The organism is Pseudomonas sp. BF-R-24 (assembly GCF_019947335.1).
Lineage (GTDB): Bacteria > Pseudomonadota > Gammaproteobacteria > Pseudomonadales > Pseudomonadaceae > Aquipseudomonas > Aquipseudomonas jessenii.
This window is the reverse complement of record NZ_JAGYGG010000002.1, coordinates 225,941-281,823: the sequence shown is the minus strand read 5'-3', so window position 1 is coordinate 281,823 and position 55,883 is coordinate 225,941. Positions and strand designations below refer to the sequence as shown.

The following is a 55,883-nucleotide window of genomic DNA, read 5'->3' as shown; positions in this document are numbered from 1 at the left end:
TCGTTGTCGAACGGGGGCGAATAGGCGTATCCACGCACCACGGCAATCGGATAGGTGTGCAATTGCTGCAGGTTGTTGAATTCAATGGGCGCGTCCTTGCGCTTGAGAAAGCGCACGCGATTGAGCAGGTACTCGCCGGAGAACTGGCCAAGCCTGGTCCGCTCCTCCGAGTACCACGCGTTGACCAGCACGTCGTATCGACCCTCGCCCAATCCCATCAAGGCCCGTGCCCAGGGCACCTGTTCGAAATCACTGGCGTAGCCAGCCCTGGCGAGCGCGGTACTGACAATATCCGTCGCCAGACCACCGTTGACGAGCGTGGAATCGGTAAAGGGGGGCCAGGCATCAGCGACCAGCCGCAGTTTTTCTGCCGCCGCTCCCTGAACCAGCAACAGCAATCCAATCAAGGCCAAAGCTCGATGCAATCGCGGCATGCCAGAAAATCCTTAGCGGGCGGCTTGCCCGACGTGTTTTCAGCCAAAACCCCAAGGCCCCTGTACCGGCAAGGCCCGGGTACTCAACATTCGCTCATCGAAGCCATAGCACAGCGCTTCGGTCCAGATTACACAAAGAAGACATCCGCGCGAAAAATGAATGATGGCATTTTGGCCTTTGTCACAGATTCTTCCGCCATAAAGACTTCTGGCGTGAGTGCGCTTAGTATCGGAACGACGTTTTCAGGGAATCAAAACATGACAGTCGACTGGATCTGCAAACACCACAGCGACCTGGGCAAGGAGCAGCTGTACGCCATTTTGCAGCTGCGTGCAGAAGTATTCGTCGTTGAACAGAAATGCGTTTACCAGGATATCGATGGCCAGGATCTGGAAGGTGACACCCTCCACGTGATGGCCTGGGACGGTAACCGGCTGGTGGCCTACCTGCGCCTGCTTGACCCGCAATCACAGGGCGGCGACGTGGTGATCGGGCGGGTGATCATTGCACCCCAGGCACGCGGTGCGGGCTTGGGGCATGAGCTGATGGATCAGGCATTGAAGCAGATCGAAAAATACTGGCCCGGTCTGCCGGTCTACCTCTCGGCCCAGGCGCATTTGCAGGGGTATTACGGGCGGTACGGGTTTGTCGTGGCGGGTGAGGAATATGTCGAGGATGGCATTCCACACATTGGGATGCGCCGCCCTTAAGGACCTCTTCGCGAGCAAGCCCGCTCCCACATTTGATATCTATCGCACACGAAACCTGTGTTCACTGCTGATCTAATGTGGGAGCGAGCTTGCTCGCGATGGCGTCGGTTAAATCACTGAAAGATTTCAGGGATACTCCAACACCGCCTTGATCTGCCGCAGATTGCGTTCGATCCACCCGCGATCAATCGCACCCCACTCGCGAATCCGATAGCGCCCCGCATGGTTGCGCGCGCCCTCTTCCTGCTCGAATTCACACACAATATCCAGATCCGCCAACGCCGAGATGGTGTCCTGTGCCGTGCGCCTGGGCATGCCGGTGACTTCGGTCAGCGCCGGGACGCTGCTGGCCAGCCCGCTGTCGATCAGGTACGCCACGTACAACCGGCGATAGAAGCTGCTCTTGGTCTTGCTCACGTCCATCCAATGCTCCTTAAAAGGTCGCAGCCTGCGGCAGCTCCTACAGATCCCGCCACGTCAGGTACACCCGCACATCAAATTCCACCTGGTGATAACCCGGCAGCATGTGTTCGCACAGTTTGTAGAATGCCTTGTTGTGGTCCGATTCCTTGAAGTGCGCCAGCTCATGCACCACGATCATTTTCAGGAACTCGCAAGGCGCTTCCTTGAACAGCGAAGCGATGCGGATTTCCTTCTTGGCCTTGAGCTTGCCACCCTGCACCCGTGAAATCGTGGTGTGCAGGCCAAGGGCACGGTGGGTCAGGTCCAGACGGTTGTCGAACAGCACCTTGTCGATGGCCGGAGCGTTACGCAAGTACTCCTGCTTGAGGTCCAGAGCATAGGTGTACAGCGCCTTGTCGCTCTGCACCCCGTGCTTTTGCGGGTAACGCTGGTTCAGGTAATCGCCCAGCCGACCGTCGGCGATCAGCTGGCGCACCTGATCCTGCAAGGTGGCGGGATAGGCCTGGAGATATTTCAACACGGTCATCGGGGCGGCAATACAGGTCACTAAAAGGTCGCCAGTGTAGCGAATTCAGCGGGGCAGCGCGCTCCAGTCGAACGGCTGGACAAAGACCCCGGCGTCTTCGGCCATCATCGGCCGGGCCACCAGAAAACCTTGCACATATTCACAGCTGTTGGCTTGCAGCCATTCATACTGAGCGACGGTTTCCACCCCTTCGGCAATCACCAATATTCCGAACTGCTTGCACAGGTCGATCACACTGCGTACCAGCGCCGCATCCCTTGCCGAATCCGGCAACCGGGCGATCAAATGGCGGTCGATCTTCAGAGTATCCAGCGCCAGGTCGCGCAAGTGCGTCAGGGAGCAGGGTCCGACCCCGAAGTCATCCAATGCCACGCGTACGCCCAGGTTGTGCAGCAGGCGCAATTGCTTGCGGGTTTCTTCAGGGTTGCGCATCAAGGCCTCTTCCGTGACCTCGACTTCCAGGTGACGCGGTTGCAGGCCATGGCGCTCCAGCACCTGGCGCAACTCGGTGACCAGGTTGGGCATGCCGAACTGCGTACTGCTCAAGCTGACGCCGAGCACCAGGTCCTCGGCAAACAGGGACTCCCAGGCTTTGCGTTGCCCGGCGCCGCGATGGTAAATCCAGCTGCCCAGGCGACTGATCAGCCGCGCCTCCTCCAGCAATGGCAAAAACAGCCCCGGGGGGACATCGCCAACGCTCGGATGCTGCCAGCGCAACAAGGCCTCGAAGCCACGAATCCGCCCGTCGGCAATTGCAACCTGAGGCTGATACACCAGATTGAAATCCCGGTTCTCGATGGCCGTGCGCACACTTTCTTCCAGCATCAGCCGCGTGCGCGCCCGGCCGTTCATTTCATGATCGTAGAAGCGATATTGCTGGCGGCCGGCACGCTTGGCCTCGTACATGGCAATGTCGGCCGCCCGCATCATCCCGTCGAGATTGGCGCCACAATCAGGGAACGTGGCAATGCCGATGCTGGCACCCAGAGCGATATCGAGACCGTCGATCTGCTGACAGATCGACACTCGCTCGATGAGCTTCTCGGCAATCTTCGCCGCCTGCTCGGGGAACTCCAGATCCAGCAGCGCGGTGAACTCGTCGCCGCCCATTCGCGCCAGAGTGTCGAAGGGCCGCAGGCAAGCCTTCAACTGTTCGGAGACCCAGCGCAGCACCCGATCGCCGGCATCGTGCCCGAGCGAATCATTGACTCGCTTGAAGCCGTCGAGGTCCAGATACATCAAAACCCAGGAGCGGTCGGAACGCTCACCGCGCAACAGCAGGTTCTCTACGGTCTGGTAGAAACCCCGGCGGTTGAGCAATCCGCTCAGCGGATCGGTGACCGCCTGAAACTCCAGTTGCTGATGCAGATGGCGCACCACCGACATGTCCAGCACGGTCACGACCATCGCATGTTGCTCGGCGGGCAATGGCGCGCAGGACAAGGCCACCGGCACTTGCTGCCCGGGCGCCGTACGTAGCAGGGCATCGTGCAGGCGCAGGGTTTCGCCGCGTTTGTATCCGGCCAGCAACTCGGAATCGGCCCAGATCGGGATATGCGGTTTTTGCAGGTAGTCCAGAAACTCCTTGCCTTGCAGTTCCTGCACCGTGGCATTGAGCAACCGTGACATCGCCGGATTGGCAAAACGAATCAGACCGTCCTCACCCAACACCAGAATGCCTTCGGCTGCGTTTTCCAGCACCGACGCATTAAAGGCACGAGCCGCTTCCAGATCATGACTCAGGCGCTGCAAGGCCCGGCGGTTACGCTGGTGCTCGAGCAACGCCTGGACCTTGGGCGTAAAGACCTGTGGGTCGAACGGCTTGAACAGATAATCCACCGCACCACTGGCATAGCCCTTGATCACGGCATCCTGGGACTGTTCGTTGGCGGTCAGGAAAATGATCGGCGTCAGACGGGTCCGCTGGCTACCGCGCATCAGGCGCGCCACTTCATAACCGTCCATGTCCGGCATCTGCACGTCCAGCAGCACCAGGTCGATATCGTGTTCAAGTAACAAGCCGAGGGCCTCGAAACCCGAGGTGGCAGTAATGACCCGCCAGCCCTGGCGCTGTAACAACGCGCGCATGCTGATCAGGTTTTCGGGGTAATCGTCGACGACTAAAAGGGTTGAGCTGCCTTCTACTGGCGTGGGTTGCGCGCATTCCATGCTGCTTCTCTAATTGCGGGGTGTCAGGCCGGTTTCTCGTGAAAACCGGACAAATACTGCGCCTTCACTCTAGACCCGGTTCTGCAAAAGCAGAAGGTGTCAGTAAGCCATCATTTAATCATAGTGTCTTTTTACCGACTAACGGTCGATGGTTCAGGCGATGGAAACCGGGAAAGATGTCGCTTCGACAGGATGTTGACGTCAGCCACCCGTCAGACGGGCATTAACAAAATCTCCCGCTACGCTTATAAAGGCCGCCCCCGAAGGTGCGGGCTAGAGCTTCTGGCACGTGCGTGCAGCATGAATCAAGTGGAAGAACCGACATGATCGATCTTGCAACCTGGAACCTCAGCGTCCCCGTTGGCAGCCCGCCGTACACCGTCGAAACCGCCAAACTGGTGGACGGTTTCAAGGATCAATACTTCCATTCAGACACAGGCACACTGTTTTTCTGGACGCCCGTGACCGGCTCCCGTACCGAAAACGCAATTTACCCACGTACCGAATTGCGTGAAACCTACAGCAACGGTACGTTGAAAAACTGGTATTACCCGGAAGCCGACAATTTGTTGTATGCCACTCTGGCAGTGAACCAGGTGCCGAGTTCCGGGAAAATCGTCATCGGCCAGATCCATGCCTATCAAAGCCAGAAACCTCTGGTGAAGGTTGAATACCAATACAAAACCAGCACAGGCACCGGCAATATCGTCGCCAAGGTCCGGATGCATCCCGATGACGATACAGGCCGGGTGATCATCGTTGCGACGGGGGTGAAACTCGACCAGGAGTTCAACTACCTCATTCACCTCAGCCCCGGTGGCGCCTTGGGCATCAGCGCGGCAGGTTATCAATGGGATACGCAAATCAGCACAACCTGGCGTGACAAACCGCTGTATTTCAAGGCCGGGGTCTATGTACAGGACAACACCGGGTACACCACTGAAGGCGGCAAAGTGACCTTCAGCAAGCTGGATATCGATCACAACAATTGATATCGAGGCACTGTTGATCTGGTGGGAGCGGGCTTGCTCGCGAAGGCGTAGTGTCAGACGACATTAATGTTGAATGACACACCGCTTTCGCGAGCAAGCCCGCTCCCACACTGACCGCGTCGATCCTGGATCATCGCCCACAAAAAACCCGCCTCTCGGCGGGTTTTTCATGAAGGCAGTTTAACGCTCAGGCTTAGTTGACCTTGGCGTTCAACTCACCTTTCAGGTAACGCTGATACATGCCTTCCAGCGAGATCGCCTTGATCTTCGAAGCGTTGCCGGCAGTACCGAAGGCTTCGTAGCGAGCGATACACACGTCGCGCATGGCGGTGACGGTGGCGCCGAAGAATTTACGTGGGTCGAACTCGCTCGGGTTGGTGGCCATCAGGCGACGCATTGCGCCAGTGGACGCCAGGCGCAGGTCGGTGTCGATGTTGACCTTGCGCACGCCGTGCTTGATGCCTTCGACGATTTCTTCAACCGGTACGCCGTAGGTTTCCTTGATGTCGCCGCCGTACTGGTTGATGATCGCCAGCCACTCTTGCGGAACCGAAGACGAACCGTGCATCACCAGGTGAGTGTTCGGAATGCGCTTGTGGATTTCTTTGATACGGTCGATGGCCAGCACGTCGCCGGTAGGCGGCTTGGTGAACTTGTAGGCGCCGTGGCTGGTGCCGATGGCGATGGCCAGAGCATCCACCTGAGTGCGTTTTACGAAGTCAGCGGCTTCTTCCGGGTCGGTCAGCATCTGGCTGTGATCCAGGACGCCTTCGGCGCCGATGCCGTCTTCTTCACCGGCCATGCCGGTTTCCAGCGAACCCAGGCAGCCCAGCTCGCCTTCTACCGAAACGCCGCAGGCGTGAGCCATGGCTACGGTTTGTTGGGTCACACGCACGTTGTAGTCGTAGTCGGTCGGGGTCTTGCCGTCTTCACCCAGGGAGCCGTCCATCATCACCGAGCTGAAGCCCAGCTGGATGGAGCGCTGGCACACGTCAGGGCTGGTGCCGTGGTCCTGGTGCATGCACACCGGGATGTGCGGGAATTCTTCGATGGCTGCCAGGATCAGGTGACGCAGGAACGGTGCGCCGGCGTATTTGCGAGCACCGGCCGAAGCCTGGACGATCACCGGGGAGTCAGTCTTGTCAGCGGCTTCCATGATGGCGCGCATCTGCTCAAGGTTGTTGACGTTGAAGGCTGGAACGCCGTAGCCGAACTCGGCTGCGTGGTCCAGCATCTGGCGCATGCTGATAAGTGCCATTGTGTATATCTCTCCCGGTTGAGGGTCGTTAATCGTGCCAGCCTGCCGTAGCGGCGGCGGCTATTCAAGTTATTGCAGATCAGGGGTTGAGCCCGGGCTGCGAATTCAGGTGTTACCAAAATCTTAAATACGACACAAAAACCCTGTGGGAGCGAGCTTGCTCGCGATGGGGGCGGCACATTCAGCATTGATGTGACTGTGATACCGCTATCGCGAGCAAGCTCGCTCCCACAAATGGATCTCTGTATACCAAATCAATCGTATTATTCAGCCTTACAACCGCGGCCAATCAAATCATTGGTGGCGACCCAGTAAACCAGGCCTTCCTCACCTTTTATGTGAAACGCCAGCATGTCATTGCTGTACAGCGAACCCGATGCACCCGGCTCCTGTTTCAAGCGGTAGACCTGATCGGCACCGCCCAGGCGCACGTCGACTTCCCTAAGGCTTTCGTCGGTGTAACGCCACAGCACTTTGGCCTGGCTGTCGCAGGTCCAGGTGGTCCAGTTATCCACAGGCGCGGACGACTGGAACGGGTTCAACTGAGCACAACCAGCCAACAGCGCCAGCGCCGTAACGGCGATAAAACCTTTCATCCATGTCCCTCGACCGACGGCGCATGCCATCAGCCCTGAGTAAAGAGTCAGACCCGTCAAGGGCAGCCATGTTCCTTGGCGGGTGCCCGGGTCTCGTATTTGTCCAGGCCCTCGGGCCCGGAGCGCTTGTTGAGCACCGGGTTGGTTTCCGCCTGCCAGTCGGCCTGATAACAGCCGTTGCGCGACGCAGGCGCCTCGGGTTCCGGCGTGGCTTTCGGGCTGCTCCCGCAAGCCGCCAGTGAACCCGCGACGATCAACAGCGCTAACGTCTTGACCATGTCAACACTCCCTTGCCTGGTCAAACGGGCGACCCTCAGGCCTTGGCCCGGCTTTCCAGGACTTCCACGGCTGGCAGGACCTTGCCTTCGACGAATTCGAGGAACGCACCGCCACCGGTAGAAATGTAGGAGATCTGCTCTGCCACGCCATACTTGTCGATGGCCGCCAGGGTGTCGCCACCGCCGGCAATGGAGAACGCCGCGCTGTCCGCGATGGCCTGGGCCAGCACCTTGGTGCCATTGCCGAACTGATCGAATTCGAACACGCCGACCGGACCGTTCCACAGGATAGTCTTGGACGACTTCAGCAGCTCGGCGAAATTCGCCGCGGTCTGCGGACCGATGTCCAGGATCATGTCGTCGGCAGCGACGTCAGCGATCAGCTTGACGGTCGCAGCGGCGCTTTCCGCGAATTCCTTGGCAACCACTACGTCCACTGGCAGCGGTACGCTGACCTTGGCGGCGATGGCGCGAGCGGTGTCCAGCAGGTCCGGCTCGTACAGGGATTTACCGACCGGGTGACCGGCAGCGGCCAGGAAGGTGTTGGCGATGCCGCCACCGACGATCAACTGGTTGCAGATCTGGCTCAGGCTGTTCAGCACGTCGAGTTTGGTCGACACCTTGGAGCCGGCAACAATAGCCGCCATCGGCTGGGCCGGGGCACCCAGGGCTTTGCCCAGTGCGTCCAGTTCAGCGGCCAGCAGCGGGCCGGCAGCGGCGACTTTGGCGAACTTGGCCACGCCGTGGGTCGAACCCTCGGCACGGTGAGCGGTGCCGAAGGCGTCCATCACGAACACGTCGCACAGGGCGGCGTATTGCTGGGCCAGTTCGTCAGCGTTCTTTTTCTCGCCTTTGTTGAAGCGCACGTTTTCGAACAGCACGATGTCGCCCGCTTTCACGTCAACACCGCCCAGGTAATCGGCCACCAGCGGCACTTCACGACCCAGAGCACGGCTCAGGTAGTCGGCGACTGGCTTGAGGCTGTTCTCGGCCGAGAACTCGCCTTCGGTCGGACGGCCAAGGTGCGAGCAGACCATCACGGCCGCGCCTTTTTCCAAGGCCAGCTTGATGGTCGGCAGCGAGGCCAGGATACGCGCATCGCTGGTGACAACACCGTCCTTGACTGGAACGTTGAGGTCTTCGCGGATCAATACGCGCTTACCTTGCAGATCGAGGTCGGACATCTTCAACACGGTCATGGGTCGCACTTCCTACGGTTTTTTTGAAGTTGCTGTTTGCAGATAGTGTTCTGCAACGTCCAGCATTCGGTTGGCAAAACCCCATTCATTGTCGAACCAGGCCAGGATGTTCACCAGCCGAGGGCCGGAAACGCGGGTCTGACTGGCATCGACGATCGCCGAATGTGGGTCATGGTTGAAATCACAGCTTGCGTGGGGTAGCTCGGTGTAGGCCAGCAGGCCTTTGAGCGGGCCGCTGGTGGCGGCTTCGCGCAGGATCCGGTTTACCTCGGTGGCGTCGGTCGCGGTGGCGGTCTGCATCGTGATATCGAGACAGGACACGTTGACCGTCGGCACCCGCACGGCTTTGGCCTGAATTCGTCCGGCAAGTTCCGGCAGCAGGCGTTCGATACCTCGCGCCAGACCGGTGGACACCGGAATCACCGACTGGAACGCCGAACGGGTACGACGCAGGTCTTCGTGGTGATAGGCATCGATGACCGGCTGATCGTTCATCGCCGAGTGAATGGTGGTGATCGACACGTAGTCCAGGCCAATGGCCTGATTCAGCAGGCGCAACAGCGGCACGCCGCAGTTGGTGGTGCAGGACGCGTTGGACACCAGCAATTCGTCGCCGGTCAGGCAGTCCTGGTTCACGCCGTAGACGATGGTCGCGTCAACGTCCGTCTCGCTGGCCATCGGCTGGGAAAACAACACACGCGGGGCGCCGGCGTCGAGGAAACGCTGGCCGTCTTCGCGAGTGTGATAAGCGCCGGAGCACTCCAGCACCAGATCGACGCCCAGGGACGCCCAATCGATGCCTTCGGGGGTGGCACTGCGCAGGACCTTCACGCAGTCGCCATTAATATGCAGACAATCGCCCTCGACCTTCACTTCGCCGGGGAACCGGCCATGGGTGGAGTCAAAGCGTGTCAGGTATTCGATACTGGCCATGTCCGCCAGATCGTTGATCGCGACAATCTCGAACCCGGCCTTTTCGCCTCGCTCGAACAACGCACGCAAGACGCAACGACCAATCCGGCCGTAGCCGTTGAGTGCAACTTTGTAGGGACGCGGTTGAGGCATGGGGTTCTCGATAGACGCAGGCAAACGAATTCTCGTTAACAACACAACCCTTGTAGGAGCGAGCTTGCTCGCGATGGTGGCCCAGACAACGCGGGCATTCAGGCATCCAGCGTTATCGTTAACGACCATCGCGAGCGAGCTCGCTCCTACAGGGGTTCGCGGTGGTCAGAAACCACCGCGTTGTGCTTAGTCTTCCAGCAGCTCTTCAGCCTGACCCAGGATGTTTTCCAGGGTGAAGCCGAACTCTTCGAACAAGGCCGGCGCAGGCGCCGACTCGCCGTAGGTGGTCATGCCGATCACGCGGCCTTCCAGGCCCACGTACTTGTACCAGTAGTCCGCGTGGGAAGCTTCGATGGCGATACGGGCGCTGACCTGCAACGGCAGGACCGATTGCTTGTAGCCGGCGTCCTGGGCATCGAACACGCTGGTGCACGGCATGGAAACCACACGCACCTTGCGGCCCTGCTCGGTCAGTTTGTCGAAGGCCTGAACGGCCAGGCCGACTTCCGAGCCGGTGGCGATCAGGATCAGCTCAGGCTCGCCTGCGCAGTCCTTCAACACGTAACCGCCACGCGCGATCTCTTCGATCTGGATCGCATTGCGGGTTTGGTGCTGCAGGTTCTGACGCGAGAAGATCAGGGCCGAAGGACCGTCCTTGCGCTCCAATGCGCACTTCCAGCTCACCGCCGATTCAACGGCGTCGGCTGGGCGCCAGGTATCGAGGTTCGGCGTGCAGCGCAGGCTGGCCAGTTGCTCGATTGGCTGGTGAGTCGGGCCGTCTTCGCCCAGACCGATGGAGTCGTGGGTGTAGACGTGGATCACCCGCTGCTTCATCAGGGCCGACATGCGCACCGCGTTACGCGCGTATTCCATGAACATCAGGAAGGTCGCGCCGTAAGGCACCAGGCCGCCGTGCAGGGCAACGCCGTTCATGATCGCGGTCATGCCGAACTCGCGCACGCCGTAGTACATGTAGTTGCCGCTGGCATCTTCGGCGGTAACACCTTTGCAACCTTTCCACAGGGTCAGGTTGGAACCGGCCAGGTCAGCCGAACCGCCGAGGAACTCAGGCAGCAACGGGCCGAACGCATTCAGCGCGTTCTGGCTGGCTTTACGGCTGGCGATGGTTTCGCCCTTGGCCGCCACTTCGGCGATATAGGCCGAGGCTTTTTCGCTGAAGTCAGCTGGCAGGTCACCGCTCAGACGACGCACCAGTTCGTTGGCTTCAGTCGGGAACGCGGCGGAGTAAGCAGAGAAACGCTGGTCCCACTCGGCTTCAACAGCGCGACCGGCTTCCTTGGCGTCCCACTCGGCATAGATATCGGCCGGGATTTCGAACGGGCCGTGATTCCATTTCAGCGCCGCACGGGTCAGGGCGATTTCCGCGTCACCCAGCGGGGCGCCATGGCAATCTTCCTTGCCTTGCTTGTTCGGAGAACCGAAACCGATGGTGGTCTTGCAGCAGATCAGGGTTGGCTGCTCGCTTTTACGTGCAGTGTCGATCGCCGTCTTGATCTCTTCCGGGTCGTGACCGTCGACATTGCGAATCACTTGCCAGTTGTAGGACTCAAAACGCTTCGGGGTGTCGTCGGTGAACCAGCCTTCGACTTCGCCATCGATGGAGATGCCGTTGTCATCGTAGAAGGCGATCAGCTTGCCCAGGCCCAGGGTACCGGCCAGGGAAGCGACTTCGTGGGAAATGCCTTCCATCATGCAGCCATCACCCAGGAACACATAGGTGTGGTGATCGACGATGTTGTGGCCAGGACGGTTGAACTGCGCAGCCATGACTTTTTCAGCCAGGGCAAAACCCACGGCGTTGGCCAGGCCCTGGCCCAGTGGACCGGTGGTGGTTTCTACGCCCGGGGTGTAGCCGAGTTCCGGGTGGCCCGGGGTGCGGCTGTGCAGTTGACGGAACTGCTTGAGGTCATCGATCGACAGGTCGTAGCCGGTCAGGTGCAGCAGCGAGTAGATCAGCATCGAGCCGTGGCCGTTGGACAGCACGAAGCGGTCACGGTCGGCAAACGATGGATTGCTCGGGTTGTGCTTGAGGTAGTCGCGCCAAAGTACTTCGGCGATATCTGCCATACCCATAGGGGCACCGGGATGGCCGCTGTTGGCTTTTTGCACGGCATCCATGCTGAGGGCACGAATGGCGTTGGCACGCTCACGACGGCTAGGCATCGCTGTTCTCCTGGGGGCTTGATTAAAACGAAACGGAAAAAAGGCGAGCATTTTCCCTCACCGGGCCGCCTCGGGGCAATGACAGATAGTCATCTGAAGGCGTTTTTCCAATGGATAACGACGTATTCGCCTGGTGAAACCTTTCCGCGGTCCGATTGTTGACAAAAGCTAACGTCGAGAAGTGCCATCTATCGAGCAATATCAAAACTTTTTGATATTGCTCTTGCGATACCTTCGACCCGTGACTAGACTGCCGGCCTTATGAATTTACGCGTGCCCTCCATTCAACATGACGATTGCGATGAGCTGGCGGCCTTGTGCAAGGCTGGCGGCGATCCCCTGCGGTTGAATGTCTTGCGCGCACTGGCCAATGACTCGTTCGGCGTACTGGAACTGGCGCAGATCTTCGGCATCGGCCAGTCAGGCATGAGCCACCACCTCAAGGTACTGGCACAGGCCGACCTGGTGGCAACGCGCCGCGAAGGCAACGCGATTTTCTACCGTCGCGCGCTGCCCCACACCGAATTGCTGGGCGGCAAACTGCACGCAGCATTGCTCGAAGAAGTGGACAACCTGACGCTGCCGACCGACGTACAGTCGCGCATCACCCAGGTCCATGGGCAACGTGCGGCGGCCAGCCAGGATTTTTTCTCAAGGGTTGCGGAGAAGTTTCGCGCCCAGCAAGACTTGATCGCCGGCCTGCCGCAATACCGCGAAAGCGTGGTGGCCCTGCTCGACAAGCTGAGCTTCGACAAAGACGCCACGGCCATTGAAGTCGGCCCCGGCGATGGCGCATTCCTGCCGGACCTGGCGCGCCGCTTCGCGCAAGTCACGGCGCTGGATAACAGCAGCGCAATGCTCGAACTGGCGCGCCAGGTCTGCGAACGCGACAAGCTGACTAACGTTAGCCTGCAACTGGCCGATGCTTTGAACGGCGTCAGCCTCAAGGCCGATTGCGTGGTACTGAACATGGTGCTGCACCATTTTGCCGCACCGGCCGATGCGCTCAAGCACATGGCCCATTTGCTGCAACCAGGCGGTAGCCTGTTAGTGACAGAGTTATGTAGCCACAACCAGAGTTGGGCCAAGGAGGCCTGCGGTGATCTCTGGCTGGGGTTTGAACAGGACGATCTGGCCCGTTGGGCCACCGCTGCGGGACTCGTTCCCGGGGAAAGCCTCTATGTAGGCTTACGTAATGGTTTCCAGATCCAGGTCCGCCATTTTCAGCGACCGGCTGGCGACACTCACCATCGGTAATTTCAGGAAAACATCGAGATGAGCGAATACTCCCTTTTCACCTCCGAGTCCGTGTCTGAAGGGCATCCGGACAAAATCGCCGACCAGATTTCTGATGCGGTGCTGGACGCCATCATTGCTGAAGACAAGTTCGCCCGTGTGGCGTGCGAGACTCTGGTGAAAACGGGCGTGGCGATCATCGCCGGCGAAGTCACCACTTCCGCCTGGGTTGACCTGGAGCAGATCGTTCGTGACGTGATCACCAACATCGGCTACACCAGCTCCGACGTCGGCTTCGACGGCGCAACCTGCGGCGTGATGAACATCATCGGCAAGCAGTCCCCTGACATCAACCAGGGTGTCGACCGTGCCAAGCCTGAAGATCAGGGCGCCGGTGACCAGGGCCTGATGTTCGGCTACGCCAGCAATGAAACCGACGTGCTGATGCCTGCACCGATCACCTTCTCGCACCAGCTGGTACAGCGCCAGGCCGAAGCCCGTAAATCCGGCCTGCTGCCTTGGCTGCGCCCGGACGCCAAGTCGCAAGTGACCTGCCGTTACGAAAACGGCAAGGTTGTCGGTATCGATGCCGTCGTTCTGTCGACCCAGCACAACCCGGAAGTGTCGTACAACGACCTGCGCGAAGGCGTGATGGAGCTGATCGTCAAGCACGTGCTGCCTGCCGAACTGCTGAGCAAGGACACCCAGTTCCACATCAACCCGACCGGCCAGTTCATCATCGGCGGCCCAGTGGGTGACTGCGGTCTGACCGGTCGCAAGATCATCGTCGACAGCTACGGCGGCATGGCCCGTCACGGCGGTGGCGCGTTCTCCGGTAAAGATCCTTCGAAGGTTGACCGTTCGGCGGCCTACGCCGGTCGTTACGTGGCCAAGAACATCGTTGCCGCCGGCCTGGCCGAGCGTTGCGAGATTCAGGTGTCCTACGCCATCGGTGTTGCCCAGCCGACTTCGATCTCGCTGAACACCTTCGGCACCGGCAAGATCAGCGATGACAAGATCGTCAAACTGGTCCGCGAAGTGTTCGACCTGCGTCCATACGCGATCACCACCATGCTCGACCTGCTGCACCCGATGTATCAGGAAACCGCTGCGTACGGCCACTTCGGTCGCACCCCGGCGACCAAGACCGTTGGTGACGACACCTTCACCACGTTCACTTGGGAAAAAACCGACCGCGCCGACGCCCTGCGTTCTGCTGCCGGCCTGTAAGGTTCCCCCGCAACACCCGAAGCCCCGCACGGTTCGCGCCCTGCGGGGCTTTTTTATTGGCATTCGCTTTACACCGTATCGAGGCATTCGCGAGCAAGCCCGCTCCCACAGGGTTATGAGTGGGTCAGTTGATTTGTGAACATCACCGCTTACTGTGGGAGCGGGCTTGCTCGCGAAGAGGCCAGCAAAGCCGGTAGAAATACCCGGCAAAACACCCCCTCGCTGCGCCAACTGATACTGACCTAGCCTTCACGCACCTCACCGAGCAAGGACGCTCAAGATGCTTCCCGACCTGCGCCTGTTTTTCGCCGCTCTACTGACCCTTGGCTACCTGACCGCCAGCGCCGCCGAGTGCCCGGACTGGCCACCAGAACGCGCCCGGAACGAAGTCGGCAAACTGCAACAACAAATCGACCTCTGGGACGACAGCTATCACCGCCAGGGACGCTCACTGGTCGCCGATGAACTCTACGACCAGTCCCGCGCGCGACTCACCCAATGGCGCCACTGCTTTAACCTGAGCCCGCCCGCAGACCCCTTGCGCACTGCGCGCGGCACGCTGCCCCACCCCATCGCCCACACGGGCCTGGACAAACTGCACGATCAGCCCGCCGTGGAAAAATGGCTGCGTGACCGGGTGGACGTCTGGGTCCAGCCTAAAATCGATGGCGTGGCGGTGACCCTGGTTTACCGCAGCGGCCTGTTGGCCCAGGCAATCAGCCGTGGCGACGGCAAAAGCGGTCAGGACTGGACGGTTCCTGCACGGCAGATTCCGGCCATCCCGCAACGGCTATCGCAGGCCCGGGACTTGATCGTGCAAGGCGAACTGTATTGGCGCCTGACCGATCACGTGCAGGCCCGGGCCGGTAGCCTCAATGCTCGTGGCTCGGTGGCCGGTCTGATGGCACGCAAGGTCTTGAGCGCCGAACAGGCCGCCGGCATCGACCTGTTTGTCTGGGACTGGCCCCAAGGACCGGCGAGCGTACCCGAGCGTGCCGCGGCGCTGACTGCGCTGGGCTTCCCGAGTACCACGGCATACAGCCAGCCCATCGCCTCCGTCATTGATGCCGAACGCTGGCGCGAGCACTGGTATCGTTCCCCCTTGCCCTTTGCCAGCGACGGCATCGTCCTGCGCCAGAATCAGCGCCCAGCCGCCGAACGCTGGCAGGCCAGGTCACCCTACTGGGCCATCGCCTGGAAATACCCCTTCGCCCAGGCACTGGCCAAAGTCCGCCAGGTTCACTTCAAAATCGGCCGGACCGGGCGGATCACTCCGGTTCTTGAACTGACCCCGGTAAAGCTCGATGACCGGCAGATCAAGCACGTCAGCGTCGGTTCGTTGCAACGCTGGCAGACGCTGGACATCCGCCCGGGTGACCAGGTCGCCATCAGCCTGGCCGGGCTGACCATTCCCAGGCTCGATAGGGTTGTATTGCGCAGCAGCGAACGCGCCGAATTGAACGCGCCGCGAGCAGAGGACTTTCATTCATTGAGTTGCTGGCAACCGACTCCGGGCTGTGAGAGCCAGTTTCTCGCGCGCATGACCTGGCTCAGCAGCAAACAAGGCCTGGCGCTGCCCAATGTGGGTCCGGGCACCTGGGAAAAACTTCTTGCAACAGGTCGGCTGAACGGCCTGTTGGATTGGTTGACCCTCGATGCCCAAGAGCTTGCTACCATTGACGGTTTCGGCGAGCGCAGCGCGGCTCGTCTTGCCGACAGCTTCAACCGAGCCCGGCAACGCCCGTTCGCGCACTGGCTGAAAGCCTTGGGATTGCCGCCGACAGGTCAGGCGCATCTCGGCGATTCATGGCTGGTACTTGCGCAGCGAGACATCGAACAATGGCGGGCCGAGGCCGATATCGGGCCAGGGCGCGCGGCGCAACTGAGCGCTTTTTTCCGCGATCCGCAGGTACTGGGCTTGAGTGAAACGTTACGTGATGCGGGGATTGACGGCTTTTAGTTGTCGGCCCTGCGCCCACCGGGAACCCCAAGGGACCGCTGGGCTCCAACAAGCCATTGCCACAGTGGTCTGCTTGCTTTCCTACATGGAGCTTTTATGAAATTTCTTTCACCGCTCGCCCTGTTGACCCTTTGCAGCGTGCTGGCCACCCCGTTGATGGCGGACGAGGAAGCGCCGGGGCTGACCGGTTGCGCCGCCAAGAAGCAAGGCATCGTCAACCAGATCGAATTGGCCAAGGTCCACGGCAACGCCGACCAGCAGGCAGGCCTGGAAAAGGCCTTGAGCGAAGTCGAAGCGAACTGCACCGACGCCTCGCTAAAGAAGGAACGGGAAAACAAGGTGCTCGACGCCAAGCACGAAGTCAGCAAGCGTCAGGCAGACCTCGACAAGGCCATGAGCAAAGGCGATCCCGACAAGATCAACAAGCGCAAAGACAAACTCGCCGATGCCCGCAAGGAATTGCAGAACGCCTTGGATGAACTGGATAAATAAGAACAGATAACGAACAAAGATTTCGGTGTTGCCGAAGCAGTCTTCGCGAGCAGGCTCGCTCCTACAGGGTCATGCGGTCACCTGTGGGAGCGGGCTTGCTCGCGAAGACGTCAGACCGGGCAACGCCAATCAATGATCCCGAAACGCCTTATGACAAGCACTGCAAGCATCTTCGACTTTCTGTACCGCCGGCCCCAGGTTGCTGGCCTTGTAGGGTTGGACCTGGCTGGCGATCACCAATTCACCGGTGGCGCTTTCAAGGTCGCGGGCCATTGCCTGAAAGCGTGTCTGTTGCTCCCAGACATCGCTCTTGGCGCTGGTGTGATCCTCCTCGCGCACTTGCGGAAAATGCTGCCACGGCTCACGGGACAACGCATCGAGTTTCACCGCACCTTCGGCGAACTTCGGGCCATCGAAGGCAATGCGCCCACGCAACATACCGCCCAGGTCTTCGCCAGTCTTGAGCATCTGCTTGAAAATGGCCTTGCGCTGGCCGAGCGGCGAGTTGGGGTCGATACCGCCACAAGCGGACAGCGTCAGGCAGGCCAGCAATACAACAGAAAGTCTTTTAAGAGTCATGGTGGCTTCAGGTCACGGGAAACGGCGGCCAGTATCCTCGCGTCATCGGCAAAGACCAATAGCCCTATTATCAATAAGGGTTGCTTGAGCGCATGGAGCGCTCAGGCAACCGGCAAAGGAACCACTCCATGAACAGCCGTTTCAAGGCATGGCGTCACCGCCTGGCCTGGACCCTGCCGATGGTGGCCCTGCTCGCAGGCTGCACCGGTGGCGACAACCAACAACCGAAAACCCACGCCCTGGCCACCTACTCCAGCGCCACATGGGAAGCGCTGCCGGCGGTGTCCGACAGCGACCTGGTCGCCGGTTTCGGTTCCTGGCGCAGCGCCTGTACCCGACTCAAGGCCGATCCGGTCTGGGGTGGCACCTGCGCAGCGGCTGTCAACGTGCCGCAAACCGCCAGCGACATTCGCGGTTTTCTCAAACAGAACCTCGATGTCTATGGCCTGCGCGCCGCCAACGACAACCCCAACGGCCTGATCACCGGCTACTACGAACCGGTCTATCCCGGGAGCCTGACCCAGACCAGCGCTGCCAATGTCCCGGTCTATGGCGTCCCCGAGGACATGATCATCGTCGCCCTCGACAGCATTTACCCGGAACTCAAGGGCAAGCGCCTGCGCGGTCGACTCGAAGGTCGCGTGCTCAAGCCATACGACGATGCGGCAGCCATCGAAAGCAAAGGGGTCAATGCGCCGGTCGTGGCCTGGCTGACCGATCCGATGAACCTGCAGTTCCTGCAAATCCAGGGTTCGGGTCGTATCCAGCTCGACAATGGTCGCCAGTTGCGCATTGCCTACGCCGATCAGAACGGCCACCCGTATCGACCGATCGGCCGCTGGCTGGTGGAACAGGGCGAACTGAAAAAAGAAGACGTGACCATGGGCGCCATCAGCACCTGGGCCAAGGCCAATCCATCGCGGATCCCCGAACTGCTCGGCAGCAACCCCAGTTATGTGTTCTTCACCCGCAACCCGGACAGCAACGAAGGTCCGCGCGGCTCGCTGAACGTACCGTTGACCGCCGGTTACAGCGCGGCAGTGGATCGCAAGGTGATTCCGCTGGGCAGCCTGTTGTGGCTGTCCACCACCAGACCGGACGGCACGGCCCTGGTTCGCCCCGTGGCAGCACAGGACACCGGCGGCGCCATTGCCGGCGAGGTTCGGGCGGATCTGTTCTGGGGCACCGGGGATGCGGCCGGGCAACTGGCCGGGGACATGAAACAGCAGGGGCAGATCTGGATGCTCTGGCCCAAAGGCGCGACGTTGCCGCAAGTGCCGCAGGTGGCGGATGCGCAGAAGACCACCCCTTAAATGCTGCTTCGCCTGTTAGATAGCTTTCGCGAGCAAGCCCGCTCCCACATGAGATCACCATCGAACACAGAATCTGTGTCCACTGAGGATCAAATGTGGGAGCGGGCTTGCTCGCGAAGAGGTCCTCACAGGCGATGAAGATTCAGACTGACACAACGAAGAACGCCGTAATCAACGCCATCCCCACGAACCACATCAACGACCGCAGCGTCGCCCAGTCCGCCAGGTAGCAAATGATGTAGAGCAGCCGGCTGGTAATGAACAGCACGGCCAGCACATTGATCGTCACCAGTTCGGCATTGCCGGCCAGATGCGCCACGATCACCGCCGCAGCGAACGCCGGGGTCACTTCAAAACTGTTCAGTTGCGCCGCATTCGCGCGCCTGCCCAAGCCTTCCAGCGAATCGAGAAAGTCCCGGGGATCATGGTTGTCTCTCAACCTGAACCCGCCACTGATCTTGGCCACGCCCACACACACATACGGCAGGAAAATCGCGATCAAAATGCACCACAGAGCAACCGTCATAAAGCAGTCCCTTCTTCACGTTTCAGAACAGTCAAAATTTCATGACCAATATACCGATCAGCACCAGCCCACAGGCCAAGAGGCGCGGCCCACCAAAAGGCTCTTTCAGGTAACGCATGCCAAACAGCACCACCAGAATTACGCTGATCTCGCGCAACGCCGCCGCTTCTGCAATCGAGCCCAGCTGCATCGCCCACAGCACCAGAGCGTAGCTGAACAACACGCAGAACCCGACGGCCAGGCCCAGTCGCCACTGCTCGCGCCAGAACAACATGAACGCGGGTCGTTTGCGCACCAACGCCAACAGCGGAAACGGCCAGGCACTGAGCAAGGTGACCCAGACCAGATAGTCCAGTGGATGGGACCAGCGCCGCAATGCCTGCCCGTCAATGTAGGTGTAGCAACCAATGCACAGGCCGATCAGTGCCACCACCGGCAACATCGACCAGGGCAAACGCGCACCGCCGCCGCCCTGCCAGAGCAGGCACAGCATGCCGAACGGGATCAGCAGGATTCCGAATATCTGCTGATGGGTCAGCACTTCCCCGGCAAATATCAGCGTCAGCGCCAGCACCACCAACGGTGACAGGCCGCGCATCAATGGATAGACCAGACCGAGGTCGCCGACCCGATAGGCCTGGATCAGCAAATAGCGATAGAGCAACTCGAACGCCGCCGACGCCAGGATCCACGGCCAGATCTCCAGTGGCGGCATGCTCAGGAACGGCAGCATCAGCACGACAAAGAGCAGCGCCACGCTGTCCATGCAGGCCACCACCAACAGCCGCTCCGCACTGAACTTGATCAGGGTATTCCACGCCGCATGCAACAGCGCCGCCACCAACACCAACGCCGTCGCAAGCACGGCCTACTCCTTTTGTTGTCTCCACAATCCCCGTAGGAGCGAGCTTGCTCGCGAAAAACGTGAGGGCACCGCAGCCAACCGGTGAATACACGTCATCGTTCACGTCCATCGCGAGCGAGCTCGCTCCTACAGGGGCCGGGTAGAGAATTGATTCGCCATATTTCACTGTCTGTTTATACTGCAAGCGACCACGCCGCACTCAGTTGCGCACAAACTTATTCCAATAAAAATCCTGCCCGGCCCGCTCTCGTCGAGAACGGTCGTCGGCCTGCGTATGCCTGATCACAGCGTCAAGACTACCGACAGAGACCTTGCGCATGCCACTCGCTTTGCTTGCCCTCGCCGTTGCCGCCTTCGGCATCGGCACCACCGAATTCGTCATCATGGGTCTTTTGCCCGATGTCGCCCGCGACCTCGGCGTGAGCATTCCCGACGCCGGATTACTGATCACCGGCTACGCCCTGGGCGTGGTGTTCGGTGCACCGATCCTCGCGGTCGGCACCGCCAACATGCCGCGCAAGGCCACGTTGTTGGGCATGACGCTGATGTTCATCCTCGGCAACATGCTCTGCGCGCTGGCGCCAAACTACGCCACGCTGATGGCCGCGCGCGTGATCACGGCACTGTGCCACGGCGCATTTTTCGGCATTGGTTCGGTGGTGGCCGCCGGGCTGGTGGCCCCCAACAAAAGGGCTCAGGCGATTGCCATGATGTTCACCGGCCTGACCCTGGCCAACGTGCTCGGCGTGCCACTGGGTACCGCACTCGGGCAATACGCAGGCTGGCGCTCGACCTTCTGGGCGGTGTCGGTGATCGGGGTGCTGGCGGCGATTGCGCAATGGGTCTGGCTGCCGAAAAACATCGCGATGGATAAAGCCAACCTGGCCAGCGAGTTCAAGGTACTGGGCAAGGCCAACGTACTGCTGGCCCTGGGCATGAGTGTACTGGCCTCGACCAGCCTGTTCAGTGTCTTCACTTACATTGCGCCGATCCTGCAGGACATCACCGGTGTCAGCCCCCACGGCGTCACCATCATGCTGCTGTTGTTCGGTGTGGGCTTGACCGCCGGCAGCATGCTCGGTGGTCGTCTGGCGGACAGCCGCTTGCTGCCTTCGCTGGTGGGCATGGCGCTGGCGGTGCTGGTGGTACTGGCGGCATTCACGCAAACCAGTCACTCGGTCATCCCGGCGGCCATCACACTGGTGTTGTGGGGGACGTTTGCCTTTGCCTTGTGCCCGATCCTGCAACTGCTGATCATCGATCAGGCCTTTGAGGCACCAAACCTGGGTTCGACCTTGAACCAGAGCGCCTTCAACCTCGGCAACGCCGCCGGGGCATGGATTGGCGGGCTGGTTGTGGCCAGCGGTGCCGATCTGGCGGACTTGCCCTGGACCGGTGCACTGGTCAGCGGGCTGACCGTGTTGACCGCACTGTTCTTCATCTATCGCCAGCGTCGCGGTGCGGCTGCGCTTGATGCGGTGGGCTGAGGATCAGCTTGATGGTTTTTTGATTTTCTGCGGATCGGGCGCTTCGCTCTGATCCGCAGATTTTTTCGGCGGCCCGCTTTCGCTGCGAATCTGCGCATGGCTGATCAGCGCGAAAATAAAACTGCCACCAATGATGTTCCCCGCCAGCGTCGGCCCGGCGAACACCAGCCAGAAATCACTCCACGGCAACTCGCCGGCAAATACCAGATACGAAACCTCCAGCGAACCGACCACGATGTGGGTGAAGTCCCCCAGCGCCATGAGGTAGGTGATGAGGATGATGATCCACATCTTGGCGCTCTCCATGGACGGGATCATCCAGACCATGGTGGCGATCATCCATCCGGAAATGATGCCCTTGGCGAACATCTGGCTGGCGTGGTTTTCCATGACCTTGCGGCCGATATCGAGGAAGGCGACATCGGTCTTGCTGTCGAAAATCGGCAGTTCCAGCATCACATACGCCACCAGCAAGGTGCCACAGAGGTTGCCGACCAGCACCACCGTCCACAGCCGTAGCAGCCGGCCGAAGTTGGCCAGCGTCGGTTTGGTCATTACCGGCAACACGGCAGTCAGGGTGTTTTCGGTGAACAGTTGCTGGCGAGCGAGGATCACCGCGAGGAAACCGGCGCAATAACCGAAACTCGCGATCACCTTGAATCCTTCGCCATCCGGAAGACGTGAATTGAGCAAGCCCATGCCCATCAGCGACAGACCCATGGTCAACCCCGCCGCGAGCGCCGACCACCACAACGCGGCAATGCTGCGCTCCAGTTCCTGGTCGCCCTGGGTACGGATGATCTCGTGCAGCACCGCGGCACGGGGTGGCTGGCTCTTTTCGACTTCGTGCTCTTCTTGCGCCGAAAGGTTCGGGGTCTTGCCGTCTTGTGCCGAGTTCATGGGATGCGCAACCGGTGGCGGGCTATTCAGCTATGACCTGTGCAGCGGGGATTCCGTTCTGTAGGAGCGCGCCTGCTCGCGATGGACTTGAGAGCACCACTGGGTGCCAGGTACCCAGTGTTATCGTTAACGACCATCGCGAGCAGGCTCGCTCCTACACGCTGGCGTCGTCCTTGAACTGGTCCTTGACGTACATGATCTCGGTCCGGCCGTGAGGCGCCGGCAAGCCGTCTTCACCGAGGTTCACGAACACCATTTTTTCAACGGTGAGGATGCTCTTGCGGGTGATCTTGTTGCGCACCTCGCACGTCAGGGTGATCGAAGTGCGGCCGAACTCGGTCGCCGTGATGCCCAGTTCGATGATGTCACCCTGGCGCGAGGCGCTGACGAAATTGATTTCTGAAATGTACTTGGTGACCACACGCTGGTTGCCCAACTGAACGATGGCGTAGATCGCCGCCTCTTCGTCGATCCAGCGCAGCAGGCTACCGCCGAACAGCGTGCCATTAGGGTTGAGGTCTTCGGGTTTTACCCATTTGCGGGTGTGGAAATTCATGTTCACTCCTGAGCGTCTTGCCGAATGATGCTGACCATCATGGCAGAGCCCGACCTAGAGCTCTATTGAGCATCGTCTATGGTCTCGATTACCGTTCGGACATTGACCGACAGAAACGCTTTGGAAGATCGGCATAGCCCGCTATAATCGCCACCGTTTCAAAACGGTCATCTTCAATTGCTACCGTTTCCCGCCACCTGTCCGAGGGGCGCTGCAGCAGGTTCGACCTGTCAGGCTCGGATGGGGCGTTGCCTGGCCTTCACTGGCTGGACACTAAACGCACAACGGCGCCCATTCGCATACATTACGAATGGAGGCTCTTCATGAGCGCTGTTATCACGCCTGCAGATTTTAACGATTACAAAGTTGCCGACATGTCCCTGGCTGCCTGGGGCCGTCGCGAAACCATCATCGCCGAATCCGAAATGCCAGCCCTGATGGGTCTGCGCAACAAGTATTCCGCCGAGCAACCGCTCAAGGGCGCGAAGATCCTCGGCTGCATCCACATGACCATTCAGACTGCCGTGCTGATCGAAACCCTGGTTGCCCTGGGTGCCGAAGTACGCTGGTCGTCCTGCAACATTTTCTCGACTCAGGACCAGGCTGCTGCTGCCATCGCCGCTGCCGGCATCCCGGTTTTCGCCTGGAAAGGTGAAACCGAACAAGAGTACGAGTGGTGCCTGGAGCAGACCATCCTCAAAGATGGCGCGCCTTGGGATGCCAACATGATCCTCGACGACGGCGGTGACCTGACCGAGCTGCTGCACAAGAAGTACCCACAGGTTCTGGACCGCGTCCACGGCGTGACCGAAGAAACCACCACCGGCGTTCACCGCCTGCTGGACATGCTGGCCAAGGGCGAGCTGAAAATCCCGGCCATCAACGTCAACGACTCGGTGACCAAGAGCAAGAACGACAACAAGTACGGCTGCCGTCACAGCCTGAACGATGCGATCAAGCGCGGCACCGACCACCTTCTGTCCGGCAAGCAAGCGCTGGTCATCGGCTACGGCGACGTGGGCAAGGGTTCGGCCCAGTCCCTGCGTCAGGAAGGCATGATCGTCAAGGTTTCCGAAGTCGACCCGATCTGCGCCATGCAAGCCTGCATGGACGGTTTCGAAGTGGTTTCGCCGTTCATCGACGGTATCAACAACGGAACTGAAGCAAGCATCGACAAGGCATTGCTGGGCAAGATCGACCTGATCGTGACCACCACCGGTAACGTCAATGTTTGCGACTCGAACATGCTCAAGGCCCTGAAGAAGCGTGCCGTTGTCTGCAACATCGGCCACTTCGACAACGAAATCGACACCGCTTTCATGCGCAAGAACTGGGCATGGGAAGAAGTGAAGCCACAGGTTCACAAGATCCACCGTACCGGTGCTGGCGATTTCGACCCACAGAACGACGACTACCTGATCCTGCTGGCCGAAGGCCGTCTGGTTAACCTGGGTAACGCCACCGGCCACCCGAGCCGCATCATGGACGGTTCGTTCGCCAACCAGGTTCTGGCCCAGATCTTCCTGTTCGGCCAGAAGTACGCCGACCTGTCGCCAGCCCAGAAAGCCGAGCGCCTGACCGTTGAAGTACTGCCGAAGAAACTCGACGAAGAAGTGGCCCTGGAAATGGTCCGTGGCTTCGGCGGCGTAGTGACTCAACTGACCAAGACCCAGGCCGACTACATCGGCGTGACCGTTGAAGGTCCGTTCAAGCCGCACGCTTACCGCTACTGATAGACCGGCTTTTCCTGTGTAGCAGCGAGCTCGCTCGCGATGGACGTCAACGATAACGCGTGTTGCCTGGATGAACGCGTTGCCTTGATGTTTTTCGCGAGCAAGCTCGCTCCTACAGGGGGCCAGCGTCCGCCTTATGAGTTTCCAAGGATATGACCATGTCCCAAGATCGTCGCTACAGCTTCGAGTTCTTCCCTACGAAGACCGATGCTGGGCATGAAAAGCTGCTCGCCACTGCTCGCCAGTTGGCCATCTACAACCCCGATTTCTTCTCCTGCACCTACGGCGCCGGCGGTTCGACCCGCGATCGCACGCTGAACACCGTGCTGCAGCTCGAAAGCGAAGTCAAAATCCCTGCCGCTCCGCACCTGTCCTGCGTAGGCGATAGCAAGGACGACCTGCGCGGCCTGCTGGCCCAGTACAAGGCTGCCGGCATCAAGCGTATCGTCGCCCTGCGCGGTGACCTGCCTTCGGGCATGGGCATGGCCAGCGGTGAGTTGCGCCACGCCAATGACCTGGTTGAATTCATTCGTGAAGAAACCGGTGATCATTTCCACATCGAAGTCGCCGCTTACCCGGAAATGCATCCGCAAGCGCGCAATTTCGAAGACGATGTGGCCAACTTCGTGCGCAAGGCCAACGCTGGCGCCGACAGTGCGATCACCCAGTACTTCTTCAACGCCGACTGCTATTTCTACTTCGTCGAACGCGTGCGGGCGCTGGGCGTGAACATCCCGATCGTGCCGGGCATCATGCCGATCACCAACTACAGCAAGCTGGCGCGCTTCTCCGATGCCTGCGGTGCGGAAATCCCGCGCTGGATCCGCAAGCAACTGGAAGCCTATGGCGACGACACCCAGAGCATTCAGCGCTTTGGCGAACAGGTCATCACCGAGATGTGCGAACAACTGCTGCAGGGTGGAGCTCCAGGGCTGCACTTCTACACGCTGAACCAGGCTGAAGCGAGCCTGGCGGTGTGGAACAACCTGAAGTTGCCGCGTTAAAAAGTCGTTGAAGCACGATTAAAAGATCGCAGCCTGCGGCAGCGCCTACAACGGAATGTCAAATCCCGTAGGCGCTGTCGCAGGCTGCGATCTTTTTGCTTTCAACGCACTATTAATGTGCGGCAATCCACGGAGTTAGAGCATCTGCGGTCAGTTTCTGGCTCTTTCCGGTTTCTCGTCGTAATCTCAGCCTATGCCTTTGATCACGCAGTTTATCGCCGTGCTTGTCTTCACTTGCCTGAGCTTCGCCGCCCGGGGCGAGAAGCTGCGCATTGTCACGGAGCCTTGGGCGCCCTATGTGTACGAAGACAACGGCAAATCCCTGGGCCTGGACTACGAAACCACCGCCATTGTCTTCAAGCGCCTGGGCATTGAAGTGGAGTGGCAATTCCTGCCATGGAAACGCTGCTTGTCGATGCTTGAAACAGGCCAGGCCGACGGCGCCCTGGACATCTTTCACAGCGACGAACGCGAAGCGACGCTGCTCTACCCCAGCGAACCGCTCTCGGAAGTCCAGTTCGTGATGTTCTACGCCAATGACCGGCCCCACCCGTTTCGCAGCCTCGAAGACTTGCGCGGCCTGACCATCGGCACCTCGCCGGGTTACCTGTACAGCAAGGACTTCAGCGATTCGACGCAGTTCACCCGCGAGCCGGCCCCCACCCATGAAGCCAACTTCGGCAAACTGGTACGCGGGCGAATTGACCTGCTGATCACCGACCGCCGGGTCGGCCAGCATTTGCTCGACGAACTGGGCATCCGCGACAAGATCACCGAAAACCCCACGGTCATCAGCCAGCAAAGTCAGTTTCTCGCGGTGCGGCGCAATGCGGGCATGGATCTGCTGGTGCAGCGTTTCGGCGCCGAACTCAAGCGCTTCAAGCGCGAGCCCGCCTACGCTGAACTGAGCGCCCGCTACGGCGCGGAACCGGCAGCCAGCGTGAAAGCTGAGAAGACTACGGCCGCCGCGGAAAAAACCGTTGAGCAGCAGGAAAGCGGCGCGCAGTGATAGCTCTGTTATACTCCGGCCTTCCCGCCAGGCTCACGCCCGGACGCTCGGAATCGTTAAAGGCATCTCAACCCCGCTACTGCGCAGCTTTCAGCCCGCGCGAGCGCTTGCAGACGAGCCTTCGAAACCCAGCAGGACCGGACGGGATTGCGTCCTCTTAAACGCCATTCGCGCCAGGCAAGACTCCCATTGGGCCAAGCCCTAACTAGAACAGGATTACTCATGTCCTTTGCTTCCCTCGGTCTCTCCGAGGCTTTAGTCCGCGCCATCGAGGCGGCGGGCTATACCGAGCCTACTCCGGTGCAACAGCGGGCCATTCCCGCCGTGTTGCAAGGTCGCGACCTGATGGTCGCGGCACAGACAGGTACTGGTAAAACCGGCGGTTTCGCCCTTCCGATCCTGGAGCGGTTGTTCCCCAACGGTCATCCGGACAAGTCCCAGCGTCACGGCCCGCGCCAACCGCGCGTACTGGTCCTGACCCCGACTCGCGAACTCGCCGCGCAAGTGCATGAAAGCTTCAAGGTCTATGCCCGTGACCTGAAGTTCGTCAGCGCCTGCATCTTCGGCGGTGTCGGCATGAACCCGCAGGTTCAGGCCATGTCCCGCGGCGTAGACGTGCTGGTGGCCTGCCCTGGCCGCCTGCTCGACCTGGCCGGCCAAGGCAGCGTCGATCTGTCCCACGTGGAAATCCTCGTGCTGGACGAAGCCGACCGCATGCTCGACATGGGCTTCGTCCATGACGTGAAAAAGGTCCTGGCCCGTCTGCCGGCCAAACGCCAGAACCTGCTGTTCTCGGCGACCTTCTCCAAGGACATCACCGACCTCGCCGGCAAGCTGCTGCACAACCCGGAACGCATCGAAGTCACGCCGCCAAACACCACGGTCGAGCGTATCGAACAGCGCGTATTCCGCCTGCCGGCCAGCCACAAGCGCGCCTTGCTGGCCCACCTGATCACCGCTGGCGCCTGGGAACAGGTACTGGTGTTCACCCGCACCAAGCACGGTGCCAACCGCCTGGCCGAGTACCTGGACAAGCACGGCCTGAGCGCCGTCGCGATCCACGGCAACAAGAGCCAGAACGCCCGCACCAAAGCCCTGGCCGACTTCAAGGCCGGCACTGTGCGCATCCTGGTGGCCACCGACATCGCCGCCCGCGGCCTGGACATCGACCAGTTGCCACATGTGGTCAACTTCGAACTGCCGAATGTCGATGAAGACTACGTACACCGTATCGGCCGTACCGGCCGTGCCGGTCGTTCGGGCGAGGCGATTTCGCTGGTAGCCCCGGACGAAGAAAAACTGCTGAAAAGCATCGAACGCATGACCAAGCAGAAAATCGCCGACGGCGACCTGATGGGCTTCGATGCAAGCACCATCGAGGCGGAAAAGCCTGAAGTGCGCGAGCGTCCGGACATGCGCAACCCGCGCAATCCACGTGGCCCGCGCGGCGACGGTCCGAACGGCAGCGGTGGCGGCGGTGGTCGCAAGGACAAAGGCAAGGACAAGGGCAAGGAAAAACCGGCCGGCGAACGCGGCGAGCGCCCGGCCCGTCAGCAGAAACCACGTGAAGGCACTCCGGCTCGCGAACAGCGTCCGTCGCAGCCTCCTCGTGCCGCCGCTGACCGCGCCCCGGACGAGTTCCTGGACGACGATATCGATAACTTCGGCAACCGCGTCGACTACGTGCCGCAGCAGAAGCCCGCGCAAGGCCGTGGCCGTCGCCCGGGTGCTCCGGCACAAGGCACCGCGGCAGGTTCGGGTGCTCCACGTTCCGGCAAGCCACAAGGTCGCCAGAACGGTCCCCGCAACAGCGATGGCGCCAGCACCGGCACTCCGCCAGCCAAGCGTAACGGCCCTCGCAGTGGCGCACCGCGCGACGGCCAGGCCCGTCGCGAAGATTCGCGCAATCGCCGTCCGGCCCGTGACGACCAGCCACGTTCGGAACCTGCCGTACAGAACCCGCGTGGCCCGGCGCCGAAGATCATGCACAAGGAGTCGAAGGCGGATCGCTTCCCGACACCTGAGCAGCTGGATCAACTGCCAAGCCGTCCTCGTGGTGAGAAACCAGCGCTGCTGACCCGCAATCGCTGAGTTATCGCTGCAATGAAAAATGCCCCGGTTCGAAAGAGCCGGGGCATTTTTTTGATCAGTGCAAAAACCTGTGGGAGCGAGCTTGCTCGCGATGGTCGTCAACGATAACCCTGGAAGCCTGATGCTCCGTGGCGCTCTCAGGTCTATCGCGAGCAGGCTCGCTCCTACAGTCTCAGCATTACTTCGCTTTTACACCTTCAAAGGTCACGTACATTTCAACCGCATCGGACGATGGGCCCAGGTCTTTCTGCTTGCCGAAGTCGGAACGCTTGAGGCTGAAAGTACCCTCGAAGCCTGCACGGTAGCCACCCCATGGATCCTTGCCTTCACCCAGGAAAGTAGCCTTGACCACGATTGGTTTGGTTACACCGAGGATAGTCAGGTCGCCAGCTACATCGGCAGTGTCCTTGCCAGCGGCGTTTTTGCCGGTGGGTTTGACGCTGGTGGAAACGAACGTGGCTTTGCTGGCGTTCAGGAAGTCTTTGCTGGAGATGTGCTTGTCACGCTCGGCGTTGTTGGTGAAAACGCTGGCGGTGTTCACGTTGAACTCGATCTTGCTGTCTTCAGGCTTGGCAGCGTCGAAGCTGAACTTGCCGTCGATGTCCTTGAAAGTACCGGTGATGAAGCTGTAGCCCAGGTGGCTGACCTTGAAGTCAACGAAGGCGTGCTGGCCTTCTTTGTCGACCACGTAGTCAGCGGCCACGGCGTTACCGGCGGACAACAGGGCGGAACTGATTGCCAGAGCGGCCAGAGTCTTTTTCAACATGCTTTGTTTTCCTTTGGAGTCGAGGTTGAACTTCAGGCTTTGCGACCCAGCATTCGCTTGAGGGTCACATCACGGTCGATAAAGTGGTGCTTCAATGCTGCCAACGCATGGAGGCCGGAAAAAATTACCAGCACCCACGCCAGGTAGAGGTGAATTACGCCAGCGGTATCTGCCTGGTCCGGCAGTCCGGATACCAGCGCAGGGACTTCAAACAAGCCAAACACCGGGATACCGACACCTTCTGCGGTGGAAATCAGGTAACCGGCAATCAACACAGCAAACAGACTGAGATACAGAAAGCCATGGCCGAAATGGGCGCCCAGGCGCGTCATGCGGCTGTAGCTGGACAAGGTTGGCGGCGGTGGGCTGATGAAGCGCCACAACACCCGCAGCACCATCACACCCAGCAACACCAGGCCAATACTCTTGTGCAGGTCCGGCGCGTCTTTGCGCCAGGTGCTGTAGTAGTCGAGCCCGACCATCCACAGCCCGAGGGCGAACAAGCCGAACACGGCCAGGGCCACGCCCCAGTGCATGAAGATGCTGACCCAGCCGTAGCGGGAGGTAGAGTTACGTAGCTGCATTGCCTAGATCCCTAAAAGTGCTGGCCCAAGACTATCGAGTTATCTATCGAATTAAAGCGGAAAATTTTGCTTTGAAATATCGAGAAATGCGATCAAGAGTCTGAAGCCTGCGAGTTAAGGAAAGATTAAAGGCGAAATTGTGAGAAAAAGTGAATACAAACCGGAGAACACCTGTATCAAAAGGTTTATTCGATTCTGGTCCCGGTTTTTCTCCAGGCAAAAAAAACGCGGCCCTTGAGCCGCGTTTTTTTCGCCTGAACGTTGCTGAGCCTTGGTGTCAGTGGCCCCTCTGCTCTTCGATTCAACATTTTTGACCGGTGCCGTCCTGGCAGGCTCCGCCCTCCCCGATCCAGACACCTGATGGCTGCCGCTTCCTTTTCTGCTTCACGCTAACCTTCAACGGTTTTTTTATTAAAGCGATACATATGTATCGCCATTTCCGTAGTTGAACTTGGTTCAATGTGGGCTCAACAGTTCATTGAACAAGGAAAAAAACATGGCTATTACTTACACCCCATTTCAAGCAAGTGGCTCGCAGGTGCTCCCTCCCAATCAAATGATGTCGGCAGGACAGTACCTTATGTCCGGAAATGGACGATTTCGATTGGTGTTGCAAGCTGACGGAAATTTGGTTATTACCGACAATGGTGCTGTAGTTTGGGTTGCGGACGCCAATCAAATTTATAGTAAAACCTTATATCAAAAAAGAATGAATCAGCGACTGCAGTTTGTAATCAGCAATAATGGCTTCTTATACGATCCTTCCAGAAAGCGTCTATGGATTGCCGAAAGTTCTCATAGCGCTGATAAATCGCTTTGGTACAACGCTTGTATGGTCATGCAAGATGACGGAAATCTAGTCATTTACGATGGGCGGATGGGCAGTCTGTGCTGGGCTCGCTTTGGATTTGTCCCTGGCCGCATTCCAAAGCCAAAGGAAAGGCTGGTCAGAGTACTTCCGGATGGTAAACAGATTTATGAATGGAAATTTTCATTAGGCCCTCTTTAACCATGGCCAAATACTTCCTTTTCTAAGGACCTGTGAAAACTGGAGGTGGCTGCAAGCAATCTGGATCATACGGATTTATATCGCACTTATAGACCAGTTCATGACCGTATCCTTTAGGAAATAGCTCTCCGCAATTACAGCCGGAAAGCGCTATCAATATTATTGTTGCCGCTAGTGCTTTCATATGCCCTCCAAATTTTTTTGAATAGCATAAGCTTAATTCCAGGCGCCACCTATAATGTATGTCTGATTATTTTGTGGGAAGAATCTGATATATCGCTGCAGCGTGTAGGACCGAGATTGTGGATTGCAGGAGCCCAATGCGCAGACAAAGCCGGAATATCTCATGCCTGATAAATGATCAATAAAAAGCGCGGCTTTAAAGCCGCGCTTTTTTTACGCCTGAACGCTACTGCGCCTTGGTGTCCGTTGCCGGAGTTGCAGCAGGTTTGGCAGCCGGTTTCTTCGCCAGTTCAGCCTTCTTGACCGGTGCCTTGGCCGGGACTTTTTTCGCCTCGGTCCTGGCTGTCGGTTTAGTTGCCGCTTTGGCCGGAGCCTTTTTGGCTGGCTCGGCTTTTGCCGGGGTCGCAGGCTTCGGCGCTTCAACCGGAGCCGGCGCAACGGCCGGGGCTGGCGTCGGAGCAAGCGCAGGGGCTGGCGCAACCGGCTCAGGCGCCTTGACTGGCTCTGGTTTCTTCTCGTCATCCGAGCCGCCGAACAGGTTGCTGAAGAAATTGCCTTTCTTCGCCACCACCGCACCAGCGCCCGCCGCTGCGGCGGCCGGCCCCACTTTCGCCGGTTCAAACGACTTGCCTGCCGCCAGGTCTTCAACCTGGCTGGCCGCACGCTGGCCAGTGCGCAGCGCGCCTTCCAGGGTGCCCGGGTACAGGGTGTCGGTGTGTTCGCCAGCGAAGGCTACGCGCTGAATCGGGCGTTCCCACAGGCGCCAGAACTTGCTGATCTGGCCCGGGCCGAAGGCCAGGTAGGCACCGCCAGTCGACGGGTCGGTGCTATAGCGACGGATTTCATAACCGGTGAACGAACCACGGGCCTGTGGATAAAAAGCGTGCAGGCGAATCAGTACCTGATCGGCCATCTGCTTGTCGCCGAATGCCTGCATGACGCGGGCGTTGTCGCCGGACAGGTTGATCACCACGTTGGCACCGCCCTTCAGGGCAGGCTCGACCCACAACATCCCCAGGCCGGTGTTGCTGTAGATCTCGCCGGACATGCGCGCCTTGCTTTCCCACACCGGTGTCTTGAACTTGAGCATGATCTGGTCGCGCCAACCGTAGTTGGTGCCCTTGATCGCCGCCAGGTGCTGTGCGTCCAGCGCCGGGGTCATCTGGATCTTGTTCAGGGCGCGCAACGGCACCGCCAGCACCACGTAGTCGGCCTGGTAGCCGACGCTGCCGACCTTGACGGTGACGCCGTCCTTGTCCTGGCTGATGGCCGAGACCGGGGAAGCGGTCTTAATGACTTTCAGCTGCTTGACGAAGGCCTGGGCCAGCACCGGGCTGCCGCCGACCAGGCGCGAAGCACGCAGGTCACGATCGGAGACGCCACGGTAGACGCGGCTCTGCTGCGCGAAGTACAGCAGCGACAAGCGCGAAGGCTCGTCGTAGCGGGTACGAATCTGCTGGTTGATCAACTGGCGAGCGGTGGCCGGCAGGTTCTGCTTGTCGAGCCAGCTCGACACGTTGATCTGATCCAGCGCGTGCAGCGTGTTGTTGGCAGCCGGGTTCAGCGGGTCGTCGATCGAGCGCGCCAGATCGTCCACGGTCTTGTCGAAACGCTTGAGCGCCTCGGCGGTGGCTGGCTGCTTGGTCGCCAGATCGGCGGCGGAGAAATACTCGCCATCGATCAGGTAGCTTGGGGTCCGCACGAATTCAGGGGCCGGCGTGGTGCTCAGCTTGAAGTTCGAGACGTACTTGTTCAGCACCGGCTGAGCCTTGTCATTGCCGATCCACTCACTGGTGGCCATGCCGGAACGACCGCCCAGGCTCGACCTGGCTTCCAGCAGAGTGACCTGCCAGCCCTTGTTCTGCAGCTCGTATGCGGCAGTCAGGCCCGACAGGCCGCCGCCGATCACGATCGCGGTTTTATCCTTGGCCAGCGCAGACACGCTGAACAGCCCCAACATCACCAGCGCACAGGCGCGCAGCCAACCGACAGACATTCAGCGAACTCCGGAATCACACGAGGAAAACAGTAGTTTTTGCGAGCCAGACGGCTCAAGAGCCGCGAAGGATACGTCAGCCTTCAGACGCCCGCCAGCAACGTCTATCGGCCTGTACAAAGTAGCTCATTCGACACAATGGGTTGTCCCCGCGGCACGCATTGCATAGGCTTGCGCGATTGTTTGTCCGCGCAGGTAACGGACCGCCTCCAGGAGAGTGAAAATGGGCCTGAATAATCAGTGGATGCAACGCGATCTCGCCGTGTTGTGGCATCCCTGCACCCAGATGAAAGATCACGAGCAACTGCCGCTGATCCCGATCAAGCGCGGGGAAGGCGTGTGGCTGGAAGACTTCGAAGGCAAGCGCTACCTCGATGCGGTCAGCTCCTGGTGGGTCAATGTGTTCGGACACGCCAACCCGCGGATCAACCAGCGCATCAAGGACCAGGTCGACCAGCTCGAACATGTGATCCTGGCCGGCTTCAGTCATCAACCGGTGATCGAGTTGTCCGAGCGTCTGGTGAAGATGACGCCGGAAGGCCTGACCCGGTGCTTCTACGCCGATAACGGCTCGTCCTGCATCGAAGTCGCGCTGAAAATGAGCTTTCACTACTGGCTCAATCGCGGTCAGCCGAACAAGAAGCGCTTCGTCACCCTGACCAACAGCTACCACGGCGAAACCATGGCGGCGATGTCGGTGGGTGACGTGCCGCTGTTCACCGAGACCTACAAAGCGCTGTTGATGGACACCATCAAGGTGCCGAGCCCGGATTGCTACCTGCGCCCCGAAGGCATGAGCTGGGAAGAACACTCGCGCAACATGTTCGCCGCCATGGAGCAGACCCTGGCCGAAAACCACGACACGGTCGCGGCGGTGATCGTCGAGCCGCTGATCCAGGGCGCCGGTGGCATGCGCATGTACCACCCGGTGTACCTCAAATTGCTGCGAGAAGCCTGCGATCGCTACGGCGTGCACCTGATCCACGACGAAATCGCCGTCGGCTTCGGCCGCACCGGGACGATGTTCGCCTGCGAACAGGCCGGCATCCGCCCTGATTTCCTGTGCCTTTCCAAAGCCCTGACCGGCGGCTATCTGCCGCTGGCGGCGTGCATGACCACCGACGAGGTCTACAGCGCCTTCTACGACGACTACCCGACCCTGCGCGCCTTCCTGCACTCCCACAGCTACACCGGCAACCCACTGGCGTGCGCGGCGGCCCTGGCGACCCTGGACATCTTCGAAGAAGACAACGTCATCGAGAACAACAAGGCCCTGGCGCAGCGCATGGCTACGTCGACGGCGCATCTGGTCGACCACCCGAACGTGTCCGAAGTGCGCCAGACGGGCATGGTGCTGGCCATCGAGATGGTCAAGGACAAGGCCAGCAAAGAAGCTTGGCCGTGGCAGGAACGTCGCGGCCTGAAGGTGTTCCAGCACGCCCTGGAGCGCGGTGCCTTACTGCGTCCATTGGGTAGCGTGGTGTATTTCCTGCCGCCGTATGTGATCACTCCGGAGCAGATCGACTTCCTTGCCGAAGTGGCCAGCGAAGGGATCGACATCGCGACCCGTGACAGCGTTAGCGTGGCGGTGCCGAAGGACTTCCACCCGGGGTTCCGTGATCCGGGCTAAGTCGCTCGGTTGAGATTCTGTGGTGTCCGGGCCGGCGTCTTCGCGAGCAAGCCCGCTCCCACAGGGTATGCGCTGTCAACTGTGGGGGCGGGCTTGCTCGCGAATGAAGGCGACACCGATTCCACTGATTCACATTTTTCCAGAGATCCATCATGAGACTGTCCCGCTTCTTCATCGACGCCCCCCTGAGCATCGGCGAGCACGAGTTGCCCGAAGCCCAGGCCCACTACATCAGCCGCGTGCTGCGCATGGCCGAGGGCGATGCGTTGCAGTTGTTCGACGGTTCGGGCCAGGAGTTTCGCGCCAGGCTGGTCGACGTCGGCAAAAAGCGCGTCGTAGTGCAGATCGATGAATGCTTCGCCGGGCAGATCGAGTCGCCGCTGCAAATCCATCTCGGCCAGGGCCTGTCCCGGGGTGAACGCATGGACTGGGCGATCCAGAAAGCCACGGAACTGGGCGTCACTGAAATCACCCCGATCTTCACAGAGCGCTGCGAAGTCCGACTCAAGGACGAGCGCGCCGACAAACGCCTGCTGCACTGGCGCCAGGTGGCGATCAGCGCATGCGAACAGTGCGGGCGTTCAAGGGTGCCGGTGATTCATCCGCCGCTGTTGCTGACTGACTGGTTGAAGCAGACACAAGCCGAGTTGAAACTGGTGCTTCACCCGGTGGCCGAACCGTTGGTGAGCCACGCCAAACCTTCAAGTCTGACATTCCTGATCGGTCCGGAGGGTGGTTTGTCCGATGCCGAAGTCGATCAGGCCAAGGCCAGCGGCTTCCACGCCGCCCGCCTCGGTCCACGGGTGTTGCGCACCGAAACCGCGCCGGTTGTTGCACTGGCGGTAGCCCAGCAACTCTGGGGTGATTTCTAGTGCCTCTTCGCGAGCAAGCCCGCTCCCACAGGGGAATGCGTTCCAATGTGGGAGCGGGCTTGCTCGCGAATGGCCGCGACACGGTCTAGAGGCCGATCTGGCTGCTACTGCACCGGGTCGCTAACCGGTTTGGCAATGATCGCCTTGAGTTCGCTGGTCATCGGGAACTCAAGGTTCAAACCCTTCGGCGGGATCGGCTGCTCGAACCAGCGTTGGTAGATGCCATTGATCTCGCCCGAGCTGTACAGATCCGCCAACGCGCCGTTGACCAGCGCCAGGAACTGCGGATCGTCCTTGCGCACCATGCAGCTGTAGATCTCCCGCGATTGCTCCTCCCCGACCACTACCCACTTGTGCGGGTCATTGGCCTTGGCGCGCTCACCGTAGAGCAGCGCGTCGTCCATGTAGAACGCCGCCGCCCGGCCCGACTGCAGCATCTGGAAGGCTTCGCCGTGGTCCTTGGCGCTGATCACGAACATGTCGATCTTGTGATCGACGTTGTAGCTTTTCAGGAAGCGCTCGTTGGTGGTGCCGGCGGTAGTCACCACGTTCTTGCCGCGCAGGTCAGCGAAATTCTTGATCCCGCTGTCCTTCGCGGTCAGCAACTGGCCTTTGACATAGATGAAGCCATAGGAGAACGCCACCTGCTTCTGCCGTTCGGCGGTCACGCCGGTGGAGCCGCACTCCAGGTCAACGGTACCGTTCTGCACCAGTGGAATGCGGGTCTGCGAGGTCACCAGGTTGTACTTCACCTTCAGGTCCGGCAGCGCCAGTTGCTGCTGGATGCGCTCGACGATCTTGCCCGCCAGATCCACCGAGTAACCCATCGGCTTGCCGCTGTGATCACCCACGTAGGAGAACGGCACCGAAGCATCGCGATAGCCCAGGGTGATGCTGTTGGCGCTGGCGATCTTGCTCAGGGTGCCGGTCAGCGGCGCTTCATTGGCCTGAACCTGACTGCCGAGCAACAGGCCAAGCGTACAAGCGAGCAACGTGATTTTTTGCATTGTTATTCTCCGTTGTGGGTGTTGGTTTATCAGACGCGTGCAGCGATGACGGTGATTTCCACCAGCACCTGCGGGCGGGCCAGTTCGGCCTGCACGGTGGTGCGGCTCGGTGCCTGCCCCGGCGATAGCCAGGCCGACCAGACCTCGTTCATCGCGGCGAAATCCTCTGTGATGTTCTTCAGGTAAATGGTCGCGCTGAGCAGATGATCCTTGTCGCTGCCCGCCTCCGCCAGCAAGGTATCGATTTTCGCCAGCACTTCGCGGGTCTGGCCGGTGGCATCCAGGGCATCGCCCGGCACCTGCCCGGAGAGAAACACTAGGTCGCCAAAGGTCACGGCGCCAGACAGGCGCGGGTTGCTGTGCAGTCGGGTAATGGTCATTGCAGTGTCCTCTTCTGAAATCAGTATTCAGGCAGCCCGGTGGCTGAAACCCTGAAGGTCAATGGAAGGCCGGCGCTCGCCGATCAGCTCGCTGAGCAAGCGTCCGCTGCCGCATGCCAGGGTGAAACCCAGCGCGCCGTGGCCGAGGTTGAGCCACAGGTTGCGATACGCCGTCGCGCCCAGTAGCGGCACGCCGCTGGGGGTGGCCGGGCGCATGCCGGCCCACTCGACGGCTTCGTCATAGGCGCCGGCATTTGGAAAGGTGTCATGGGCCTGACGCTTGATCAGCGCCAGACGCTTGGGGTCCAAAGCAGGGTCGAAGCCGACGATGTCGACCATCGCCGCCACTCGCAATTGCTTACCGATGCGGGCGTAGACAATCTTGCGGTCATAGTCGGTGATGCTCACGTCCGGTGCCCGGTGACCGGCGCCGATCGGCACGGTCAGACTGTAGCCCTTGAGCGGATAAAGCGGCAGTTGCAGCCCGGGTAGCGCCAACAACGGACTGCGGTGACCGGCAGCGATCACCAGTTGATCGACCTGCAGCAATTGCCCGCCCAGTTCGATGGCGTTGACACTGCCGTTGCTGTGGCGAATGCCGGTCACTGCTTGCCCGAGGAGAAATTCGCAACGGCCGGACGCCTTCAGTCGTGCGGCCAGTTGCTGGCAGAAGCCATGGCAGTCACCAACCTCTTCGTCCGGGGTGTAGATCGCCCCGACAAAGGGCGCATCGATCAGCGCCGGTTCCAGTTGCGCGCATTCGGCCGGCGACAACACTTGCTGTTGCTGCGGGTCGGCCAGGCCTTGGCGCGCATGCTCGAAACTGCTGTTCTGGCGGAAAGTCACCAGTTTGCCATTGCGCCGCCACTGGAATCCCGCCAGTCCATCATCCTCGCGCCAGGACTTCAATGTGTCTTGGCTGAACAACGCCAGGCGCAGCAAGTGCGCGGCGTTCTCGCGGTTGACCGAGCGGCGGCAGGCGCCGAGGAACGACGCCATCCAGCGCCACTGGGCCGGGTCGAAGCGCGGGCGCAGCTTCAGCGGTGAGTCGCCGCGCAACATCCAGCCGATGGCTTGCAAAGGCACACCGGCGTCGGCCAGGGGCGCGACATAGCGATAGGACAACTGGCCGCCATTGGCGAAGCTGGTTTCGCTGCCCAGCGAGTCCCGTGCCTCGACCACCGTCACCTCGAAGCCGTCGCGCACCAGCGCATAGGCCGTTGCCAGGCCAATCACACCGCCACCGATGATGCACACACGCTGAGCCATGTCCGTCCTTAAAACCGTTGTGAAGACGACACCGAGGTTAGAGCCAGGTGACAGACGTTGAACAATGCATAAAGATGGCAAACCCATAAACAAAGGTTATGGACTTGCCATGCGCCTTCGCCATATCGAGATTTTCCAGGCCATCCGCCAGACCGGCTCAATCAGCGCCGCCGCGCAATTGCTGCATGTCTCGCAGCCGGCGGTGAGCAAGGTGTTGCAGCACGCCGAGCAACAATTGGGCTTCCCGTTGTTCCTGCGGGTGCGCGGCAAGTTGCAGGCGACCCCGGAAGCGCTGGAGCTGGAGCGCGAAGTGGACAAGGTCAGCGAAAGCCTGCAAGGCGTGCGGCGCCTGGCGCAGAGCCTGCGCCGCGAACCTGGCCACAGCCTGCGCATCGGTGCCACCCCGGCGCTGGCCCTGTCATTGCTGCCGCCGGCCATTCACGAATGGACCGGGCGTTACCCGGACATCGTTTGCGAACTCTCCAGCGCCCACAGTCGCGAACTGGTGCAGAACCTGTTGATGCGCGAAGTGGATGTCGCCCTGACCCTGCAACGCCCGGATCACCCGGGGCTCAAGGCCCAGGCGCTGGCGTCCGGCGTGCTGGTGGCGCTGGCGCCGAGTGGTTACTGGCCTCAGGAAGATGCGGGCAAACCGTTGCCGCTGATGGCGCTGGCGGATGCACCGCTGATCGGTTTATCCAGCGCCGATCCGCTGGCCGCGCGGCTCGACAGTTACCTGGAAGCGGTCGAACCCCCGCCCCGGGTACGCATCGCCGTGCAAACCTACTCACTGGCACGGGCGATGGTGGAATCTGGCGCGGGCCTGGCGGTGATCGATCCGTTCACCGCCCTTGGCGCCTCTCCCGCCACCACAACGATCCGCCCTCTGGCACCGCCGTTACCCATCACCCTGTACGCAGTGACCCGCGCCGCCGAACCGCCGCCCCACACCTTGAACGATCTGTTGCAGGTATTCAGCCGTCGAGCCCGGGAGCAGTTGGATCGCCTGGTCCCGGTACAGCCTTAAAGGACATAAAACAAAATCGCCACAAAGTGCAGCAAACTCCCGGCGATCACGAACAGATGCCAGATCCCGTGGGCATGGCGCAGGCGATGATCGAGGGCAAAAAAGATAATCCCCACGGTGTACAACACGCCGCCCGATGCCAGCCACGCAAACCCGGCGCTGCCCAGCGCCGCGAGCAGCGGCTTGACCGCCACCAGTACAATCCAGCCCATCACCGCATAAATCACGATCGACAGAATCCGCGCTTCCGAACGCGGCTTTATCTCTTGCAGGATGCCGATCAGCGCCAGTCCCCAGACAATCCCGAACAACGTCCAGCCCCACGGCCCGCGCAGGGTCACCAGACAGAACGGCGTGTAGCTGCCGGCGATCAACAGGTAGATCGAAAAGTGATCGACCTTCTGCATGATCGCTTTCTTGCGCCCGCGCACGCTGTGGTACACGGTCGAAGAGCTGTAGAGCACCAGCAAGGTAAAGGCGTAGATCGCCATGCTGACAATCTTCCACGGACTGCCGTCGAGACTGGCCAGCACAATCAGCCACACCCCGCCGATAAACGCCGCCACGGCCCCGACAAGATGCGTCCAGGCGTTCAGTCTTTCTCCGTGATACATGCGTTGCTCACCTCGAAATTCGTTACCGCAGAGCGCAAGGCTCAGGCTTGAAGCGTAAAAGCGCAATGTTTCTGTACGACGGGCCCGGAGTAATTGGGCACAATCGAGTCATTCCAAAAAGAGTCCGCCCCATGCTGATCGATGAAGAGTTGACCCTGAAAAAACTCGAGGTGTTCCTGGCTTTCATGCGCACCGGCAACCTGGCGCGGGCCGCTGCCGAGTTGCAGACCAGTAACGTCAGCGTGCATCGGGCGATCCATTCCCTGGAAAGCGCCCTGCGCTGCCCCCTGTTCAAGCACGAAGGCCGCAGCCTGACGCCGCTGGAAAGCGCTTATGTGCTGGAAGAGCGGGCGCAGAAGCTGATTCAGGATGTCGTCGAAAGCGTGCGCCTGACCCGCGAAGCCGCCGGGTTCTCCGCCGAACGTTTCAAGCTGGGCTCGCTGTATTCACTGACGGTCAAGACCGTGCCGCAACTGATCATGGGTTTGAAGATCCGCCGCAGCGAGCTCAACATCGACCTGATTCTGGGCTCCAACATCGACCTGCTCTACAAGCTCAAGAACATGGAAGTCGATGCGGCCCTGGTGTCGCTGGACGACAGTGTCAACGACCCGGATTGCGAGCAGATCCCGCTGTTTTCCGACGACATCTTCCTCGCCACCCCCGCCGACTCGAAGTTTGCCCAGCGAACCGAAGTCGACCTGGCCGAGGTCCGCGACGAAACCTTCATCACCCTGACCCAGGGCTTCGCCACCCATCAGGACGGCAAGCGGGTATTCGAGCAGGCAGGGTTCGAACCGAAGGTGGCGATGCAGGTCAACGACATCTTCACCCTGCTGAGCATGGTCAGTTCGGGCGTGGGTTATGCGTTGCTGCCGGGGCGGATTGCGGCGGTGTACGAGAACCGGGTGAAGCTGATCCCGTTGCAGGAAAAGTACCGGTTGCAGCAGCACATTGGCGTGGTGTTCCTGAAAGCCAAGGAGCGTGATCCGAATCTGCTGGCGTTGCTGGCGGAGTGTCGGATGTATGCCAATCGGCAGGCTTGAAACCGTGTCGAGCCCTTCGCGAGCAAGCCCGCTCCCACATTCGACCGCATTCCAAATGTGGGAGCGGGCTTGCTCGCGAAAGCGTCAGACCCGACAACTCAGCCCCTGAACCTAGCCGACAATCCCGCGAACAATGAAGTACAACAACGAAGGCCCCAGCAAGCAGCCCAACCCGGTGTGGAATGTCGCGGTCAGTGCGCCATAAGGCACCAGGCGCCGATCCGTCGCCGCCAAACCCGCAGTCACGCCACTGACCGTCCCGGCCAGCCCACCGAACACCATCGCCGAGCGCGGATTGTCCAGGCCCATCCAGCGCGCCGCCATCGGCGTGCCGACCATCACCAGAATCGCCTTGATCAGACCGGTGGCAATCGACAGCGCCACCACATCGGAACTGGCGCCAATGGCCGCGCCGGTCACCGGCCCGACAATGTAGGTCACCGCACCGGCGCCGATGGTGGTCATGCTCACCGCATCGCGGTAACCGAAGGCCCAGGCCATGCACGCGCCGACAATAAACGGCAGCACCGTGCCCAACAGCAGCGCGATCACGCCGATCAAGCCGGCCTTTTTCGCTTCCGTGGCCTGCACCTCGAAGGCCGTGGCGACGATGGCGAAGTCCCGCAGCATGGCGCCGCCCATCAGCCCGATGCCGGAAAACAGGGTCAGGTCCGCCAGGCCTTTTTGCCCGCCGGTCATCGTGCCGCCGACCCAGGCCAGTACCAGGCCGATGACGATGGCAATCGCCGAGCCGTGGATACGCCCGAAGGTCAGGCGTTTGGAGATCACTACTGACACCCACATGATCACGCCGACAAAGGCGAATGCGGTGACCAGACCGTTGTGTTCCAGACCGTTCTTGATGAGTTCCCACATATCAGCGACCTCCTGCCGGTGCGCCAACCGCCGTTACATCCACCGGTTCATCGGGCAAGGGCTCGCCTCTATGGGTCCGGCTGATCAGGGCAATGGTGCAGCCGCAGATCACCACCGAACCGATCGCTGCCAACACCGCCACCGGACCACCATGCAGCGCCGTGACCACGTTTTGTTGCGCCGCCATCGCCACCACCACCGGGATGTACATCGCGCCCCAGAAGCCGACGCCCATCTCGCAATCCTTGGTCATGCCGCCACGCTTGTGCATCCACAACCGTGCGCAAATCAGCAGGATCATCGCGATCCCGACACCGCCGACGTTTGACTTCACACCCAGCAACACCCCGAGCATGTCCCCCATGATCACCCCTGCCAGCGTACAGATCGCCAACAGCGCCACACCGTAAATAATCATTGCTGTAGTCCTCAAAGTGCATTTCGAATGTTGTTTTTGTTGTGCGAAGCCTTAAGTCAGATGATCTAAGGGTGGCGGCTTCCCTCCTCACGCATCAGCGCCTGCAAGGTGTCGAGCCGTGCACCGTCGAAGGCAATCACGGTGCCCTGCTCGAACACCCGGCGCGCCAGTCCGGTCAGCACCGCACCGGGCGGCAGTTCGATCTGTAGACGTACACCGCGCTCGTAGGCGCTTTGTACCGTGCCGCGCCAATCGACGATGCGGCACATATTGAAGGCCAGGTCGTCACGCAAAGCTTCAGGCTTGATCAGCGGACGCGCGCGACTGCCGCTCAGGTAGCCCATCTTCGGGGTGTGCAGCGGCACCTTGGCGAAGGCTTCGGCCAACCGTTGCGCGGGCGCCTCAAGCAATGGGCAGTGGGACGGCACGCTCACTGCCAGACGCTTGGCCAAGCCCGCTCCGCAACCTTTCGCCAACCCGGCCACCGCTTTCATCGCCGCGTCGCTACCGGCAATCACCACCTGGTTATCGGCGTTGATATTGGCCAGATAAACCGGCATTTCTGCGCTGTGCACCCGGGCCAATAATCCTTCCACCGTGGCCAGGTCCAGACCGATGATCGCGGTCATGCCGTAGCCCTGTGGATAAGCCTGCTGCATCAGCTCACCGCGCAGGCTGACCAGATGCAGCGCATCGCTGAAACCCAAGGCGCCAGCCACCACCGCTGCCGGGTAAGCGCCGATCGACAGGCCGGCCACGTAGTCCGGCGCCATGCCCAACTGGCGTGAAGCAGCGACGCCGGCGATCAGCAGGCAAAGCTGAACTGCCCTCGTCGACTGCAACGCCTCGGCAGAATCCAGCTGCGTCACATCTTCACCGAGCAGGTCGCTCGCCTCGTTCAACGTTTCCCGAGGTAAACGCGCCAGCATTCCGGGTTGTTGTGCACCCTGGCCGGGGAACACCAGCAAGCTGCTCATGCTGCTTGCTCCTGTGGATTCCACGGATCAGTCACCAGGGTGGCTTGAATGGCATTTTTCAGCAGGACTCGCGACGAAGCACCGGCCCATTCGCGCAAGGCAACGGCGCCCGACGGTGTCTGCAGTTGCAGGTCCACGCGGCATACGGCTGTATCAAGAACGGCCACCAACGCCTGGGCGTCGACACGACTCAACGGACGTGGCGTACGCAGGATCAGGTCGAGGTCGCTGCCCTCGTGCAAAGCGGCAAACCCACTGGCCAACTCGAACCCGGCGCTGCCGCTGACACCCCAGACCCAGCCACTGCCATCGAGGTGCGAGCGCAGTTGCGCCAAGGCACGCAGCGCCGGGAAATCGCGCCGGCCTTGAACATGGCACAGCTCTTCCGGCTGCACCCGCCGGGTGATGGCGGCGACTTCCATCACCGCGGCAAATCGCTGTTCGCGCAACGGTCCGCGCACGCCCACGGCCACCTGCCCCGCCGCGCTCAAGGCGCGACGGACCACCACCGGCTGGCCGGCACTGATCGACTCGATCACCCACGCAGGCGCATCCGCCGGCAGCTGCTGCGGGGTCATGCCCCACAGCAGGTCGTGTGCCAGTAGCGTGCTCACCACTGCGCTCTCAGCAATTGACGAACCTTGCTCGACGCCGCCCGATTGGCCGCACCCAGCCGACCGCTCAGATCACGGCCAGCGGCGGCCACATCGTCAATCGCCTGATGCAGGCACTCGGTCACCCGCGCCAGATCCGCCGCCGTCGGCTGCTCGATCTTCTCCACCGCCAAGGTTTCCCACAGCAACCCGAGGCTGGCATAGCTGTCGATGTCATAGGCCATCGGCGGCACGCTGGCAGCCAAGGCTTCGAGCTCTTCGACGCTGCGCAAGGTCACCCGCGCGGCCGACGCCTTGCCCATGGCGTGCACCATCACTCCCGGATCGCGCAGGGCGATCAAGCGATTGGCCTGATAGCCGTGGGCCAGAAACGCGCCCGACATCGCCTTGCCCACCAGCAAACCGATCACCGCATGACCGGCCAGACGGGCACGGGCATAACTGCCCGCCGCAGCGGCCAGCGCCTGATGAATGCCGAGGGCTTCCTCCCGTCGACCGTAAGCCTGGCTCGGCACGTCGACGATGGCGATCAGAGCGCGCTTGCGTGCCTTGTTTTGATCGGTGGCGATGACTTCATCCACGGCCTTGGCCAGGCCCCAGCCTTCGAGCAAACCCACTTCGCCGTTACGTGCACGGACGAAACGGTTTTCCGGGTCGGCCACCACCGCGAGGAAACGCACAGGCTGATCGCCCAGCACGGCGTCCGCGACCTTCAGCGAAGCCGGTAAACCCTCGACCGCTTTCGCTCCGACGCTCAAGGCGTTGAACCAGTTCAAGCCTCGCAGGGAATACGAACTCATGGGCGTTCTCCTTGGTACAGATCGCGAACCACGGACGGCTCGATTTGCGGTTCGGCATCCAGACGCGCCAACCGTTGCAGGAACAACCCGGCCTGTTGGCTACGCGGTTGCGCTGGCAATCCTTGCTGGAGTAACTCACCCACCTGCTGGCGGATCTGCGCCACGTCGTCGGCAACATAGCGATCCACCAGACCACTGGCGAAGCGTTGCTCGCCACCGGTCAGGCTCCAGATGAAAGGCCGGTCGCGGGAGTCGTACTCCTCGAGTCCGGCTTCCTGTTCGATCACCTGCGGGCCGTTCAGGCCGAGTCGCGCTTCCTGGGTCACCAACAGATAGCTGCACAACCCGGCGGCAATCGACATGCCGCCAAAGCAACCGACGCTGCCCGCCACCACACCGACCACGGGTTGGTACTGCTGCAAATCGACAATCGCCGCGTGGATGTCGGCAATTGCCGCCAGGCCGAGGTTGGCTTCCTGCAAGCGCACGCCGCCGGTTTCCAGCAGCAGCACGGCGCGGGTCGGGATACCGTTGCGGTTGTCTTCGGCGGCCAGTTCCAGCGCGCCGGCAATTTTTGCTCCGCCGACTTCACCGAGGCTGCCGCCCTGGAACGCGCCTTCGATGGCCGCGATCACCACCGGCAAACCATCGAGATTGCCCTTGGCGATCACCACGCCGTCGTCGGCTTGCGGCACTACGCCCTGGCGCGACAGCCACGGCGACATGATCCGTTGAAAGGGGTCGAGCAGTTCGCGGAAGGTGCCGGCATCGAGCAGGGCCTTGGCCCGTTGCCGGGCACCGAGTTCGACGAAGCTGTGCTTGTTGAGCAAAGATGCGCTGTCAGTCATGGCCGATCTCCTCGAAGCCTTGCTCCAGACGCAGGCGCACCACGCCCGGCGTCGCGCCGAAATCGTGGATATCGATATCCATGGCCGGGGGCGTCTGGCCGTCGAACATCCGTGCAAACAGATGCCGCCAGCGTTGTTCGCTGCCGTTGACCGAGGTCTGCACATTGATCGTCAACTTGCCGGCCTGACCCGGTTCGATCAGCACTTCCAGATCGCCAGAGCCGACACAACCCACCAGGGTGCGACCGCGTGGCGGCTGCCCGGCGGGGAATTCAAAGGATAAGGTTTCCATCAAAACACTCCCTGGATAAGGCCGTCGCCAGACGCGATACGGTCGATGAACAGGCAGGCTGCGAGCAGGTCGGCAGCGCCACCGGGCGAGGCATTCAACGCGATGAGTTGTTGGTCCAGCTCATGCAGGCGGCGACGTCCGCCGAGGCTGGCGCTGCCGCCCGCATCGAGCACCGCCCGGGCGCCCAGTTGCATGGTGTGCAGCCCTTCTTCACCGGCGCGGTAAAGCACGCAGGTGTCGGCCAGACTCGTCATGATCGCCAACAGCGCATCGAGCCGGGCGTTCTGCTCGCCATGACCGGCGGCGCGGCTGCGCAGCAGTTGTGGCAGTGCACGTTGGGTCACCGCCGGAAAACCCAGTTGCGCTTCTTCACGGGCGCCGCGAGCGCCGTAGCGTTGGGCGACTTGCGCACCGTGACTGAGCGGATGTGGCGCAAAACGGTCGTCGAGCAGGGCCAGCCGCGCCGCCCGTAACGCCACGCTATTGGCGTTGCAGGATTGAGGTTCCAGTGCAGCGGCAGTGATCAGCAACCCCAAGGCCCAGATCGCCCCGCGATGGGTGTTCACCCCGCCGGTGGTGTCGAGCATGGCTTGCTCACCTTCGCGACCGATGCGGCCCACGGCTTCGCGCAGGGGCAAGCCGATCTCGCCGAACTCGATGGCGACTTCCGCCATTTCTTTAAAGGCCGGCCACAAGGACAGCGCCGAGGCGTGCATCAGCCCCAGGTGCAAATCGGTGTGGGCGCCATTGCCGCGACGGTCGACCAGTGCCGGTTTCGGCGACAGATCAGCCTCGTCGATCAACGCATCCACTGCCAGGTCCGCCAGCCGTTCGGCCAGGCTCAGGCTTTTTGGTTGCAGGTTAAGTGCGTGCATTACCAGCTCCTGAACTTGGCGGGCGGGTTGTAGAGGCCACCGGACCACTCAACCAGATCGGCCACGCTTTTCGCCGCGAGCAGTTCGCGGGTGGCGTCGGTGCGGCGGATGCCGAGGTCTTCGGGCAAGGCGATCAGGCCTTCGCGGCGCATGCGCGCGGTGTCTTTGGGGTTGTGGCGCAGGCCGATGGCGGTCACCCCGGCGACGGCGGCGATCATCGCCTGGCGTTCTTCCAGTGAGCGCGCCTTGTACAGGTAGGCGATGCCTTCTTCGGTCAACAAGTGGGTGACGTCGTCGCCGTAGACCATGATCGGCGCCAGTGGCATGCCGCTTTTCTTCGCCACATCCACCGCATCGAGGGTTTCGACGAAGGTCGGTTTGCCGCCCTCCTGGAAGGTCTCGACCATCTGCACCACAAGTTTCTTGCCGCGTTCGAGCATCGGCTCTGCCACATCGGTATTGCGCATGTCGAGCCAGGCCGGCGTGCCATGGCGACGACCGCGTGGGTCGTGGCCCATGTTCGGTGCGCCGCCGAAACCGGCCAGGCGCCCGCGGGTGACGGTGGAAGAATGACCATCGCCATCGACCTGCAAAGTCGCGCCGATGAACAGGTCCACGGCGTATTGCCCGGCCAGCTGGCTGAACATCCGGTTGGAACGCAGGGAGCCGTCGCGCCCGGTAAAGAACACATCCGGCCGCGCCGCAATGTAGTTCTCCATCCCCAACTCGGTGCCAAAGCAATGCACGCTTTCGACCCAACCACTTTCAATCGCCGGGATCAGCGTCGGGTGCGGGTTGAGCGTCCAGTTGCGGCAGATCTTGCCTTTGAGGCCGAGGGATTCGCCGTAGGTCGGCAGGATCAATTCGATGGCAGCGGTGTTGAAACCGATGCCGTGGTTGAGCGACTGCACATTGTGTTTTTCGTAGATCCCGCGAATCGCCATCATCGCCATCAGCACGTGCACAGGCTTGATGTGCCGAGGGTCGCGGGTGAACAGCGGTTCGATATAGAACGGCTTGTCGGCCACCACCACGAAGTCGACCCAGGAGGCGGGGATGTCGACGCGCGGCAGGTCGCTGACGTCGTCCACCAACTGGTTGACCTGGACGATGACGATGCCGTCGCTGAAGGCCGCCGGCTCGATCAGCGCCGGGGTGTCTTCGGTGCTCGGCCCGGTGTAGATGTTGCCGGCGCGGTCGGCCATGAACCCGGCCGACAACACGACGTTGGGAATCAGGTCCACCACCAGCCGTGCGTAAAGTTCGATGTAGGTGTGGATCGCGCCGACTTCCAGCAGGCCGTCTTCAAGCAACTGGCTGATGCGCAGGCTCTGGGTGCCGGCGAAAGAGAAGTCGAGTTTGCGGGCGATGCCCCGTTCGAACAGATCCAGGTGCTCGGAGCGTCCGACGCTGGGCATGATCATGTGCAGGTCATGCAGCTTCGCGGGGTCGGCCTTGGCCAGGGAGCGCGAAAGGAAATCCGCCTGCTTCTGGTTGTTGCCTTCGAGCACCACGCGGTCGCCGGGCAGAATCAGCGCTTCAAGCGCCGCGACGATGTTGTCGGTGGGCAACACCACACCGTCGGCAAGACCTCGCACCAGCTCGAGGCGCCGCTGCTTTTCGCTGCGCCGCCGCGTCCATCGCGAGTCGGGGGATATTGTTGTTGTCATGACCACTCCACGGGTTCGCTGTCGTGGGGGTCACCTTAGGAGTGTTGGTTGGGGGTATCAATCAAGCAGAGTGGTGGATCGTTACGCTCAAGTTAATGATCGAGATCTGCGTTGTTCATGCGGGCCTCTTCGCGGGCAAGCCCGCTCCCACAATGACCATGCATTACCCCGCATCCAAGGCAACCACAACCCCCTGTGGGAGCGGGCTTGCCCGCGAAGGGGCCGGTCAGATCACCGCTGAATCCAGATCAGTCGATCAATCCTGCATTCACCAGTAACGCCTCCAGTGCCAACAAGTTCGGCACCTTGGCCACTTGCTCGCCCACCTGCACCGCTGCCTGCTCCAGCGGACACAACGGCACATCCACATAACTCAACTGGCTATCGAGCTTGCAGGAGCGCGGAATCCCCTGCACCAGCAGGGCGATGAATTTCAGCTCGGGGCGCCCGCCCAAGGCGTTGAGAATGACGATCCGCGCGCGTTCGCCGATGACGATTTTCTGTGCGCATGCCGACTCGAAACTCAGCAGCGGAATCTGCCGGTCACGCCATGTCACCAGGCCCAGGTACCACGGCGGCGTGTCGAGGTCGAACGTCCCCGGCTGCTGGTAATCGATCAGCTCGGCAACGGCGACGTTGGGCAGGATCAGGTTGCGGTCGGCCAACGGCAGCAGCAGGCCGGTGAGGTTGCTGGTGCGGTGCTCAAGCATGGGTCTTGCTCCACAAGGCGATGCTTTCGAGCAGCACCGATTCCTGGTACGGCTTGCCAAGGTAGTCGTTGACGCCAATGGCCATGGCGCGGTCGCGGTGTTTCTGTCCGGTGCGGGAGGTGATCATGATGATCGGCAGGTGTTGCAGGCGTTCGTCGTTGCGCACCTGGGTCGCGACTTCGAAGCCATCCATGCGCGGCATCTCGATGTCCAGCAGCATCAGGTCGGGCATGTGCTCTTCCAGCAGCAGCATGGCATCGACTCCGTCCTTGGCGGTCAGCACGCTCATGCCGTGGCGTTCGAGCAAGCGGCTGGTGACCTTGCGCACAGTGACCGAGTCGTCGACCACCATCACCAGCAGCGGCCGATGCGGTTCGACCTCGACCTCTTGCCCCGCCGGACGCTGGGGCACACGGGCCTGCATGGCGCGGATCGGCGCCAGCAAATCCAGAATCAGCACCACCCGGCCGTCCCCGAGAATCGTCGCCCCGGATACCCCTTGCACGGCCGCAAATTGCGGCCCCAGGCTCTTGACCACGATTTCGCGAGTGCCGGCCATGGCATCCACCAGCACCGCGATGTGCCGTTCGTTGCACTGCACCAGCAACACCGGCAATGGCAGGCTCTGGCCCAACAGCTTCGGGCGCGGGCTGGTTTTCAGCAGCTCACCCAGATAGCACAGCTCGTAATGTTGGCCGGCGTATTCGTAGGTTGGCGAATCGAAGCGGAAATACCCTTCGAGTTCATTGGGCAGAACGCGAACGATGCCGTCGATGGTATTGAGCGGGATCGCGTATTGGTCCTCACCGCACTGCACCATCAACGCCCGATTGACCGAAACGGTAAACGGCAGGCGAATGCGGAAATGCACGCCCTGCCCGGGCACCGAGTCGATGCTCATGGTGCCGCCCAGTTGTCGCACCTCTTCGTGCACCACGTCCATGCCGACGCCGCGCCCGGAGATCTGGGTGATTTTTTCGGCGGTGGAAAACCCCGGTTGCAGGATGAACTGCAACACGTCGTGATCACTGATGATGCTGTCCGGGGCGAGCAGGCCGCGCTTGATCGCCTTGCGCCGCACCGCGTCCAGCGGTACACCGGCGCCGTCGTCGCGGATGTCGAAAATGATGTCGCCGCCTTCGCGCAGCAGATCGAGGGTGATTTTCCCCTTGGCCGGCTTCCCCGCCGCCAACCGCACTTCAACGGACTCCAGGCCATGGTCGACGGCGTTGCGCAGCATGTGTTCCAGCGGCGCGGCCATACGTTCGAGAACGCTGCGGTCCATTTCACCTTCGGCGTTGTCGACGATGAAGTCCACGTCCTTGCCCAGTTCGCTGGACACCTGCCGGACGATGCGCTGCAAACGCGGGAGCATGCGTTCGAACGGCACCATGCGCGTACGCATCAGGCCTTCCTGCAGTTCGGTGTTGATGCGGCCCTGCTGTTGCAGGAGGTTTTCCGTGTCCTGATTGCGTCGCTCGAGGGTTTCCTTGAGGTCGAGCAAGTCAGAAGCCGACTCGAACAATGCCCGGGACAGTTGCTGCAACTGTGAGTGGCGGTCCATTTCCAGCGGGTCGAATTCCTCGTAGCCCAGGCGTTCGGCCTCGACTTGCTGGCGGCTGAGGATCCGCCCCTGGGTTTCGGTATCGAGGCGGCGCAACTGGTCGCGCATCCGCTCGATAGTGGTCTCCATCTCATTCAGGGCGATGTGCGCATCGTTGACCTGTTGTTCGATTCGGCCACGGAAGATCGATGTTTCACCGGCCAGGTTGACCAGATCGTCGAGCAGCTCCGCCGAGACCTTGACCATGTCCGCGCCGGCATCGGACGGCGGCGCCAGCGGCTCGGGCTTGGGCGTGGCCGACGGCGCAACCGACGCGGGCGTTTCCGGCACGGCCGGATGGCTGAAGTTCTTGATCGCATCGATCAAGCGATCGGCCGGCGGCATCGGCTCACCGGCGCGGGCCGCATCGAGCATCTGCGCCAGGCGGTCATGGCTGCGCTGCAACAGCGCGAACAACGGCTCCGTCGGTTGCAGCACGCCGGTGGACAGGCCTTCGTAGAGGAACTCCAGTTCATGGGCCAGATCACCAATCGCGGCGATTTCCACCATGCGCGCACCGCCCTTGAGGGTGTGCAGGTCGCGCAGCAGGGTTTCCACCTCCTGACGACTCGAAGGCTGGGCCTGCCAGCGCTCAAGCGCCGCCCCGGAGCTTTCGATAATGTCGAAACCTTCCTCGAGGAAGATCTCCAGCAATTCAGTATCGTGCGCAGCCGCGTCGCTGCCGGTCGCCTGCCGGGTCCCCTCGGCGACACCCGCATGCCCTTGACGGTAGGCACGAATGGCTTCGATCAGCTCACGGGAATCGTCCAGCGGCTGGTTGAGTTGCAACTGTTCAAGGTACAACGCCAGTCGCTCATGGCTCTGTTTGAGCAGCACCGCCAGTGAATCGCTGAAGGCATAACGACGGTCCACCAGCCCCTGGTAAAGGCTTTCCAGCTCATGGGCCAGATCGCCGACCGGCCCGACCCCGGCCATGCGTGCACCGCCTGTGAGGGTGTGCAAATCCCGTTGCAGGGACGACAGCGGCGCGGCGTTGTCCGAGTCGCGCAACCAGCGCTGCAAGGCCTGACCGGCGCTTTCGAGGATATCCACCGCCTCTTCAAGGAAGATCGCAACGATTTCATCGTCCAGTTCGCGCCCCTCTCCTGTAGGAGCGAGCTCGCTCGCGATGGGCGTTAACGATGACGCGTTGTCATTGGATAAGCGCGGCGCATTTGAGTCCATCGCGAGCGAGCTCGCTCCTACAGGGGCAGGGGGTAGCGTGCGCTCAAGTTCCTCGGTGGCAGAACCCAGTTCGCGGATGCTCAGGCTTCGGCTGCCATCGCTGCGGATCAGGCCCATGGCCGACGGGTCAAGGCTCTCGTCGAGCAGCTCGCGCAAGGCCCTGATCCGTTGCGGCTGCGGGCTGACTTCCTGCCCGGCGGCCAGTTCGTCGAGCATGTTGATCAGCGCTTCGTGGGCACCCTGTGCTTCATGGAAAAACCGCTCGCTGACCGCCAGGCTGCTTTCTTCCACGGCACCGTACAGGTCGAGCAACGCTTCGCACAACTCGTCCACCGGGTGCAGGTCGGCCAAATGGGCGCCTTCGCCGAGGGTGGTCAATTCGTCCAGCAGCGCGCTGAGTTCCTGACGTTCGCCGGGGTGTTGCTGCCAACGCTGCAACAGGCTTTCGGCGTCCAGCAGGATGTCCATGCCCTGGGCGAGGAAGTTGTTGATCAGTTGCGGGTCGCGCTTGATTCGCAACCCGGTGTTCGGTGTGCTCAGGAGGTTTTCCAGGCGCTCGGCCAGCTGCGCCCTGGCGCGCTCGGTCAACCCCCGGGCACCGGGAATTTCCGCCAGCGGATCGCGCTTGAGCTGGCGCAAGCCGAGGCGAAACAGTCCTTCTGCCTCCAGTAACAATTCGACTTCATCCAGATCCAGTGCGATCAGGTGCGCCTTGTATTCCCGGGCCAGTTGATCCAGCGGTGCGGCCAGTTCGGCAATCGGCAACACGCCGGCCATCGAGGCGCTGCCCTTGAGGGTGTGCAAGGCGCGCTGCAATTCGTCGCTGGCCTGCAACGGCACATGCTCGGCGGCCTGATCAAGGAATCGATTGAGGCTGCCCAAGTGGGTTTCGGCCTCTTTGCGAAAGATCTCCAGCAACAGCGGATCGAGGGCCGCGACATCTTGCGTATCCTCATCGGACACCGGTTCATCGCCCTTGGCCAAGGCATGGGCGCGGGCGGCCAACTGATCGACATCGTTGCGCTGACGCTGGGCATTGGCGGCGTATTCAGCCACCAGCTCCGGCAGCAGATGCAGCACATCGCCGATCAGTTGCTGCACCGTAGCACCCGGCTCCACACTGTTCTCCAGTACGCGATTGAGCAGGTTTTCCACGGCCCAGGCCAGCTCGCCCAGCACCAGGGCGCGCACCATGCGGCCACTGCCCTTGAGGGTATGGAAGGCGCGGCGCAACTCACTCAGGGCCGAGCGGTTGTCTGGGTTGGCGGACCAGCGCGGCAAGTAATCGCGCAGGATTTCCAGGACTTCGTCGGTTTCTTCAAGGAACACTTCGCGCAGTTCTTCGTCCACCGGCTCTTCGCCTGCAGGTGGCGGCAGCAGGCTGCCCGGGGTGTTCAGCGCGGGCGGATTCAGAGTCGAAACCGGACTGGCGAGCACATCGGCCAAGGTCTGGACGACCTGTGGATCCTCCAGCTCCTGCATCATCTGCATGACCTGCGCCTGGGTCGGGTTGAGCACATCATCAAGCACTGGCACATGCTGCTCACTGGGGAAAAAACCGAGGTTCGCCAGGCTTTTTTCCGCGACATCGAGCAGGTTTTCGCCTTGAGCTTGCGGGTCATCACCGAGGCGTTCGAGATAGTACTCGATGCTGGTGATCACGTCGGCCAGGCTGTCCAGTTCCTGCCAGCCCGGTTGACCAGGCTCGAGCAACAGGTGCTCGCGAATGAAGTGATTGCAGGTTTCGACCAGGCTCGCCGCCCGGCTCAACGGAATCATCGCCAGCGCCCCGCGCACCTGGGTGAGCAAGGCCGGCAACGCCTGCAAGTGCTGGCGGTCCCAATCGGCGTCGATGTAGTCGACGATCATGTCCTTGGCCTGCTGCAAACAGATGCGGGCCTCCTTGATCACGATCTGATGGATCTGCGTCAGGTCGGTGGTGGGCAGGCGGTTGTCGTCCTGGCTCTCCGGCTCCACGGTACCGACCATGCCGGCCAGCGTCGCTTCGACGTACAACAGGGCCCCTGCAACGTCCATGAGGATCGCATCGTTGGGTTCGCGCTGGCCCTGAGCGAGGCTGAGCACCACCGCCAATTGATCGATGATCACCTTGCGCGGCTGGCCGAAGCCCAGGACTGCCAGGGTGTCGGCGATTTGCCGCAGCGGCGCCAGCAGGCTGTCGAGGTCGGAAGTGTGCTGGCGGTCACTGCGCACGAACAGGTCCAGGCGCTCCTTGACCCGCACCAGCTCTTCGCACAGCGCAGCCAGCACCGAGCGCATGGCGTCGCGGTCGGGACCGGCCAGGCGCGCGCGTTCTTCATCGACCATCACGCTGTCGGGCAGCGCGTCGTCCAGTGAGTAGCGTTCTTTCATGGTCAGCATCTGCCCGGTGGGATGTTCGGCCTTGGCAATATAGAAGAGCAAACTCTTGAGCAGCTCCGGCGGGGCCGGTTGGTTGATGCCGGGCATGCCTTGTTCGAGCAGGCGCTTGAGTTCCTTGTCGGCATCCTTGAACAGGCTGCGCAAGGCCGGGCTATTGGCGATCGCACCGCCCTGCATGCCTTCGACCAGCGCCGATGCCACCTGCCATAACGGGCTCAGGGGGGCGTTGTCGCACAGTGCTTCAAGGCGGGTGAATACCTTGGCCAGGTAATCGAGGTTGGTGTCGTTGTCCTGTTCGCGCAAAAAACCGACCAGCGCCATTTGCAGCATCTGCCGCAGCTTTCGCAGCACACCGGGCAGTTCGGCCGGTTCCAGCTGCGCCAGCGCTTGTGCGTCCAACGCTGGCAACTCGGGCAATTGCGGGCTGAACAGGCTGGTTTCCGACAGCAGGCTTTCGCCGCGGGCGCTGCGCAGGTCGTTGATCAGTGGCAACACCACCAGTGGCAAGTCGCGGCGCGCGCCTTGCACCCGGTCCAGGTAGATCGGCAACTGCCCCAGGGCCTGCATCAACAGGTGCAATGCCTCGTCGCGATGGCTGACACGGTTGCCCTGCAAGGCCATGGCCAGCTGTTCCATTTCTTCGGCGAGCAACGCCGCGCCGTAGAACTCGACCATCTGCAAACTGCCGTGAACCTGATGGATGCACGAAAGGCTTGCATCCAGCGCTTGCGTCGCCTGCGGGTCATCGAGCAGGTTTTCAATCGCGTGATGAGCCTGTTTCAGCGTTTCGGCAATCTCGCCCTTGACCCATTCGAGGGCCACATAGTCGTGCCGATCACCCATAACCACTCCAATCACAATTCAGATACCCATGGGCGGTTCAAGCTTTGTCCACAACCTGCGCCTTGGCATCCGGCAAGGTGAAACCGGACACCGAACGACGCAACTGACTGGCCATTTTCGCCAGGTTGCCGATGCTGTCGGCCGTAGCGGTGGAACCCGACGATGTCTGCGAGGTGATCTGCTGGATCACGTTCATTGTCAGGGAAATCTGACCGGCCGACGACGTCTGCTGTTGCGCCGCATTGGAAATACTCTGGATCAACGCCGCAAGAGTCTTGGAGACGCCTTCGATTTCTTCCAGGGCCACACCGGCATCCTGCGCCAGACGGGCGCCGCGCACCACCTCGGTCGTGGTCTGTTCCATGGAGATGACCGCTTCGTTGGTGTCGGTCTGGATCGCCCGCACCAGGGTTTCAATCTGCCGCGTGGCCGCGGATGAGCGTTCGGCCAGGCGTTGCACTTCATCGGCGACCACGGCGAAACCGCGACCGGCGTCACCGGCCATGGACGCCTGGATGGCCGCGTTGAGGGCCAGGATATTGGTCTGATCGGCAATGTCATCGATCAGGCTGACAATGTCGCCGATTTCCT

At 61.1% G+C, this 55,883-nt stretch carries 51 protein-coding genes and 1 riboswitch (2 of these 52 running past the window's edge); of the genes, 17 read left to right on the top strand and 34 right to left on the bottom strand.

Translation table 11 applies throughout. The features are described from left to right. Window positions 1-434: the 5' portion of a substrate-binding periplasmic protein gene (locus tag KGA98_RS02885; RefSeq protein ID WP_223500947.1), read on the bottom strand. 304 nt of this gene lie to the left of the window's left edge; the window shows 434 of its 738 coding nt (coding positions 1-434); its start codon is at window positions 432-434; the stop codon falls past the left edge of the window. Between the two features lie 258 nt (window positions 435-692). Between KGA98_RS02885 and KGA98_RS02880 the strand changes: the two genes are divergently transcribed. Continuing rightward, complete coding sequence (locus KGA98_RS02880) at window positions 693-1,145, top strand: GNAT family N-acetyltransferase (RefSeq protein WP_223500943.1); 453 nt, start codon at window positions 693-695, stop codon at window positions 1,143-1,145. Window positions 1,146-1,271: 126 nt separating this feature from the next. On the opposite strand, the gene KGA98_RS02875 is transcribed toward KGA98_RS02880, so the two are convergent. From KGA98_RS02875 to KGA98_RS02865, 3 genes are read right to left on the bottom strand one after another with little or no spacing between them, the layout of a single operon-like run. Then, window positions 1,272-1,568, bottom strand: a complete 297-nt coding sequence (locus tag KGA98_RS02875) for a helix-turn-helix domain-containing protein (RefSeq protein WP_223500935.1) — start codon at window positions 1,566-1,568, stop codon at window positions 1,272-1,274. Window positions 1,569-1,605: 37 nt separating this feature from the next. Next, a complete protein-coding gene (locus KGA98_RS02870) occupies window positions 1,606-2,094 on the bottom strand; it encodes a YgjP-like metallopeptidase domain-containing protein (protein ID WP_057712969.1) in 489 nt (162 codons plus the stop codon). Between the two features lie 45 nt (window positions 2,095-2,139). Then, entirely contained in the window at window positions 2,140-4,263 is a 2,124-nt protein-coding gene (locus KGA98_RS02865; RefSeq protein ID WP_223500933.1) for a putative bifunctional diguanylate cyclase/phosphodiesterase, read from the bottom strand. A gap of 323 nt (window positions 4,264-4,586) precedes the next feature. Here KGA98_RS02865 and KGA98_RS02860 point away from each other — a divergent pair, with 323 nt between their 5' ends. Beyond that, window positions 4,587-5,255, top strand: coding sequence for a polysaccharide lyase family 7 protein (locus KGA98_RS02860; RefSeq protein ID WP_223500924.1), 669 nt, complete (start codon window positions 4,587-4,589; stop codon window positions 5,253-5,255). A gap of 193 nt (window positions 5,256-5,448) precedes the next feature. Here KGA98_RS02860 and fba read toward each other — a convergent pair whose 3' ends face one another. From fba to tkt, 6 genes are all read right to left on the bottom strand, one after another. After that, window positions 5,449-6,513 carry a class II fructose-bisphosphate aldolase gene (gene fba, locus KGA98_RS02855; RefSeq protein WP_007981624.1) on the bottom strand — a complete coding sequence of 355 codons (1,065 nt, stop codon included), beginning with the start codon at window positions 6,511-6,513 and terminating at the stop codon, window positions 5,449-5,451. A 263-nt stretch (window positions 6,514-6,776) separates the two neighbouring features. Continuing rightward, complete coding sequence (locus KGA98_RS02850) at window positions 6,777-7,109, bottom strand: MliC family protein (protein ID WP_223500922.1); 333 nt, start codon at window positions 7,107-7,109, stop codon at window positions 6,777-6,779. Window positions 7,110-7,165: 56 nt separating this feature from the next. Next, window positions 7,166-7,387, bottom strand: a complete 222-nt coding sequence (locus KGA98_RS02845; protein ID WP_150813772.1) for a hypothetical protein — start codon at window positions 7,385-7,387, stop codon at window positions 7,166-7,168. A gap of 35 nt (window positions 7,388-7,422) precedes the next feature. Beyond that, window positions 7,423-8,586: a phosphoglycerate kinase gene (locus KGA98_RS02840; RefSeq protein ID WP_057712964.1), complete on the bottom strand. Its 1,164-nt coding sequence runs from the start codon at window positions 8,584-8,586 to the stop codon at window positions 7,423-7,425. A 12-nt stretch (window positions 8,587-8,598) separates the two neighbouring features. After that, window positions 8,599-9,651, bottom strand: coding sequence for an erythrose-4-phosphate dehydrogenase (gene epd / locus KGA98_RS02835; RefSeq protein WP_057716543.1), 1,053 nt, complete (start codon window positions 9,649-9,651; stop codon window positions 8,599-8,601). 186 nt (window positions 9,652-9,837) lie between these two features. After that, window positions 9,838-11,835, bottom strand: a complete 1,998-nt coding sequence (tkt, locus tag KGA98_RS02830; RefSeq protein ID WP_057712963.1) for a transketolase — start codon at window positions 11,833-11,835, stop codon at window positions 9,838-9,840. A 261-nt stretch (window positions 11,836-12,096) separates the two neighbouring features. On the opposite strand from tkt, the gene KGA98_RS02825 reads away from it, so the two are divergent. The 4 genes from KGA98_RS02825 to KGA98_RS02810 all read left to right on the top strand — a co-directional run bounded on the left by KGA98_RS02825 (window position 12,097) and on the right by KGA98_RS02810 (window position 16,753). After that, on the top strand, window positions 12,097-13,092 hold the full coding sequence (locus KGA98_RS02825; protein WP_057712962.1) for an ArsR/SmtB family transcription factor: 996 nt from the start codon (window positions 12,097-12,099) through the stop codon (window positions 13,090-13,092). A gap of 18 nt (window positions 13,093-13,110) precedes the next feature. Then, entirely contained in the window at window positions 13,111-14,301 is a 1,191-nt protein-coding gene (metK, locus tag KGA98_RS02820) for a methionine adenosyltransferase (RefSeq protein ID WP_008050251.1), read from the top strand. A 280-nt stretch (window positions 14,302-14,581) separates the two neighbouring features. After that, entirely contained in the window at window positions 14,582-16,261 is a 1,680-nt protein-coding gene (ligB, locus tag KGA98_RS02815) for an NAD-dependent DNA ligase LigB (RefSeq protein WP_223500920.1), read from the top strand. 96 nt (window positions 16,262-16,357) lie between these two features. Continuing rightward, entirely contained in the window at window positions 16,358-16,753 is a 396-nt protein-coding gene (locus KGA98_RS02810) for a DUF1090 domain-containing protein (RefSeq protein ID WP_057712960.1), read from the top strand. Window positions 16,754-16,882: 129 nt separating this feature from the next. Here KGA98_RS02810 and KGA98_RS02805 read toward each other — a convergent pair whose 3' ends face one another. Continuing rightward, on the bottom strand, window positions 16,883-17,332 hold the full coding sequence (locus tag KGA98_RS02805) for a c-type cytochrome (RefSeq protein WP_057712959.1): 450 nt from the start codon (window positions 17,330-17,332) through the stop codon (window positions 16,883-16,885). A 128-nt stretch (window positions 17,333-17,460) separates the two neighbouring features. Here KGA98_RS02805 and KGA98_RS02800 point away from each other — a divergent pair, with 128 nt between their 5' ends. Then, the gene (locus KGA98_RS02800) at window positions 17,461-18,645 is read left to right on the top strand and encodes a murein transglycosylase A (RefSeq protein WP_223500912.1); all 1,185 of its coding nucleotides are present in this window, start codon (window positions 17,461-17,463) and stop codon (window positions 18,643-18,645) included. Window positions 18,646-18,787: 142 nt separating this feature from the next. Here KGA98_RS02800 and KGA98_RS02795 read toward each other — a convergent pair whose 3' ends face one another. Both KGA98_RS02795 and KGA98_RS02790 read right to left on the bottom strand, forming a co-directional pair. Next, window positions 18,788-19,171 (bottom strand): MAPEG family protein, encoded by a 384-nt coding sequence (locus KGA98_RS02795; RefSeq protein WP_223500903.1) that lies wholly within the window; start codon window positions 19,169-19,171, stop codon window positions 18,788-18,790. A 31-nt stretch (window positions 19,172-19,202) separates the two neighbouring features. Then, a complete protein-coding gene (locus KGA98_RS02790) occupies window positions 19,203-20,036 on the bottom strand; it encodes an EamA family transporter (RefSeq protein ID WP_090451887.1) in 834 nt (277 codons plus the stop codon). A gap of 317 nt (window positions 20,037-20,353) precedes the next feature. Here KGA98_RS02790 and KGA98_RS02785 point away from each other — a divergent pair, with 317 nt between their 5' ends. Beyond that, window positions 20,354-21,523, top strand: coding sequence for an MFS transporter (locus KGA98_RS02785; protein ID WP_057712955.1), 1,170 nt, complete (start codon window positions 20,354-20,356; stop codon window positions 21,521-21,523). Window positions 21,524-21,526: 3 nt separating this feature from the next. On the opposite strand, the gene KGA98_RS02780 is transcribed toward KGA98_RS02785, so the two are convergent. Together KGA98_RS02780 and KGA98_RS02775 are read right to left on the bottom strand one after the other, a co-directional pair. Beyond that, entirely contained in the window at window positions 21,527-22,423 is an 897-nt protein-coding gene (locus KGA98_RS02780; RefSeq protein WP_218494714.1) for a formate/nitrite transporter family protein, read from the bottom strand. A 154-nt stretch (window positions 22,424-22,577) separates the two neighbouring features. Then, a complete protein-coding gene (locus KGA98_RS02775; protein ID WP_317848780.1) occupies window positions 22,578-22,979 on the bottom strand; it encodes an acyl-CoA thioesterase in 402 nt (133 codons plus the stop codon). Between the two features lie 197 nt (window positions 22,980-23,176). Continuing rightward, window positions 23,177-23,279, top strand: a riboswitch (S-adenosyl-L-homocysteine riboswitch). 23 nt (window positions 23,280-23,302) lie between these two features. On the opposite strand from KGA98_RS02775, the gene ahcY reads away from it, so the two are divergent. From ahcY to KGA98_RS02755, 4 genes are all read left to right on the top strand, one after another. Next, window positions 23,303-24,712 (top strand): adenosylhomocysteinase, encoded by a 1,410-nt coding sequence (ahcY, locus tag KGA98_RS02770; RefSeq protein ID WP_090451894.1) that lies wholly within the window; start codon window positions 23,303-23,305, stop codon window positions 24,710-24,712. 158 nt (window positions 24,713-24,870) lie between these two features. Continuing rightward, entirely contained in the window at window positions 24,871-25,716 is an 846-nt protein-coding gene (metF, locus tag KGA98_RS02765; RefSeq protein WP_150815197.1) for a methylenetetrahydrofolate reductase [NAD(P)H], read from the top strand. Window positions 25,717-25,909: 193 nt separating this feature from the next. After that, entirely contained in the window at window positions 25,910-26,725 is an 816-nt protein-coding gene (locus KGA98_RS02760; protein ID WP_223500895.1) for a substrate-binding periplasmic protein, read from the top strand. A gap of 222 nt (window positions 26,726-26,947) precedes the next feature. After that, window positions 26,948-28,816, top strand: a complete 1,869-nt coding sequence (locus KGA98_RS02755; protein WP_090451898.1) for a DEAD/DEAH box helicase — start codon at window positions 26,948-26,950, stop codon at window positions 28,814-28,816. Window positions 28,817-28,994: 178 nt separating this feature from the next. Here the strand turns inward: KGA98_RS02755 and KGA98_RS02750 are convergent, their stop codons facing one another. Then, window positions 28,995-29,582, bottom strand: coding sequence for a YceI family protein (locus tag KGA98_RS02750; protein WP_223500893.1), 588 nt, complete (start codon window positions 29,580-29,582; stop codon window positions 28,995-28,997). Window positions 29,583-29,614: 32 nt separating this feature from the next. Next, window positions 29,615-30,166 (bottom strand): cytochrome b, encoded by a 552-nt coding sequence (locus tag KGA98_RS02745; RefSeq protein WP_223500891.1) that lies wholly within the window; start codon window positions 30,164-30,166, stop codon window positions 29,615-29,617. Window positions 30,167-30,662: 496 nt separating this feature from the next. Between KGA98_RS02745 and KGA98_RS02740 the strand changes: the two genes are divergently transcribed. Next, window positions 30,663-31,175, top strand: a complete 513-nt coding sequence (locus KGA98_RS02740) for a hypothetical protein (protein ID WP_102672874.1) — start codon at window positions 30,663-30,665, stop codon at window positions 31,173-31,175. 409 nt (window positions 31,176-31,584) lie between these two features. On the opposite strand, the gene KGA98_RS02735 is transcribed toward KGA98_RS02740, so the two are convergent. Then, window positions 31,585-33,354: a flavin monoamine oxidase family protein gene (locus KGA98_RS02735; RefSeq protein ID WP_223500888.1), complete on the bottom strand. Its 1,770-nt coding sequence runs from the start codon at window positions 33,352-33,354 to the stop codon at window positions 31,585-31,587. Between the two features lie 223 nt (window positions 33,355-33,577). On the opposite strand from KGA98_RS02735, the gene KGA98_RS02730 reads away from it, so the two are divergent. Both KGA98_RS02730 and KGA98_RS02725 read left to right on the top strand, forming a co-directional pair. Further along, entirely contained in the window at window positions 33,578-34,984 is a 1,407-nt protein-coding gene (locus KGA98_RS02730) for an adenosylmethionine--8-amino-7-oxononanoate transaminase (protein WP_057712946.1), read from the top strand. Window positions 34,985-35,136: 152 nt separating this feature from the next. Continuing rightward, window positions 35,137-35,856 carry a 16S rRNA (uracil(1498)-N(3))-methyltransferase gene (locus tag KGA98_RS02725; RefSeq protein WP_223500886.1) on the top strand — a complete coding sequence of 240 codons (720 nt, stop codon included), beginning with the start codon at window positions 35,137-35,139 and terminating at the stop codon, window positions 35,854-35,856. Window positions 35,857-35,960: 104 nt separating this feature from the next. Here KGA98_RS02725 and KGA98_RS02720 read toward each other — a convergent pair whose 3' ends face one another. Genes KGA98_RS02720 through KGA98_RS02710 form a run of 3 tightly spaced genes read right to left on the bottom strand, consistent with a single transcriptional unit; the run spans window position 35,961 to window position 38,512 of the window. Continuing rightward, window positions 35,961-36,863, bottom strand: coding sequence for a transporter substrate-binding domain-containing protein (locus KGA98_RS02720; protein WP_218494709.1), 903 nt, complete (start codon window positions 36,861-36,863; stop codon window positions 35,961-35,963). Window positions 36,864-36,892: 29 nt separating this feature from the next. Then, window positions 36,893-37,243: a RidA family protein gene (locus KGA98_RS02715; protein ID WP_057712943.1), complete on the bottom strand. Its 351-nt coding sequence runs from the start codon at window positions 37,241-37,243 to the stop codon at window positions 36,893-36,895. 27 nt (window positions 37,244-37,270) lie between these two features. Continuing rightward, on the bottom strand, window positions 37,271-38,512 hold the full coding sequence (locus tag KGA98_RS02710; RefSeq protein ID WP_223500877.1) for a D-amino acid dehydrogenase: 1,242 nt from the start codon (window positions 38,510-38,512) through the stop codon (window positions 37,271-37,273). 109 nt (window positions 38,513-38,621) lie between these two features. Between KGA98_RS02710 and KGA98_RS02705 the strand changes: the two genes are divergently transcribed. Continuing rightward, entirely contained in the window at window positions 38,622-39,539 is a 918-nt protein-coding gene (locus KGA98_RS02705; RefSeq protein WP_102672868.1) for a LysR family transcriptional regulator, read from the top strand. Here KGA98_RS02705 and trhA read toward each other — a convergent pair. Then, window positions 39,536-40,153: a PAQR family membrane homeostasis protein TrhA gene (gene trhA, locus KGA98_RS02700; protein ID WP_150815076.1), complete on the bottom strand. Its 618-nt coding sequence runs from the start codon at window positions 40,151-40,153 to the stop codon at window positions 39,536-39,538. The two genes, KGA98_RS02705 and trhA, sit on opposite strands and share 4 nt — an antisense overlap. A 131-nt stretch (window positions 40,154-40,284) precedes the next feature. Between trhA and KGA98_RS02695 the strand changes: the two genes are divergently transcribed. Then, on the top strand, window positions 40,285-41,199 hold the full coding sequence (locus KGA98_RS02695) for a LysR substrate-binding domain-containing protein (protein WP_057712939.1): 915 nt from the start codon (window positions 40,285-40,287) through the stop codon (window positions 41,197-41,199). A 111-nt stretch (window positions 41,200-41,310) separates the two neighbouring features. Here the strand turns inward: KGA98_RS02695 and madM are convergent, their stop codons facing one another. The 12 genes from madM to KGA98_RS02635 all read right to left on the bottom strand — a co-directional run. Next, on the bottom strand, window positions 41,311-42,075 hold the full coding sequence (madM, locus tag KGA98_RS02690) for a malonate transporter subunit MadM (RefSeq protein ID WP_057712938.1): 765 nt from the start codon (window positions 42,073-42,075) through the stop codon (window positions 41,311-41,313). A 1-nt stretch (window position 42,076) separates the two neighbouring features. Beyond that, a complete protein-coding gene (gene madL / locus KGA98_RS02685) occupies window positions 42,077-42,493 on the bottom strand; it encodes a malonate transporter subunit MadL (RefSeq protein ID WP_154909919.1) in 417 nt (138 codons plus the stop codon). A gap of 65 nt (window positions 42,494-42,558) precedes the next feature. Continuing rightward, the gene (mdcH, locus tag KGA98_RS02680; RefSeq protein ID WP_150815078.1) at window positions 42,559-43,470 is read right to left on the bottom strand and encodes a malonate decarboxylase subunit epsilon; all 912 of its coding nucleotides are present in this window, start codon (window positions 43,468-43,470) and stop codon (window positions 42,559-42,561) included. Further along, entirely contained in the window at window positions 43,467-44,087 is a 621-nt protein-coding gene (locus tag KGA98_RS02675) for a malonate decarboxylase holo-ACP synthase (protein WP_223500874.1), read from the bottom strand. The genes mdcH and KGA98_RS02675 overlap by 4 nt, the downstream gene beginning before the upstream one ends. Further along, entirely contained in the window at window positions 44,081-44,884 is an 804-nt protein-coding gene (gene mdcE / locus KGA98_RS02670) for a biotin-independent malonate decarboxylase subunit gamma (RefSeq protein ID WP_223500871.1), read from the bottom strand. The genes KGA98_RS02675 and mdcE overlap by 7 nt, the downstream gene beginning before the upstream one ends. Continuing rightward, window positions 44,881-45,732 (bottom strand): biotin-independent malonate decarboxylase subunit beta, encoded by an 852-nt coding sequence (locus KGA98_RS02665; RefSeq protein ID WP_057712933.1) that lies wholly within the window; start codon window positions 45,730-45,732, stop codon window positions 44,881-44,883. The genes mdcE and KGA98_RS02665 overlap by 4 nt, the downstream gene beginning before the upstream one ends. Further along, window positions 45,725-46,024, bottom strand: coding sequence for a malonate decarboxylase subunit delta (locus KGA98_RS02660; RefSeq protein WP_057712932.1), 300 nt, complete (start codon window positions 46,022-46,024; stop codon window positions 45,725-45,727). Before KGA98_RS02660 ends, KGA98_RS02665 begins: the two co-directional genes overlap by 8 nt. Next, window positions 46,024-46,899, bottom strand: a complete 876-nt coding sequence (locus tag KGA98_RS02655) for a triphosphoribosyl-dephospho-CoA synthase (protein WP_223500861.1) — start codon at window positions 46,897-46,899, stop codon at window positions 46,024-46,026. Before KGA98_RS02655 ends, KGA98_RS02660 begins: the two co-directional genes overlap by 1 nt. Further along, complete coding sequence (gene mdcA / locus KGA98_RS02650) at window positions 46,899-48,569, bottom strand: malonate decarboxylase subunit alpha (RefSeq protein ID WP_008001151.1); 1,671 nt, start codon at window positions 48,567-48,569, stop codon at window positions 46,899-46,901. Before mdcA ends, KGA98_RS02655 begins: the two co-directional genes overlap by 1 nt. Window positions 48,570-48,817: 248 nt before the next feature. Beyond that, window positions 48,818-49,279 (bottom strand): chemotaxis protein CheW, encoded by a 462-nt coding sequence (locus tag KGA98_RS02645; protein WP_223500856.1) that lies wholly within the window; start codon window positions 49,277-49,279, stop codon window positions 48,818-48,820. Further along, the gene (locus KGA98_RS02640) at window positions 49,272-55,292 is read right to left on the bottom strand and encodes an Hpt domain-containing protein (protein ID WP_223500849.1); all 6,021 of its coding nucleotides are present in this window, start codon (window positions 55,290-55,292) and stop codon (window positions 49,272-49,274) included. The genes KGA98_RS02645 and KGA98_RS02640 overlap by 8 nt, the downstream gene beginning before the upstream one ends. Before the next feature lie 37 nt (window positions 55,293-55,329). After that, on the bottom strand, window positions 55,330-55,883 hold the 3' end of the coding sequence (locus tag KGA98_RS02635) for a methyl-accepting chemotaxis protein (RefSeq protein ID WP_411736653.1). Its footprint extends 1,507 nt past the window's final position; only the last 554 of its 2,061 coding nucleotides appear in the window; its start codon lies beyond the right edge, outside the window — the gene reads right to left on this strand; the stop codon is at window positions 55,330-55,332.

What these genes read in the sequence shown, in the direction of transcription:
- KGA98_RS02880 (WP_223500943.1), top strand. Translation starts at nt 693, where the DNA reads ATGACAGTCGACTGGATCTGCAAACACCACAGCGACCTGGGCAAGGAG.
- KGA98_RS02875 (WP_223500935.1), bottom strand. Translation starts at nt 1,568, where the DNA reads ATGGACGTGAGCAAGACCAAGAGCAGCTTCTATCGCCGGTTGTACGTG.
- KGA98_RS02870 (WP_057712969.1), bottom strand. Translation starts at nt 2,094, where the DNA reads ATGACCGTGTTGAAATATCTCCAGGCCTATCCCGCCACCTTGCAGGAT.
- KGA98_RS02865 (WP_223500933.1), bottom strand. Translation starts at nt 4,263, where the DNA reads ATGGAATGCGCGCAACCCACGCCAGTAGAAGGCAGCTCAACCCTTTTA.
- KGA98_RS02860 (WP_223500924.1), top strand. Translation starts at nt 4,587, where the DNA reads ATGATCGATCTTGCAACCTGGAACCTCAGCGTCCCCGTTGGCAGCCCG.
- fba (WP_007981624.1), bottom strand. Translation starts at nt 6,513, where the DNA reads ATGGCACTTATCAGCATGCGCCAGATGCTGGACCACGCAGCCGAGTTC.
- KGA98_RS02850 (WP_223500922.1), bottom strand. Translation starts at nt 7,109, where the DNA reads ATGAAAGGTTTTATCGCCGTTACGGCGCTGGCGCTGTTGGCTGGTTGT.
- KGA98_RS02845 (WP_150813772.1), bottom strand. Translation starts at nt 7,387, where the DNA reads ATGGTCAAGACGTTAGCGCTGTTGATCGTCGCGGGTTCACTGGCGGCT.
- KGA98_RS02840 (WP_057712964.1), bottom strand. Translation starts at nt 8,586, where the DNA reads ATGACCGTGTTGAAGATGTCCGACCTCGATCTGCAAGGTAAGCGCGTA.
- epd (WP_057716543.1), bottom strand. Translation starts at nt 9,651, where the DNA reads ATGCCTCAACCGCGTCCCTACAAAGTTGCACTCAACGGCTACGGCCGG.
- tkt (WP_057712963.1), bottom strand. Translation starts at nt 11,835, where the DNA reads ATGCCTAGCCGTCGTGAGCGTGCCAACGCCATTCGTGCCCTCAGCATG.
- KGA98_RS02825 (WP_057712962.1), top strand. Translation starts at nt 12,097, where the DNA reads ATGAATTTACGCGTGCCCTCCATTCAACATGACGATTGCGATGAGCTG.
- metK (WP_008050251.1), top strand. Translation starts at nt 13,111, where the DNA reads ATGAGCGAATACTCCCTTTTCACCTCCGAGTCCGTGTCTGAAGGGCAT.
- ligB (WP_223500920.1), top strand. Translation starts at nt 14,582, where the DNA reads ATGCTTCCCGACCTGCGCCTGTTTTTCGCCGCTCTACTGACCCTTGGC.
- KGA98_RS02810 (WP_057712960.1), top strand. Translation starts at nt 16,358, where the DNA reads ATGAAATTTCTTTCACCGCTCGCCCTGTTGACCCTTTGCAGCGTGCTG.
- KGA98_RS02805 (WP_057712959.1), bottom strand. Translation starts at nt 17,332, where the DNA reads ATGACTCTTAAAAGACTTTCTGTTGTATTGCTGGCCTGCCTGACGCTG.
- KGA98_RS02800 (WP_223500912.1), top strand. Translation starts at nt 17,461, where the DNA reads ATGAACAGCCGTTTCAAGGCATGGCGTCACCGCCTGGCCTGGACCCTG.
- KGA98_RS02795 (WP_223500903.1), bottom strand. Translation starts at nt 19,171, where the DNA reads ATGACGGTTGCTCTGTGGTGCATTTTGATCGCGATTTTCCTGCCGTAT.
- KGA98_RS02785 (WP_057712955.1), top strand. Translation starts at nt 20,354, where the DNA reads ATGCCACTCGCTTTGCTTGCCCTCGCCGTTGCCGCCTTCGGCATCGGC.
- KGA98_RS02780 (WP_218494714.1), bottom strand. Translation starts at nt 22,423, where the DNA reads ATGAACTCGGCACAAGACGGCAAGACCCCGAACCTTTCGGCGCAAGAA.
- KGA98_RS02775 (WP_317848780.1), bottom strand. Translation starts at nt 22,979, where the DNA reads ATGAATTTCCACACCCGCAAATGGGTAAAACCCGAAGACCTCAACCCT.
- ahcY (WP_090451894.1), top strand. Translation starts at nt 23,303, where the DNA reads ATGAGCGCTGTTATCACGCCTGCAGATTTTAACGATTACAAAGTTGCC.
- metF (WP_150815197.1), top strand. Translation starts at nt 24,871, where the DNA reads ATGTCCCAAGATCGTCGCTACAGCTTCGAGTTCTTCCCTACGAAGACC.
- KGA98_RS02760 (WP_223500895.1), top strand. Translation starts at nt 25,910, where the DNA reads ATGCCTTTGATCACGCAGTTTATCGCCGTGCTTGTCTTCACTTGCCTG.
- KGA98_RS02755 (WP_090451898.1), top strand. Translation starts at nt 26,948, where the DNA reads ATGTCCTTTGCTTCCCTCGGTCTCTCCGAGGCTTTAGTCCGCGCCATC.
- KGA98_RS02750 (WP_223500893.1), bottom strand. Translation starts at nt 29,582, where the DNA reads ATGTTGAAAAAGACTCTGGCCGCTCTGGCAATCAGTTCCGCCCTGTTG.
- KGA98_RS02745 (WP_223500891.1), bottom strand. Translation starts at nt 30,166, where the DNA reads ATGCAGCTACGTAACTCTACCTCCCGCTACGGCTGGGTCAGCATCTTC.
- KGA98_RS02740 (WP_102672874.1), top strand. Translation starts at nt 30,663, where the DNA reads ATGGCTATTACTTACACCCCATTTCAAGCAAGTGGCTCGCAGGTGCTC.
- KGA98_RS02735 (WP_223500888.1), bottom strand. Translation starts at nt 33,354, where the DNA reads ATGTCTGTCGGTTGGCTGCGCGCCTGTGCGCTGGTGATGTTGGGGCTG.
- KGA98_RS02730 (WP_057712946.1), top strand. Translation starts at nt 33,578, where the DNA reads ATGGGCCTGAATAATCAGTGGATGCAACGCGATCTCGCCGTGTTGTGG.
- KGA98_RS02725 (WP_223500886.1), top strand. Translation starts at nt 35,137, where the DNA reads ATGAGACTGTCCCGCTTCTTCATCGACGCCCCCCTGAGCATCGGCGAG.
- KGA98_RS02720 (WP_218494709.1), bottom strand. Translation starts at nt 36,863, where the DNA reads ATGCAAAAAATCACGTTGCTCGCTTGTACGCTTGGCCTGTTGCTCGGC.
- KGA98_RS02715 (WP_057712943.1), bottom strand. Translation starts at nt 37,243, where the DNA reads ATGACCATTACCCGACTGCACAGCAACCCGCGCCTGTCTGGCGCCGTG.
- KGA98_RS02710 (WP_223500877.1), bottom strand. Translation starts at nt 38,512, where the DNA reads ATGGCTCAGCGTGTGTGCATCATCGGTGGCGGTGTGATTGGCCTGGCA.
- KGA98_RS02705 (WP_102672868.1), top strand. Translation starts at nt 38,622, where the DNA reads ATGCGCCTTCGCCATATCGAGATTTTCCAGGCCATCCGCCAGACCGGC.
- trhA (WP_150815076.1), bottom strand. Translation starts at nt 40,153, where the DNA reads ATGTATCACGGAGAAAGACTGAACGCCTGGACGCATCTTGTCGGGGCC.
- KGA98_RS02695 (WP_057712939.1), top strand. Translation starts at nt 40,285, where the DNA reads ATGCTGATCGATGAAGAGTTGACCCTGAAAAAACTCGAGGTGTTCCTG.
- madM (WP_057712938.1), bottom strand. Translation starts at nt 42,075, where the DNA reads ATGTGGGAACTCATCAAGAACGGTCTGGAACACAACGGTCTGGTCACC.
- madL (WP_154909919.1), bottom strand. Translation starts at nt 42,493, where the DNA reads ATGATTATTTACGGTGTGGCGCTGTTGGCGATCTGTACGCTGGCAGGG.
- mdcH (WP_150815078.1), bottom strand. Translation starts at nt 43,470, where the DNA reads ATGAGCAGCTTGCTGGTGTTCCCCGGCCAGGGTGCACAACAACCCGGA.
- mdcE (WP_223500871.1), bottom strand. Translation starts at nt 44,884, where the DNA reads ATGAGTTCGTATTCCCTGCGAGGCTTGAACTGGTTCAACGCCTTGAGC.
- KGA98_RS02665 (WP_057712933.1), bottom strand. Translation starts at nt 45,732, where the DNA reads ATGACTGACAGCGCATCTTTGCTCAACAAGCACAGCTTCGTCGAACTC.
- KGA98_RS02660 (WP_057712932.1), bottom strand. Translation starts at nt 46,024, where the DNA reads ATGGAAACCTTATCCTTTGAATTCCCCGCCGGGCAGCCGCCACGCGGT.
- KGA98_RS02655 (WP_223500861.1), bottom strand. Translation starts at nt 46,899, where the DNA reads ATGCACGCACTTAACCTGCAACCAAAAAGCCTGAGCCTGGCCGAACGG.
- mdcA (WP_008001151.1), bottom strand. Translation starts at nt 48,569, where the DNA reads ATGACAACAACAATATCCCCCGACTCGCGATGGACGCGGCGGCGCAGC.
- KGA98_RS02645 (WP_223500856.1), bottom strand. Translation starts at nt 49,279, where the DNA reads ATGCTTGAGCACCGCACCAGCAACCTCACCGGCCTGCTGCTGCCGTTG.
- KGA98_RS02640 (WP_223500849.1), bottom strand. Translation starts at nt 55,292, where the DNA reads ATGGGTGATCGGCACGACTATGTGGCCCTCGAATGGGTCAAGGGCGAG.